This is a genomic window from Candidatus Brocadia sinica JPN1 (assembly GCF_000949635.1).
Lineage (GTDB): Bacteria > Planctomycetota > Brocadiia > Brocadiales > Brocadiaceae > Brocadia > Brocadia sinica.
Genome location: NZ_BAFN01000001.1, coordinates 2,998,261 through 3,055,931 on the forward strand (window position 1 = coordinate 2,998,261; position 57,671 = coordinate 3,055,931).

Annotated in this window: 50 protein-coding genes, 1 other RNA gene and 1 pseudogene (2 of these 52 only partly in view); 23 read left to right on the top strand and 29 right to left on the bottom strand. The window is 42.6% G+C overall.

The annotated features are described in order from the left end of the window. Both BROSI_RS13595 and BROSI_RS13600 read left to right on the top strand, forming a co-directional pair. A protein-coding gene (locus BROSI_RS13595) for a DUF6531 domain-containing protein (RefSeq protein ID WP_157842539.1) crosses the window boundary here: on the top strand, positions 1–2,578 show its 3' end. Its footprint begins 5,798 nt before the window's first position; only the last 2,578 of its 8,376 coding nucleotides appear in the window; its start codon lies off the left edge, out of view; its stop codon occupies positions 2,576–2,578. Positions 2,579–2,588: 10 nt separating this feature from the next. Further along, entirely contained in the window at positions 2,589–2,987 is a 399-nt protein-coding gene (locus BROSI_RS13600; RefSeq protein WP_052564346.1) for a hypothetical protein, read from the top strand. Between the two features lie 48 nt (positions 2,988–3,035). Here the strand turns inward: BROSI_RS13600 and topA are convergent, their stop codons facing one another. Further along, complete coding sequence (gene topA, locus BROSI_RS13605; protein WP_052564347.1) at positions 3,036–5,339, bottom strand: type I DNA topoisomerase; 2,304 nt, start codon at positions 5,337–5,339, stop codon at positions 3,036–3,038. A gap of 231 nt (positions 5,340–5,570) precedes the next feature. Between topA and BROSI_RS13610 the strand changes: the two genes are divergently transcribed. The 4 genes and pseudogenes from BROSI_RS13610 to BROSI_RS13625 all read left to right on the top strand — a co-directional run bounded on the left by BROSI_RS13610 (position 5,571) and on the right by BROSI_RS13625 (position 10,227). Then, complete coding sequence (locus tag BROSI_RS13610) at positions 5,571–7,325, top strand: peptidylprolyl isomerase (RefSeq protein WP_157842540.1); 1,755 nt, start codon at positions 5,571–5,573, stop codon at positions 7,323–7,325. A 93-nt stretch (positions 7,326–7,418) separates the two neighbouring features. Continuing rightward, entirely contained in the window at positions 7,419–8,378 is a 960-nt protein-coding gene (locus tag BROSI_RS13615; RefSeq protein WP_052564349.1) for a bifunctional riboflavin kinase/FAD synthetase, read from the top strand. 131 nt (positions 8,379–8,509) lie between these two features. After that, positions 8,510–9,268 (top strand): annotated as a pseudogene (locus tag BROSI_RS19210) (IS4 family transposase); the annotation flags it as partial. Positions 9,269–9,645: 377 nt separating this feature from the next. Next, positions 9,646–10,227: a hypothetical protein gene (locus BROSI_RS13625; protein ID WP_157842541.1), complete on the top strand. Its 582-nt coding sequence runs from the start codon at positions 9,646–9,648 to the stop codon at positions 10,225–10,227. 157 nt (positions 10,228–10,384) lie between these two features. Here BROSI_RS13625 and BROSI_RS13630 read toward each other — a convergent pair whose 3' ends face one another. The 5 genes from BROSI_RS13630 to BROSI_RS13650 form a co-directional block, all read right to left on the bottom strand. Beyond that, on the bottom strand, positions 10,385–11,641 hold the full coding sequence (locus tag BROSI_RS13630) for a tellurite resistance/C4-dicarboxylate transporter family protein (protein ID WP_052564352.1): 1,257 nt from the start codon (positions 11,639–11,641) through the stop codon (positions 10,385–10,387). Positions 11,642–11,800: 159 nt separating this feature from the next. After that, on the bottom strand, positions 11,801–13,015 hold the full coding sequence (locus BROSI_RS13635; RefSeq protein ID WP_052564353.1) for an MFS transporter: 1,215 nt from the start codon (positions 13,013–13,015) through the stop codon (positions 11,801–11,803). A 34-nt stretch (positions 13,016–13,049) separates the two neighbouring features. Further along, the gene (locus BROSI_RS13640) at positions 13,050–13,442 is read right to left on the bottom strand and encodes a PAS domain-containing protein (protein ID WP_052564354.1); all 393 of its coding nucleotides are present in this window, start codon (positions 13,440–13,442) and stop codon (positions 13,050–13,052) included. A 29-nt stretch (positions 13,443–13,471) separates the two neighbouring features. Next, entirely contained in the window at positions 13,472–14,893 is a 1,422-nt protein-coding gene (locus BROSI_RS13645; RefSeq protein WP_052564355.1) for a cache domain-containing protein, read from the bottom strand. Positions 14,894–14,917: 24 nt separating this feature from the next. Continuing rightward, a complete protein-coding gene (locus BROSI_RS13650) occupies positions 14,918–15,307 on the bottom strand; it encodes a response regulator (RefSeq protein WP_052564356.1) in 390 nt (129 codons plus the stop codon). Between the two features lie 903 nt (positions 15,308–16,210). Between BROSI_RS13650 and BROSI_RS13660 the strand changes: the two genes are divergently transcribed. From BROSI_RS13660 to BROSI_RS13675, 4 genes are all read left to right on the top strand, one after another. Further along, complete coding sequence (locus tag BROSI_RS13660; RefSeq protein ID WP_052564358.1) at positions 16,211–16,636, top strand: hypothetical protein; 426 nt, start codon at positions 16,211–16,213, stop codon at positions 16,634–16,636. Positions 16,637–16,643: 7 nt separating this feature from the next. Further along, positions 16,644–16,928 carry a hypothetical protein gene (locus BROSI_RS13665; protein ID WP_052564359.1) on the top strand — a complete coding sequence of 95 codons (285 nt, stop codon included), beginning with the start codon at positions 16,644–16,646 and terminating at the stop codon, positions 16,926–16,928. Positions 16,929–17,089: 161 nt separating this feature from the next. Further along, positions 17,090–17,305: a hypothetical protein gene (locus BROSI_RS13670; RefSeq protein WP_052564360.1), complete on the top strand. Its 216-nt coding sequence runs from the start codon at positions 17,090–17,092 to the stop codon at positions 17,303–17,305. A gap of 299 nt (positions 17,306–17,604) precedes the next feature. After that, on the top strand, positions 17,605–18,171 hold the full coding sequence (locus tag BROSI_RS13675) for an REP-associated tyrosine transposase (RefSeq protein ID WP_200891751.1): 567 nt from the start codon (positions 17,605–17,607) through the stop codon (positions 18,169–18,171). Between the two features lie 21 nt (positions 18,172–18,192). Here the strand turns inward: BROSI_RS13675 and BROSI_RS13680 are convergent, their stop codons facing one another. Both BROSI_RS13680 and BROSI_RS13685 read right to left on the bottom strand, forming a co-directional pair. After that, positions 18,193–19,590, bottom strand: coding sequence for a sigma-54-dependent transcriptional regulator (locus BROSI_RS13680; protein ID WP_052564361.1), 1,398 nt, complete (start codon positions 19,588–19,590; stop codon positions 18,193–18,195). Between the two features lie 158 nt (positions 19,591–19,748). Beyond that, the gene (locus BROSI_RS13685) at positions 19,749–22,235 is read right to left on the bottom strand and encodes a PAS domain-containing sensor histidine kinase (protein WP_052564362.1); all 2,487 of its coding nucleotides are present in this window, start codon (positions 22,233–22,235) and stop codon (positions 19,749–19,751) included. Positions 22,236–22,635: 400 nt separating this feature from the next. On the opposite strand from BROSI_RS13685, the gene BROSI_RS13690 reads away from it, so the two are divergent. The 8 genes from BROSI_RS13690 to BROSI_RS13725 all read left to right on the top strand — a co-directional run bounded on the left by BROSI_RS13690 (position 22,636) and on the right by BROSI_RS13725 (position 30,636). After that, positions 22,636–24,216 (top strand): SLC13 family permease, encoded by a 1,581-nt coding sequence (locus BROSI_RS13690; protein WP_052564363.1) that lies wholly within the window; start codon positions 22,636–22,638, stop codon positions 24,214–24,216. 154 nt (positions 24,217–24,370) lie between these two features. Beyond that, the gene (locus BROSI_RS13695; RefSeq protein WP_052564364.1) at positions 24,371–24,802 is read left to right on the top strand and encodes a cobalamin B12-binding domain-containing protein; all 432 of its coding nucleotides are present in this window, start codon (positions 24,371–24,373) and stop codon (positions 24,800–24,802) included. A gap of 94 nt (positions 24,803–24,896) precedes the next feature. Continuing rightward, a complete protein-coding gene (locus BROSI_RS13700; RefSeq protein WP_082059387.1) occupies positions 24,897–26,552 on the top strand; it encodes an acyl-CoA mutase large subunit family protein in 1,656 nt (551 codons plus the stop codon). A gap of 133 nt (positions 26,553–26,685) precedes the next feature. Then, positions 26,686–27,099, top strand: a complete 414-nt coding sequence (mce, locus tag BROSI_RS13705) for a methylmalonyl-CoA epimerase (protein WP_052564366.1) — start codon at positions 26,686–26,688, stop codon at positions 27,097–27,099. 31 nt (positions 27,100–27,130) lie between these two features. Beyond that, complete coding sequence (locus tag BROSI_RS13710) at positions 27,131–28,681, top strand: acyl-CoA carboxylase subunit beta (protein ID WP_052564367.1); 1,551 nt, start codon at positions 27,131–27,133, stop codon at positions 28,679–28,681. Beyond that, positions 28,681–29,085, top strand: coding sequence for an OadG family transporter subunit (locus tag BROSI_RS13715; protein WP_052564368.1), 405 nt, complete (start codon positions 28,681–28,683; stop codon positions 29,083–29,085). Before BROSI_RS13710 ends, BROSI_RS13715 begins: the two co-directional genes overlap by 1 nt. Positions 29,086–29,114: 29 nt before the next feature. After that, a complete protein-coding gene (locus BROSI_RS13720; RefSeq protein WP_052564369.1) occupies positions 29,115–29,489 on the top strand; it encodes a biotin/lipoyl-containing protein in 375 nt (124 codons plus the stop codon). A gap of 10 nt (positions 29,490–29,499) precedes the next feature. Beyond that, the gene (locus tag BROSI_RS13725) at positions 29,500–30,636 is read left to right on the top strand and encodes a sodium ion-translocating decarboxylase subunit beta (RefSeq protein ID WP_052564370.1); all 1,137 of its coding nucleotides are present in this window, start codon (positions 29,500–29,502) and stop codon (positions 30,634–30,636) included. 192 nt (positions 30,637–30,828) lie between these two features. Here the strand turns inward: BROSI_RS13725 and BROSI_RS13730 are convergent, their stop codons facing one another. From BROSI_RS13730 to BROSI_RS13740, 3 genes are read right to left on the bottom strand one after another with little or no spacing between them, the layout of a single operon-like run. Further along, the gene (locus tag BROSI_RS13730) at positions 30,829–32,580 is read right to left on the bottom strand and encodes a tetratricopeptide repeat protein (RefSeq protein ID WP_052564371.1); all 1,752 of its coding nucleotides are present in this window, start codon (positions 32,578–32,580) and stop codon (positions 30,829–30,831) included. Beyond that, on the bottom strand, positions 32,570–33,973 hold the full coding sequence (locus BROSI_RS13735) for an undecaprenyl-phosphate glucose phosphotransferase (RefSeq protein WP_052564372.1): 1,404 nt from the start codon (positions 33,971–33,973) through the stop codon (positions 32,570–32,572). Before BROSI_RS13735 ends, BROSI_RS13730 begins: the two co-directional genes overlap by 11 nt. Further along, positions 33,967–35,115 (bottom strand): glycosyltransferase, encoded by a 1,149-nt coding sequence (locus BROSI_RS13740; RefSeq protein ID WP_052564373.1) that lies wholly within the window; start codon positions 35,113–35,115, stop codon positions 33,967–33,969. The genes BROSI_RS13735 and BROSI_RS13740 overlap by 7 nt, the downstream gene beginning before the upstream one ends. 362 nt (positions 35,116–35,477) lie before the next feature. On the opposite strand from BROSI_RS13740, the gene BROSI_RS13745 reads away from it, so the two are divergent. Then, positions 35,478–36,086 (top strand): sugar transferase, encoded by a 609-nt coding sequence (locus BROSI_RS13745; RefSeq protein ID WP_052564374.1) that lies wholly within the window; start codon positions 35,478–35,480, stop codon positions 36,084–36,086. A gap of 59 nt (positions 36,087–36,145) precedes the next feature. Here BROSI_RS13745 and BROSI_RS13750 read toward each other — a convergent pair whose 3' ends face one another. The 9 genes from BROSI_RS13750 to BROSI_RS21035 form a co-directional block, all read right to left on the bottom strand. Further along, positions 36,146–36,856: an MBL fold metallo-hydrolase gene (locus tag BROSI_RS13750; protein ID WP_052564375.1), complete on the bottom strand. Its 711-nt coding sequence runs from the start codon at positions 36,854–36,856 to the stop codon at positions 36,146–36,148. Positions 36,857–36,884: 28 nt separating this feature from the next. After that, a complete protein-coding gene (locus BROSI_RS13755) occupies positions 36,885–37,955 on the bottom strand; it encodes an adenosine deaminase (RefSeq protein WP_420886084.1) in 1,071 nt (356 codons plus the stop codon). A gap of 318 nt (positions 37,956–38,273) precedes the next feature. Beyond that, positions 38,274–38,702, bottom strand: a complete 429-nt coding sequence (locus tag BROSI_RS13760; protein WP_052564376.1) for a GNAT family N-acetyltransferase — start codon at positions 38,700–38,702, stop codon at positions 38,274–38,276. 144 nt (positions 38,703–38,846) lie between these two features. Then, on the bottom strand, positions 38,847–39,563 hold the full coding sequence (locus BROSI_RS13765; RefSeq protein ID WP_052564377.1) for a pirin family protein: 717 nt from the start codon (positions 39,561–39,563) through the stop codon (positions 38,847–38,849). A gap of 489 nt (positions 39,564–40,052) precedes the next feature. Further along, the gene (locus BROSI_RS13770) at positions 40,053–40,688 is read right to left on the bottom strand and encodes a class I SAM-dependent methyltransferase (RefSeq protein WP_052564378.1); all 636 of its coding nucleotides are present in this window, start codon (positions 40,686–40,688) and stop codon (positions 40,053–40,055) included. 451 nt (positions 40,689–41,139) lie between these two features. Further along, entirely contained in the window at positions 41,140–41,466 is a 327-nt protein-coding gene (locus BROSI_RS13775; RefSeq protein WP_052564379.1) for a hypothetical protein, read from the bottom strand. A gap of 164 nt (positions 41,467–41,630) precedes the next feature. Then, complete coding sequence (locus tag BROSI_RS13780) at positions 41,631–42,872, bottom strand: hypothetical protein (protein WP_052564380.1); 1,242 nt, start codon at positions 42,870–42,872, stop codon at positions 41,631–41,633. Between the two features lie 343 nt (positions 42,873–43,215). Then, positions 43,216–43,932, bottom strand: a complete 717-nt coding sequence (locus BROSI_RS13785; protein ID WP_052564381.1) for an Ig-like domain-containing protein — start codon at positions 43,930–43,932, stop codon at positions 43,216–43,218. Between the two features lie 126 nt (positions 43,933–44,058). Beyond that, a complete protein-coding gene (locus tag BROSI_RS21035; RefSeq protein WP_261338854.1) occupies positions 44,059–44,181 on the bottom strand; it encodes a hypothetical protein in 123 nt (40 codons plus the stop codon). Between the two features lie 337 nt (positions 44,182–44,518). On the opposite strand from BROSI_RS21035, the gene BROSI_RS13790 reads away from it, so the two are divergent. Continuing rightward, complete coding sequence (locus BROSI_RS13790) at positions 44,519–45,562, top strand: M28 family peptidase (protein ID WP_200891752.1); 1,044 nt, start codon at positions 44,519–44,521, stop codon at positions 45,560–45,562. A 25-nt stretch (positions 45,563–45,587) separates the two neighbouring features. Further along, positions 45,588–46,412 carry an RluA family pseudouridine synthase gene (locus tag BROSI_RS13795; RefSeq protein ID WP_052564383.1) on the top strand — a complete coding sequence of 275 codons (825 nt, stop codon included), beginning with the start codon at positions 45,588–45,590 and terminating at the stop codon, positions 46,410–46,412. 155 nt (positions 46,413–46,567) lie between these two features. Here the strand turns inward: BROSI_RS13795 and hflC are convergent, their stop codons facing one another. The 4 genes from hflC to bshB1 form a co-directional block, all read right to left on the bottom strand. After that, on the bottom strand, positions 46,568–47,530 hold the full coding sequence (gene hflC, locus BROSI_RS13800; protein WP_052564384.1) for a protease modulator HflC: 963 nt from the start codon (positions 47,528–47,530) through the stop codon (positions 46,568–46,570). After that, entirely contained in the window at positions 47,527–48,531 is a 1,005-nt protein-coding gene (gene hflK, locus BROSI_RS13805) for an FtsH protease activity modulator HflK (protein WP_052564385.1), read from the bottom strand. The genes hflC and hflK overlap by 4 nt, the downstream gene beginning before the upstream one ends. A gap of 12 nt (positions 48,532–48,543) precedes the next feature. Then, positions 48,544–49,551: an AIR synthase family protein gene (locus tag BROSI_RS13810; protein ID WP_052564386.1), complete on the bottom strand. Its 1,008-nt coding sequence runs from the start codon at positions 49,549–49,551 to the stop codon at positions 48,544–48,546. 95 nt (positions 49,552–49,646) lie between these two features. Further along, positions 49,647–50,333 carry a bacillithiol biosynthesis deacetylase BshB1 gene (gene bshB1 / locus BROSI_RS13815; protein ID WP_052564387.1) on the bottom strand — a complete coding sequence of 229 codons (687 nt, stop codon included), beginning with the start codon at positions 50,331–50,333 and terminating at the stop codon, positions 49,647–49,649. A 389-nt stretch (positions 50,334–50,722) separates the two neighbouring features. On the opposite strand from bshB1, the gene recG reads away from it, so the two are divergent. Then, a complete protein-coding gene (recG, locus tag BROSI_RS13820) occupies positions 50,723–52,819 on the top strand; it encodes an ATP-dependent DNA helicase RecG (protein WP_052564388.1) in 2,097 nt (698 codons plus the stop codon). 240 nt (positions 52,820–53,059) lie between these two features. Continuing rightward, a complete protein-coding gene (locus BROSI_RS13825; RefSeq protein WP_052564389.1) occupies positions 53,060–53,473 on the top strand; it encodes a hypothetical protein in 414 nt (137 codons plus the stop codon). A 68-nt stretch (positions 53,474–53,541) separates the two neighbouring features. On the opposite strand, the gene BROSI_RS13830 is transcribed toward BROSI_RS13825, so the two are convergent. From BROSI_RS13830 to BROSI_RS13845, 5 genes are all read right to left on the bottom strand, one after another. Beyond that, a complete protein-coding gene (locus tag BROSI_RS13830) occupies positions 53,542–53,886 on the bottom strand; it encodes a hypothetical protein (RefSeq protein WP_052564390.1) in 345 nt (114 codons plus the stop codon). 10 nt (positions 53,887–53,896) lie between these two features. Continuing rightward, complete coding sequence (locus BROSI_RS13835) at positions 53,897–55,096, bottom strand: MBL fold metallo-hydrolase (RefSeq protein WP_230400690.1); 1,200 nt, start codon at positions 55,094–55,096, stop codon at positions 53,897–53,899. A gap of 85 nt (positions 55,097–55,181) precedes the next feature. Further along, entirely contained in the window at positions 55,182–56,039 is an 858-nt protein-coding gene (locus BROSI_RS13840) for a hypothetical protein (RefSeq protein ID WP_052564392.1), read from the bottom strand. Positions 56,040–56,559: 520 nt separating this feature from the next. Further along, positions 56,560–56,971: RNase P RNA component class A (gene rnpB / locus BROSI_RS18580), an RNA gene on the bottom strand. A 75-nt stretch (positions 56,972–57,046) separates the two neighbouring features. Next, a protein-coding gene (locus tag BROSI_RS13845) for a zinc ribbon domain-containing protein (RefSeq protein WP_052564393.1) crosses the window boundary here: on the bottom strand, positions 57,047–57,671 show its 3' portion. It continues 110 nt past the right edge of the window; the window shows 625 of its 735 coding nt (coding positions 111–735); its start codon lies off the right edge, out of view — the gene reads right to left on this strand; the stop codon is at positions 57,047–57,049.

The following is a 57,671-nucleotide window of genomic DNA, read 5'->3' on the forward strand; positions in this document are numbered from 1 at the left end:
CGTGGGTTTCAGCTACGACTCATTGGGGCGCATATTGAGCGAACAGCAGGCATCGCGGGCGAGAGTCGACGATGAAGATAATGGACGGCTCAAACCGGCGGTCGCCTTTCGCGCCGGAAGGCCGCTCACACCCCGTGAACCGAAAGTTGTCACAACGACATACAAAGATACCGACCACCTGACTGTTACATACACCTACCCCACCCTTCAGTTTCAGGTTGAAGAACAGTATGATCCGCTGGAACGTGTCAGTTCCACCGTCCTTCGCTCCAAAAATGAGGAGAAAGGCCGGGTAGCGTATCGTTACATTGGGAAGAACCGTGTAAGCATCCGGACCTATAGCAACGACACGAAGACCCATTATTTTTATGATGATGATCGCCTGTTGCAGGGTATCGCCCATTTCGGCCCCCAGGGGAGAAAACTTCCCCGGCAATTAGAGCCGCCCTTGAGTCCCGAAGAAATGAAAGCCGTCTGGGACGATGTTCGCGTTCTCCTTCGTAGCGAAGACCCCCTCTTTGCAACAAGTGAACCGCTTCTTGCAGCCTATTTCACGTTACGCGACAAAGAAGGAAATATCTATCTTCACGATCACATCCATCCGCTCCCCCAGACTCAGCCCAATACGGATCATTGGCGCCAGGAAAGAAGAATCTTTGCTTATGATAGTTTCAACCAGATTCAGTCACAAAAACATTTCATCTCCCTGTACCGGAGAGAACGTGCCGGAGGCTCTCCCCTTTCAGAAACCTCGGCTCAATATCACCAATACCGTGAGACCGGGGCACGAATGATCACGGACATCGTCGAGAATTACGATCCACCGACAGGTCTCGAAGGAAATGTCAAGCGGCGGGAACTCACCATCGGGCGTACGGCTATCGGCAACGTTGTCCGCTACAATCCCATAAAGGTGGATCGGCTTGACAAACTGACGGATCTGATTCCACCGACGGAAAATCTGATTTCTGAATCTTTCGGGTACGAATTCGACAAAACTGGCAACATGATCAGGGATAAGATGAACAACATCGAATATCATTATGATTACCGAGGGCGGCTGGTTTCGGCGCGTTCCGTGGATGACGGCACGAGTGTACGGTACCAGTATGACCCCTTTGACCGGCTGATATTACGGGACGTCGAGCTTGGCCCTGAAAGCGATCCCCAAACAATCGTGACATGGTTTATTTACAATGGTGAGGCGTGCATCGAGGAGTTCCCCTTTGGTCCTGAAGTGACACCGCTTAACAGGGGCCGCACCAGCTATGTATGGGGCGGCAGCCCCGGCGAGCTTGTATGGATGAGCCGTGTACTGGATGTTTCAGCAGATACCGAGTCGGCGGTGAGAAATTATTTTGTACACGAAGATTTCAACGGCTCTGCGCAATTTTTCTCGACTCTCCGTTTGGTAGAGAAAGCCGGCATGCTTGAAATTCATGATTGGCGTTGGAAACGGCGTGCCCCTAGTATCGGAAAGGAAACGTTTCTGCCGCTACCGGCGCTTGGTACGCGTTACGAAGCCTATTTCGAAGGGAATCTCCTCGGAGGCCGCCCCCTGTTTGATTTTGAGAAACCCATCAACTTCTCGTCCCGACACATGGAAGAGTTCAGGGCCGAGCTCACCCGGCGGCGATGGGAAATGGATTCATGGGTACTGTCCCGCATACTCACACCTTTCGGTGGCCCTGTTGCAGCCGGTATAGAAGGGCTGGGCTGGGTCGCCAGGCTGGGGCTCATAGCAACCGGTAACACCTCTCCCCAGTGGGACAGGAGGTTGGAAAATGCGCTCTTCATTGCTGATGTACTTGCTTCCTTCGGTTCTCTGGCACTTGCAGGCCCGGATAAATGGACCCGCATGGCTGGAGAGGTGGGAGGCAGCCCGGAGATGTGGCTCAGGGCGAGGCGGTTGGCCCGATGGGCACAGATCAAACCTCATCTCCCCTTAATTGGTGCCAGGATTTCAGCTGGTCGGACTGCCATCACTCCTGGGGGTGCCCTGCAGATTGACGCCAACGCAGCACGGCTCCGCGTTATTCAAGCTGCAAGTGAAGGTTCGAATCTGGCAGACGACCCATTCCTGGACAACAATATATTGGTCTGGATTTACGAAAAACAAGCCGGTGCGCTGAAGTTCGCCCAGAAATATCATGGCTTGATGAGCATCGACTTGACCGTTGCGAGCGAATTCGTCGCGGGCGGGCGCTCTCTGCGAGCACTTGGAGAATTGATGAGGGAACATGACATTCGATTGCTTGAGGCAGCCACAGACGCCGAGGCGACAATTGTGATGAAGGGGATAGGGAGAACCAGTCTCTCAAACGATATCCGAATCATTGCAACCGCCAGAAAGCATGGAGTACACCTGGCTTCGGGAGACAGGAATCTCATTGCCGGAGCGGTTCGTGCAAGCCTGGAAAGCGTTGCATTCGGGAGCAATATCGAAGTACGGGCGTTCCGTTTTGTCGATCCTGCCATTCCCTTTTACAAGCGTGTCATATCAACATTACGCGCACAAGGAATCAGCACACCCCGTGATTACATCGGACCACTGACAGATTTTCCGCGGGCTCCCTGAAGAGGGCGAAATGAAACCAGAGCGACACATACAAACATTTCTTGAACGATTCGGACCTCATACCCAGGAGTATTCATATTACAAAACCCTTTTAGACATACTGGTTGCTCTGAATCCTCCGCGAACCAAAGTGTTTGGCTTTGGCTGTATGATGATGCTCGAATTTACGACTATCCGCTTGCATGATGGACGGGAAATCGGGGGCGACGAGGATGTGATGGGCTCTGTTGGTGATATAGCGGAAGCCGTTGCCATTTTGTTCGCATCTATCGAGCGGGATCCACTATGGTGGAAATCGAGATATCCCAGTGAGCTTTCAGATCCCCAGGTTCAAAAAGCCGCGACCGAGCTCACATCGAAGCTCGATCAGCTGGATATGGTGAAACAGGTGGTGAGCGATTTGGGTTGAGCAGTGAGTAACCTGGAGTTGGCGGGTAGGATGGGAATTGGTGAAAAGTTATTTCACTTCTTTTGTTGTATCAGTGATATCCGGCAGCTCGTTTGTGATATAGTCGCATTCGGGATACTTGCTGCATCCAAAAAATATGCCGCCCTTTTTCGAGCGACGTTGAATCAGGTCTCCACCGCATCCTTCATTAGGACACTTTACCCCTGTAGGAAGGGACTTGATATTCCTGCATTTGGGATAGGAGGAACACCCCATAAACCGGCCCTTTTTGCCGGACCGAATGACCATGGGACTGCCGCATTTTTCGCATTTTTCTTCGGTAGGTTCAACTTTGGTTGTTTCCCCGGTAAGGGATTTTGTGTTTTTGCAGTTTGGATAGGCAGAACATGCAAGAAATTTCCCATGACGGCTTGTCTTAATTACCATGGTGCTGCCACATTTTTCACACTTCTGGTCAGTGGTTTCTGGAGGGGCAGGTGCACCCTTTTCGTCTAAGGGCAGCGTATTTTTACAGGTGGGAAATGCTGAACATCCTAAAAACTTTCCATGTCTTCCCCATCGTATAACCATGGGTTGGCCGCAGATGGTACATATCTGGTTACTTTCTTCAGGAATTCCCTTTACGCTTTTCATCTCTCCCACCGCCTTTTCCAAATCGATTTTAAACGGCTCATAAAATTCCTTAAGCACGTCAAGCCATCCAATTTTTTCATCTTCAATCTTGTCTAATTCGTCCTCCATGTGCGAGGTAAATTTCACATCCATTATTTTCGAGAAATGTTCAATGAGTTTTTCAGTGACCAGTGTTCCTAACTCCGTTGCATAAAAGGCACGTTTCTCTTGTTTAACGTATCCCCGGTCTTGTATTGTGGAGATAATCGAAGCGTAAGTGCTGGGCCTTCCTATGCCCATTTTTTCCAACGTTTTCACGAGAGATGCCTCGGTAAAACGCGGAGGCGGCTGGGTAAAATGCTGGGTAGGTACTAACTCTAGTAATTCAAGTTTCTGGCCTTTTTCCAAAGGCGGGAGGATTTGTTCGTCCTTTTCCATCTCGTGTCCTGAAACAATGGTGTGGCCGTCAAAGAGTAATTCTCTTCCTTTGGCCTTAAAAGTATAACGTCCCGAAGCGATTTCAACATCTGTTACCGCATAGAGTGCTGGGCTCATCTGACTGGCAACAAACCGATTCCATATCAGTTCGTAAAGTCTGTGTTGGTCTTTTGTCAAAAAGTTTTTTATGGATTCGGGTGTATATTCGACTCCTGTGGGCCGGATGGCCTCGTGAGCACCCTGGGTTCCCTTTTTGTCGGATGCATGCACATTGGGTTTTTCCGGGAGGTAATTTTTACCGTATTTCTCTGCAACCAGCTTCCGGCAGGATGTCAGCGCCTGTTCGGAAATATGAAAAGAATCCGTTCTCATATAGGTGATAAGCCCTACCGCGCCTTCCGTGCCGATATCAATCCCTTCGTAAAGCTGCTGGGCAATGAGCATCGTTTTCTTTGCACTGAACTGCAATCGTGTGGACGCCTGCTGTTGTAAAAGGCTGGTAGTAAACGGGGGAGGGGCATTGTTGCGTTTGGTTTGTTTTTTTACGTTTGCAACAACATACTCTGCCTTTTGCAGTTCATGAACAATGTCTTTCGCTTGGGATTCATTTTTTATTTCGACATTCTCGTCATTGAACTTTTGCAGAATGGATTTAAAAGTCTTAATATCCCTGAGTTTATCTTTATCTTCAGAAGTGGTCTTTAATTCGGCAGTAATCTTCCAGTATTCTTGTGGTTTAAATTCCTTGATCTCCTTTTCACGTTCCACAATGAGCCGGACTGCTACCGATTGAACACGGCCTGCACTGAGCCCTTTTGAGATTTTCTTCCACAACAAGGGACTTATCTGATACCCCACAAGGCGGTCGAGTATCCTGCGTGCCTGCTGGGCGTTAACCTTGGCCATGTTGATAGGTCCTGGATGTTTAAAGGCTTCCAGAATGGCGTCTTTTGTGATTTCATTGAAAATAACCCGTTGTGCCTTTTCATCAGGTATTTCAAGTGCTTTCGATAGATGCCAGGCAATTGCCTCTCCCTCACGATCAAGATCGGACGCCAGGTAAACGATATCCGCCTTCTTTGAATCAGCCAGTAATTCGGAGACCAGTTTTTTTCGAGCGGGGATTATTTTGTATTCGGGAGTGAAATTGTTTTCTATGTCAACGGATAATTTTTTTTCGGGCAGGTCTCGCACATGTCCCATCGATGAGCAAACGAAAAAAGATGAACCGAGATATTTCCCAATGGTCTTCGCCTTGGCAGGGGACTCAACAATTACCATATTTTTCTTTGCTTTAGCCATATTTACAACCTCAGAGTAACGTTAAAACGAAGATTTAAGCAGAGGCTTTAAACGGTGTCAAGACTTTTTTCTCCTACTGATTTTTCCGGAGTTGCATAATTTAGCGCTTTTCACAGAAATATAAATGTTAAAAAACCATTTGATAATTGTAAAAATTATAGATAAAATAATTTTTTGTTTTATTTTATCTTTTCGTTATTACTATTGAGAGTATTCGATTAAGAGGGAGATATGGTCTCGAGTTCTTGGTTCAGGAGGCATCAAAAGACGGTTTATATCGTCATGATCTTTGCAATGTTTGTGTGGGGGATCAGCTATTCTGCTATGGAGATGATCCCTAAAAAACCTATAGGAAAGATGTTTGGCAGGAAGGTTACGCAGAATGAATTTGCAGATATGTTGGGACGATGGCAAAGATTGTTCTTCCCGCAGGCGAAAGAATCCGTTGTTTCCCTGGTATGGAAACAGCTTCTGTTTGTGGAAAAAGCAAAGAGGATGGGGATGGTGGTAACAACGCAAGAGATTGAAGACGGTCTTCAAAGACTTGCTTTACAGATATTTGGCGCGAAGGAGAATATCAACCGGTCAAGCCTCATACAATTTCTCTGTAATAATTTCAGGCTGAACCAGGAGCAAATAATGCGTACCCTGGGGGAAGCGCTCCTTGTCGAGAAACTGGAATCTACAATGCGGATGTCCGTAAAGATGACAACGGATGAAGCCTGGCAAAGATACTCCCTGGAAAATGAACAGGTAAAGCTCAAGGTGCTTACCATGAAGGCAAAGGATTTTTCAGGGTCAGTTCATGCAACTGAGGAAGAAATACGTGCCTTTTATGAGAAGCACATGAATGATGAATACCGTGAAGGCTCTGAAAGACCGGGATACAAGCTTCCAGAAAGGGTTAAACTGGAATGCCTGATTGCAAAATATGATGATGTGGAAAAGCAAGTGTCGGTTACAGAGGCGGAAATGAAAAAATATTATGAAGAAAATAAGGATATACAGTTTAGGGCTGCGGCTGCAGAGCAGAAACCTGCAGGAAATGAGAATAAGACTGCAACCAAAGATGAATCTCCGGCCGACAAGCAGCCTATGAAAAAAGACGAGAAAAAGTCGACCAACTATAAATCATTTACCGAAGTGAAAGGGGAGATTCAAAAGACCCTTGCAAGACAAAAGGCAATGGAAAAGGCTGCTGAACTAATGAATAAGCTAGACGAAGAAATATATGAGACTATGGATAAGGCAGAACGCCCGAGTTTCAAGGATCTGGCAAATAAATATAAAGTAACGTATGAGATTCCCAAAGGTAAGAAGTCCAATAATGAATTTCTTACGGAAAGTGACCTTATGGAGATATTCCCCGGTTCTAACCAGATAGTACAGGTTGCATTTGACAGGGATAAATACGAGGCCTCCGTTCCTCTTGAGTTTGTTGAAGGCAAGGTCGTTTTCCAGATAATTGATAAAAAATCAGCAGCAGCAGCGCCATTGGAAGAGATTCGAAACACGGTGATTTATGACCTTAAACTGGAAAAGGGACTCCTTAAAGCAAAAGAAATCGCCGAAAAACACGTACAAACCGCTAAGAATGGCTCTTTTGATGATATTGTAAAGGCAATCAGCGCGGAAAGTGGAAAAAAAGATATTCCGGTCTGTGAAACTGATTACATTGCCCGTCCCATGAAGCTTTTCAATAAGGACTCGAGATATATTGAGGCGCTTAAAGAGGACCGTCCCAACGTGGCAAAAAAGGCATTCGAGTTGAAACCAGGCCAGCTGGGAATAGCGGTAGAAACCTCCGATGAAAAGGCTTGCTACATTATTAGCTTAGTTGATAGAAAATCTGCTGACAAAGCGGCCTTTGAAAAGGACAGGGAAAATGTAACCAAGCGATATTTATATGAGAAACAAGAGGCCTTCATGACTGACTGGCAGAATGATATTAACCGGCATGTGGAAATCTATACAAAATTCCAATAGTAAAACAATGTAAATCATCTATTTTTCCATTAAGACGCCTTCCCGAGTATTCAAGAACTCCGCAGTAATCCATTACCCCAGAAGGAACGAACGTTGAAAAAGATTTATGGCATAAAGGAATTGCCGGGAAAGATTAAGTATCCAGTGGTCACTATTGGAATGTTTGATGGTGTACACCGGGGACATCAAAAGATCATCGAGTGTATAAGACATTACGCATTGACGGGAAAAGGGGAGTCGGTTGTGATTACCTTCGACCGTCACCCGAAAAGTATCATTGAAAACAGGCCTCCTTCCTTTATTACCTCAATGGAGCATAGATTGTCATTGTTGGAACGTCTTGGAGTGGATCACACGGTAGTACTCCAATTCGACCGGAAGCTTGCGGAAATGACCGCAGAAGATTTTGTTCGTGAAATATTGGTCTGCTGGTTGGGTGTAAAGTGTATAGTATTGGGGTTCAATTGCCACTTCGGAAAAGACCGTGAGGGGAATATAACCCTGGTTCGCAAATTGGCTGAAAAATATGATTTCGAGGTATACGGGTGTCCACCGGTGATATATCGGGGTCAGATAATTAGCAGCACGGCCATTCGTCGGGCTATTCTCAATGGTGAGTTAGGCAAGGCGGAAGCTATGCTTGGCAGACCCGTTTCCATCCTGGGTACAGTGGTAAAGAAGTCTGGCAGGGGCAGAATATTGGGGTATCCTACTGCCAATCTGGACCTGCATCATGAAGTCAGACCGCCCCGGGGTGTCTATGGAACAAGGGTTCGATGGGCTGAGCAAGACTATCTGGCTTTGACCAATATTGGTTTAAGGCCCACGTTTGCAAAAGAACCGTTTACGAGTGAAGGTGAAACACTGGAGATCGAAGTACATATCCTTGATTTTCAAGGGACGCTGTATGGGCAAAACCTCGAGGTTCAATTCCTCTTTAAGATAAGGGATGAAATACCATTTCAGACGGCAGAGGAACTCAAGACGCAAATCGAAAAGGACAAAGAGATATTACTGAAAAGGACATTAACTGTCCAGCATATGGAAGAATAAACATTGACAATAATTTAGTGCCTTCCCAAAATTATTTTAGCAGTTTTAGATCATCATGCCGCTTTAGCGGCACCCAGAAACGATGAAAATGTGCCTGGAACTTGAATAATCATTTTTACCATATTATACTCCTTTTTCCTTGGGCAAAATTTAGAAAGTATAAAGGAGCTATAAAACTGCATACTCTCATGGATTTGCGCGGCAGCATCCTTCGTTTATCAAAATTACAGACGGTAAGGTTCATGATATAAACGTTCTTGACGATCTTATTCCAGCACCGGGTTCTTTCTACGTAATGGATCGTGGGTATCTCGACTTTGCACGGTTGTATAACCTTACTGTGTGCTTAGCATTCTTTGTTATTCGTTCCAAAACAAATCTCAAATTTTGGAGAATATAGTCACATCCGATTGATAAATCTCTTGGTCTGATATGCGATCAAACCATAGTTCTTTCAAATGCTGACTCAGCAAAAGATTATCCGAAAAACTTACGGCGAGTGGGCTATTACGATGCTGAAAATCAAAAAAATCTTATTTTCCTGACGAACAACTTTTTCCTTCCCGCCATTACCATTGCTCTTATTTACAAATCTCGATGGCAGATTGAATTATTTTTCAAGTGGATGAAACAACACTTGAGAATAAAAGCATGTTACGGTACTTCTGAAAACTCGGTAAAAACTCAAATATGGATTGCAATCTCCGTTTACGTGCTTGTTGCAATTATTAAAAAGCGTCTAAATTTAGACATGAGTCCTCTACACAATTTTACAAATTTTGAGTATTACACTATTTGAGAAAGTCCCTATTTTACAAGTACTTACAAGTTCTGATTATAAAAGCGAACCATACTTTCCTTATAAACAATTGTCTTTGCTCAACTTATAACCGGACACTAGTGTCTTTAGATAAGGCATCTGAAAAAAGCAGTGTATAGGATTGTTTGCCTTGGTATTAGCATATGTGACATAGACAGGAACTATTTTCCTTTTAAGGGAAACTGTACACAATACCGCTATTGAGGGTGAGTTGTGAAAAGTTGACTCTCCCCAGTAATGAGAATACCGTTTTGAACAAAACAATCATAAATTTAGATTCTGTTGTTTTTTCGCTTGACATAACATAAACAAAAATGATAAATAACGGTTGTATAAAGGAAGAAACGATATGCAAATGGCAATACAAAGGATCGGACTTTTCTGTAAGGGGCATCTAAATTTATATTATTCTATAGAGTCCAATTGGATATATATTTGGAGGGAAAAATGAAACCAGTTGTCTTAAGGAATGGATTGTTCTGTTCAATTTTGACGGTTATTTCGATTCTTATTTTTGGTTATGTTTCTCACGCTGAGGACAGCAAAGGCGGACTTAAAAAATCATCAGGAACAATTGTTCAAATTGGTGGACGAGGAAAATTGCCAGAAATTGATGCGAATTTTGTTGCATCATCACCTGCGATTGTAGCATATGCTGCTTTTTCAGGTTCTGAAGTGGCTTTAAATGATGGAAGCACCGCACTTATTCACGACCCCTTGACTTCTTCAGATGCAACTTCTTTGATTGTAACCTTTCGATCAAATCAGGAAATGCCTTTAAATGAGACAGAATGGAAATTATTTAAATATAATGAAGCTTTAGTATTGAAGCAATATGATTCGAGAAAAATAAATTTCAACGATTTTGAGCTGGATCCAAATTTTTATTACTATTCTTCGTGGAGCCCCAATCCGGAAGATGGTGATAAGCCATTAGTGAAGGGATTGTATCTCTGCAAGGTGACAGTAAAAGCAAAAAAATCTACACTAAAAAGCACTATTAAATTTAAATTTGAGGTTACTGAATAATTCATGACTTCGGAAACGAGCGGTGTGTTATTTGGTGTCAGTCATCAATTATTACCGGCAGTTCTTCAGAACAAAATAATGATTGGATGTAATAGTTTCCGATAGCCCATATTGCAAAACCATTTAATGCCCGAAGAGAAACTGGTTGCTTGCTTAATCAGTCTTTAACGTGGTCGAAGTACCATTTTTTTGTCAGTATGTCGTAGGAGATAAGGCAGGTAAGATTGGTATTGGTTATGATGCAATATCGTTTCTTTAACACACCCTCAATGGTTTGATCCAGCCATTCGCTTACCACTTCTTTCACCTGAAAAAGTCTGCCGTGCAGTTTGAAGCTGTATGGGGTTACATAGTCAATTGTCAGATTGTTAATAGGTACCCATATGGAAGACCTCGCTAAATGGGCAATGGTAAATATTGATGAAAAACACCAAAGGGCCATGCAAGCAATGGAAAAGCACATCGAGATGATAACAAGGTATTGACCATCAAATAAACCAACCATTTGCTGCGTGCCATCAGCATACAAACCCAAAGCAAAGGCAATTTCCCAATATCCTACGGTAAATGTAAGACCCTCGTCACTGCAAATCAACTTTCTCATGGCAAGAATGATTAAAAATGGCATCCACCATAGTCCAAACGACCAAAAAAGCAGGGAAATTCCTTTTAAAAAGGGGAGAAAATCTACAAAAGGCCCACCTGTTAGTTGTATGTGCCGATGTAACATGACGCCGGTAATTGCCGTTATGGCAGCTGCCCCGGCATTCATCCAATACGGTGAGAGGACGGTATTGCTGTCAAACCTGTAAAACATCAGCCTTAAGATAATGAGCGCCATAAATACCAGGTATAGGCTTGCCCCCACCGACCATAGGCCAAATGAGAATACTTGGATGAACACTACATGTCTTGTTGCGTGTTCTGCAACGATAACTCCCAGCAGGGCCGTAGACTGAGTGCCCACAGTAGCGAAAAACCATCCGCCATGCAAGACATCTTCAATCTTTCTATCGGCAGATTTTTGATGTAAAAACAGGATGCTAAATGAGAAGAGTGATATGCTCAGCCAGAGGCCTATGGCCACATACCAGAATATATTGGCCGTTATGTAGAGATGAAATATCCTGGAAAAGCAAATACCAGCAAAGCTTACAGCCCCTGCCATGGTAAAGAAATAGAGGGTTTTCTCCGGATTGAGCATTTCCTCTAAGGCGTCTTTATAAAATAATACCGCCTGCACAGCTTTAAAAACAACCACTGAGAAAAGTATGGCTAAACTCGCTAAAAAAAAGGAAGGGGCAATTACCTCATAACCATACAATTGAGATAAGGATGCAATCATAGTCGTCGCCATGACGGCAGTAAACCAGCGGGCGTTCAGTGAATAGGTTGCAATTTTTAAAACACTCATAAGCTATCGTGCAGTATAGCTATATTCTGCTTACGGTAGGTAAGACCCCAACCCATGCCTCCTTTAAACGGTAAGGGTCAGGGTTGTACCCCCTTATTTATGGGGGTACAACTTCCTAAAATTATGAAATTCAAATTTCGGATTTATCCTGATTTACCACTAGGTAACATTGACGGCTTTTTGGTGCATCTTTGTTATCGTTTTTTCTTCCATAAATGAGAGGCATATCAGACAAATAAGGGATACAAAGATAAATCCTAGCGAATAATTGTTCGTATAATCCCTGATGGTTCCTAATATAATGGGAAGGAAAAAACCACCAAGGCCACCGGCAGCGCCCACCATTCCGCCAACGGTGCCTGTGTCTTTTGAAAAATACTCCGCGACAAGTTTAAACACAACACCATTACCAATGCCCAGACAAATACCCATCAAATAAAAGACCGTGAGGGAAGTCATTAACGATACATTCAGGTTCAGGAATATCAATATGCCGAGTATCACCACCGAAAGAATAATTAAAATGCGCCTTCCGGGTATCCGGTCACCAAGATATCCACCGAGAATACGGGAAAAAGTAGTAGCGAATACAAATATTGACGTAAAACTGCCTGCCTTTACCGGTGTTAATTTATAAAAGTCCCGGAAGTACGATGGCAACCATAACGAGAAGGTCACAAAGAATCCAAAAGTCATAAAGTAAAACAGACAAAAGACCCAGATTAAGTTTGAAGACTTATATACCTTTAGCTTATCACTGAAGGTTGGGGGTTTCCAATTGGCCGGTTTCGGCGCATCTTCAGAGAAATACCAGTAAACAAAGGCCATCATGAGCAGCGGTACTGAATAGATCATGAATACCTTGTGCCAGCCGATAGACTCTGCAAGGAATGGTGCTCCAAACGTGGCAAAGGCTGATCCTATGTTTCCAACACCGTAAATCCCCAATGCCAAACCCTGCTTCTCCTTCGGATACCATTGTGAAACTTGTGGAATTCCGATGGCGAAAGAAGTGCCTATGATACCAAAAAAGAATCCACATACCAGTAAAAATCCATAACTTTTTGCAAAACCTGCAATAAACAGGGGAAAAAATCCAAATAGGAGCAGAATACTAAAAACTCGCCTGCCCCCAAATTTATCCGTTAGGACACCGATGGGAACCCTGGCTATCGATCCAAGCAGTACGGGCGTTGCAAGTAACAATCCCACGGCTGTGGAAGATAGCTTAAACTCGACCTTCATGTATGCCGCTAAAGGTGAAAAGAGTGCCCAACCGGCAAAGCATACGGCAAACGCCAGGGTTGCAAGTATCAGCACCCTGGTGTTTCCCTGGGACGCTTGTACTGAGGATGTTTGTACTGATGAATTCATAAAAATAGATCTCCTAAAAATCTTAAATTCGATGTTATGAAGGAAGCAGTGATTGAATAGGCTCAAATTCACTCTTTATTTTGATAGGGCATTTGTAGAGACCCTCTGTGATTAGTGAACTCGTTTGCTTTATAAAAAACAATCTGCCATTCCTCGTTTTCATCAGGGTAAAAAAGCCATTCACTTGTCCATCTCTAAAAAGCATAGACAATGTCTTTTCGTGGTCAAAAGGGTGCGCATACAGTTCATTGATTTTTTTCCCAATTACATCGTCAGATGACGCAAAACCAAAAAGCTTTGCACCGGCGGTATTGATATGTGTAATGACGCCGTCGTAGGAAGGCTCATACTCAAACCAGCCCTTTGCGTCTTGTATATTAAGAAACAGCTTAGACTCATCCTGTGTTGATAAAATGGTATTGTTCATACATATCTCCTTATTCGCAATTCTTTGTTTTAAGGTTTTAATTCCCACGTTGCTACGGTTTTTTCTGGTGATTGTTTTCTATTACTGTTTACGATCTCCCAATCCAAACCTCCTTTATTAATCGTATTTTCAGATTTCAAAATGGGAAACTGCTCCTTGAATTTAGAAATATTACTCTTGATAAAATCCTCATCCCTCTGTGTCACAATCGAACCAAATACATCTAAGGGATTATGTACTTTGTATTTCTGTTCCCGGAGATATCCACGCTCTTTTCTCAATTCGTAACCATCCAGGATGGCTATTACAAATCCAACCACAATGATACTTGTTACTCCCAGCAAGGCCTTCTTTGGTAAAGATAATTCTCTTAGCATATATCCCGTGCTTAACTTCCTATACATGAGTACAGCCATAACAAACGCCGGAATAATTATCACTACCATGAGAGACTTTACCATTGAATTAATATTGTTTACGGTGCCAAGTGCCTCATCCGCATCGATCTCAACAATTAGTCCCATATTCAAATCTTTAAGCCAGCTCCATGCGCCAACGACTTTTAGCCCGTCATAGTCCATATACCCTTCCAGGTCATAACCACTTCGTTTTTCTGTAATGCATCTTTTCACTCCCTTTGTCAGCATATTGGTATCTGGGTCTACGACCTTATGACAGGTCCTGCAAGTTTCACCATTGTTCTTAATGTGATCTGAAAATCTTGACTGGGTGACCATAATGCCGTCTTTATTTACCAGATAAGCCTCCCCTGTTTTTCCTAATAATACATTTTTCATGCTCTTGTTGAGCAAGGAGGTATCCATCCACAGTAAAACAGCGCCGATCACATCATGGTTTTCACCCTTAATAGGATAAGACATAAACAGGGAAGGCGAGTCGTCCCCTCCCCCATCATTTGCGTCATTGAGAGAATAATGGATCACATCGGAGGTATACGTTTTACCATCGTATAAGGTCTCATGAACATTTCTGAATGGTTTTTCTTTCATAATATTCATGCCTACCATGGACTTTTCAGTATCCGTTGTTACCTGGATTGTTCCTGTCGCATCACAAATTACTATTCCTTTATAACCATAATCTGCCTTCATGCATTCCAACTGCATCTTTAATCTGAGATATTCATGTTCATTTTTTCCGTTCACCAGACTCATAAAATCCTCATCACCGTGGATAAGTAACTCACTTTGAATCGTGTCTGAAACAGCCCTTGCGTGTGATTTCCTTTCCTCCCACAATAGTGTAAGGAGATCTTTTTGTTTGTTTACGATACCCCAAAGGTTCCTTTGCACCCCTTGTTTCAACTCAGTACTTGCCTTCGGAAAGGCAATTAATCGAAACAAAACAAGGGGAAACAACGCCAAAAGTACAAAGGTAATAATGACAATTACTATACGTTCCTTAAATATTTTTCTTACCATCTTTCCCATCTTTCACCCCTTATAAGCTAAATGTCATGAGTTATGTAAATTGATTTCCTCAAATTTGGAAAATTCATTAAGACATATTTCAATATCATCGATACTAAAAGGTTTTGTAATTACCTTTTTCGCGCCTTTCCTGATCGCCTCGTGCACAACGTCTTCACCTGTATAGGCAGTGATAATTACGATATGAGAATTGAATCGTATTCCTTGCAATTGATCCAATAATTCGATACCATCCATACCCGGCATCTGTACATCCAGCAAGATAATCGAATACCTTCTTCTTTTAATCTCTTCCAGGGCCTCGAACCCATTGTTCACTGCCTTTGTCTCATACCCGAGGTCGGCTAAGGAATTCGACAATACCTTTCGATATCCTTCCTCATCATCAACAATCAGTACCCTTTTTGTTATCATCTATTTTTAATCCTTACTCTCTTGAGAAATCATGAATTCTGATAATACGTTTTGCAACCACTGTGCCCGTAAAAACAAAAAACGCCTGGATTGCTCCAAGCGTCTGTATTTCAATAACTTATAAAAGGTAAAAATTATTTTGAAATTATTTTACAAATCTAACTGTAAACAATTCGTTTCATGTATTATTCCAGACAATAGGCATAAGTATATACATTAAAATTACATACAAATGAATAGCAAAAATTTAATAAGTGGAAACAATTTGGTTGCAGTTTAAAATAAAATCCGTGAATTTCACAAAGACTATGAAGATAAGATTGATAGAAATGGGAAAATCGCAGGTTTATTTTTACGAGGCTATTTGCGGCTGTTGGATTTCTTGTACGGTAACACCTTTCTCGCTTTTCCACCATTGTGAAAAATCAATTTCGGTGAACACGATTTTTGTAACTCCTGTTTTTAAACATATTGTCGGAACGGGGGATGAAGTAGAGAGAAGAAATTTGATGGTAAGGTTAACGAGGTATTGAATGAACTTGAGAAGGTTGTAGTAGTTTAAATGTGTTTGACAATAAAAGGTGTTCCCGAGCAGAATGTTAATCTAAAATTTATATGTCATTAATTCAGGGGACACCATACTTAATTTCCAAATTATTCTACTGATGAATGGAAATAATTTAAAACGAAAAACAATGCAAAGGTTTGTTATTACAATTGATTTGTGCGGTGAGCAAAAGCAAATTCAATTTGTAGAAAAACATCTCGTTGATCTTTTTCCAATTTTCGAAAAAGTTATTTAGTACAATCAAATTAAAATGAACAATTCCAGGTACTCTAATTTTGTTAATCTGGTGGCGCGATCATTAAACTCAAGTTGGGTAGCAGGCGAGGTGCATTGAAATGGAGGTTCTATTCTTCCTCCAGATACGGACCAAGTTTATTCGGGCATTCTACGCGGAGGCTTCTTTCCCCTTCACAGAGCGCAAGCGCAAGATCGAAGCGGGAGAAGATCCCTTTAAACCTCTGTACAACGAGGGCGGCGAGCCCCAATTCCTCAAGGAATGGGAGGAAGCGGACGATGCCCTTGATGTTCTTGGCCAGATGTGCATCTCCATGCTCAGTTCCTCGCTGCAGCTCTACCTCAAGGAGTCGGTTAATGATCTCCATGGAAGGTACAACAGCGAACGCTGGCAAAGGCTGGCATTGGCCGGTCTGAGGACAACAAGGCCGCCTTCAAGGAAGGGTGGATCAATGGTTCCGGGTATACTTCCGAGATCAGCTCGCTATCGACCGGACGAATGCCCTGTCCAATCTCCCCCTGCTTGAGGAGATCGTGCTGGCCAGGAACCTGGCTCAGCATCCTGAATGCATCACAACCCTCCAGATTCAACAGTCTGACCGTGATGCAGGCAAGTACCCGCGCAGCTTCTTCGCAGGCGAGATCGAGATGAAACTGTTCGGTGGCGACCAGGCTCAAGACGAGTTGGTTCGCCCTTGGCGCCTCAACGTTACGAAGGAGAGGTTGCTTACGGCTGTAAATGAAGTGGACCGCTTCTGTTCATGGATCGAGGATGCTCTCCGCAGGTGGCCCGGCCAACTTGAGCAGAGTGCAACGTAAGCCGCTGCCCAACAATGCGATGTTGCAGATGAGGTCGGCGCAAGGGTTGCAGCCTCATTACTGATTGCTGCTGTTATGCGGTGAGGATGTAGAACTAAAATTTACCGAGAGACATATAATGGATTTGCAGGAAATTTTAAAATCAGTTGGGAAGGTATAAAATGACAATAAAAAGTGTACTTGTATCAATCTTATGCATTATGATTGCTGGTTGTGCGTCCTTACCACCCGTTGAGGATAATCAGACAGAACGCCAGGTAATCAATATATACGATATTAAGGGAAACGTAAAAGATCGTATGATTATCAAAGATGATTATATTACGATTTATGATAAGGATTGGAAGAGAAAGGGGTATGGAAAGGTGCAAAAATAGCTTGATTTTGGCCACATCTTGCTTGTTCCCAAACTCCGTTTGGGAACACAAGGTTATGTGAAACTCTGTTTCGTGTGTTGATCTCTTGCTTGTAATGAGAAAAAGATTTTTCTCTAAACGGAGTTTCTTGGTCATTGTGTTCCCAAACAGAATTTGAGAACGATCCGAAACTAGCCGAAAATACAAAAGCGTAACGAAACGGTATTTCGTTTAATATAACCGTACATCAAATGAGAACTTGATACAAAATCCTAGAAAAAAACGGTGTCTATTTTGCGACCTCTACAATAGTAGAATGGATGCCTATATTCACGTCTCAAAAATATTGTGATGTTATCATTCAATCCCTCAAATTTTGCAAAGAAACGAAAGGATTGAAGGTATATGCATTTGTGATCATGGGCAATCACTTCCATCTTATAGCATCGGCACCAGAACTATCAAACACATTGGCTTCGTTAAAGAAATTTACTGCAAAAGAAATTTTTACCTTATTGAAACAGGACAACAAAGAGTGGCTATTAAGCCAGATTGCCTTTTATAAAAAGAAGCATAAAAATGAAAGTGACTATCAGGTATGGCAGGAAGGTATTCACCCCCAGTGGATATTGAACAACGATATCCTTATTCAAAAGATCGAGTATATCCATTGTAACCCCGTAAGACGCGGTTTAGTTGACGATCCTGGACATTGGCGTTATAGTTCATTCGGGATTACAGTACAAATGATCATTCGCTTATTCGTATTGATGAATTGCCGGTATGACAAATTTCTTGAAACAGAGTTTCTCGATCAGTGCATTTCCAAACAGAGTTTGGAAACGAGCCACCTTGAAAATAAAACATGTTTTAAAAAACATGCGTGATTAATTTTTGATAATTATTATTTAAAAAATATCCTTCGATTTAATATTATATCTCTTCAGCATGCGCTGGAGATATTGACGCTCTATTTCGCTCTCCTTCGCAGCATTTGTCACGTTTCCACTCGTTTTATTCAGCACGTTCGTTATATATTTTACATTGAATGCATCGAGCGCCTTTCTGCGTGCCTCTTTGTAAGGCTGAGAAAGTAAATCATCGCCGACAAACTCCGTTCGCCCTTCTTTTTTTACCAGCGGCAATATTACGTTTATCGATATTACATCTTCGTTTGTAAGGGTAATCGCTCTTTCTATAACGTTTTCCAGTTCACGGACGTTGCCAGGCCAATGGTAAGTATAAAATTCCGTTTCTACTTCGGGAGAAATCCCTTTGATCTGCTTATTTTCCTTTTTGTTATACTTTTCGATAAAATGTTTTACCAATAAGGGGATATCCTCTTTTCTCTCACGTAATGGAGGCATCCTGATATTGATTACATTTAAGCGATAATACAAATCTTCCCGAAATTCCTTTTCCTGTACTCGCTGTAATAAATCCTGGTTTGTTGCCGCAATAATACGCACATCCACTTTCTTGGTAGCGGTGTCCCCAAGTGAAATAAACTCTCCTTCCTGTAAAACCCTTAGAATTTTTGCCTGCACCGATTTTGGGATATCACCAATCTCGTCCATAAACAGGGTACCGCTGTCAGCCTCTTCAAAAAGGCCTTTTTTGTCTTTGATGGCGCCGGTAAAGGCTCCTTTCACATGGCCAAATAATTCACTTTCCAGGAGATTTTCAGATAATGTGGCGCAATTAATTACTACGAATTTCTCGTCTTTCCGATTCCCGGTAAAATGGATCGCCCTCGCTACAAGTTCCTTTCCCGTGCCGCTCTCGCCGGTAATCAGTACAGTAGCAGAGCTAAAAGCAACCCTTGAAATCATGTCCAGCACCTTCTGTATTTCTTTGGAACTTCCCACAATCTTTTTCAGTCCATAGACCTTTTCCAGTTCGGAATGGAGATATTTATTCTCTTCAATAATCTTCTGCTGTGCAATCATGCGGTCGATATTGAGGATGATCTCATCGAGATTGAAGGGCTTTGTAATGTAATTAAAGGCGCCCCGCCTCATTGCCTCAACCGCCGTCTCTATTCCTCCATAGGCAGTCATTATCAGCACGGAAGAGTTATACGTCCCTTTGATTCTTTGAAGTAATTCCAATCCATCAATTCCCCCCGGGAGTTTCATGTCTATGATGACAAGGGGAAATTCCTGTTTTTTCAGTTCTGCCAGTGCCTCTTCTCCTGATGCTGCTGTTTTGACATGGAAGCCACGCTCTGTCAATACGTTGTTCAGCACCTTCCGGTAGCCAATCTCATCGTCTACGACCAATATTTTTGTCCCGTTCGTTTTCATAAAGATTTAAAATTAAAGATAAAAAATCAAAAATACATATCAAAATGCAAAAGTAATTTTTGTATTTTTGAATTTCGATTTGTCATTTTGCGTTTTGATTTTTTATTTTTCAGTCATTGTACCCTTATGACTATGGTACACACCCACGAATAAAAGATTTATAGTTTAATCACACACATTTCCTGCTCTTTTTTTGCTTTCAAGGGCAAAAATATCCTGAATGTTGTGCCTTTTCCAATATCGCTGTCAACCTCAATACTACCGTCATGCATCTTTACTATTCCATAACTAATGCTCAAACCCAGACCCGTTCCCTTACCGTCTTTCCTTGTAGTAAAAAATGGATCAAAAATTTTTTTCAAAACATTTTTACTGATACCCACTCCGGTATCCTTAATAAATATTTCAACACATTCCTTATCCGGATGGAAACGGGATCCCACAGTCAACTCTCCCTTCCTAAGCACTCCGACGTGCTCCGTATTGCCCATAAATTCTTTCATGGCAAAGACGGCATTATTGGTGATATTAATGATAACCTGCTCCATTTGACGGGCATCCATCATAACGTCAGGGATATTTGGGTCGAGCGTACGAACTACTTCTATCTTTTCTTTCCTGTATTGTTTCTCTACCATACTGAGCACATTGTCTATCAGATTGTTCACATTTGACAGGCGCATTTCCGGCTCTTTTTGTCTTGAGAAATCCAGCAGGCCGCTAATTAAGTCCTTACATCGCACGGACTCTTTCACAGAACCTTCTAAGTATTCATACAAATACGTTCTGTTCTTGTTAATGACAGTATATATCTGCGCCAATTCCTGGCAGTACTTGTTTAAGTCATCAGCGATGTGTGAAAGCTGCCCTTTCCAGGTATCCTTTTCCAGGGAGAGGTTTTCTGCATGATCCAAATGAGTAATAAGTTCATTCAGTCGTTGCGTGTTTTCAGAAATAGGAATCGAGCTTATAAGCTTTAAGGCATTAGTAACTCTCTCAAAAAGCTTTAGACTTTCTGTGCTGTAGAGATAAATTACCCCGATGGGGTTATTGATTTCATGTGCGATTCCGGCCACCAGCTGTCCGATTGAGGCCAGTCTGTCAGATTGCACGAGCCTTTGTTCAAGTCTTCTTAACTCCGTTACATCATTGGCTACCCCTAAAATACTCATCGTTTGCCCTTCCTTGTTTTTTACCAGAGAGGTACTGAGCAGCACATTTCGGATGTTATTTTGTTTGTCCAATACTTCGACCTCAAATATCTTGCTGAAACCATTGTGAACAATCTGATCTGCATTTTCCTGCCGCTTATCGAACAAGATGGAAATCAAAGGCTGTCCGATCAACTCCTCTTCCTGATAACCCCATTCTTTGATCTTGGGATTGACAAAGGTAAAGTTTCCTCGAACATCCAACGTAAATATCAGTTCATTTGCATACTTTAAGATACTTTCCAGATATTCTTTTCTTTCTTCAAGGTCGGCCTTCAGCTTCAAGAGTTTTTCACGGGCGTCTTTAATGTCGTCGGTCATGTGGTTAAACGAATTCGTTAGTTCACCCAGTTCGTCTTTCAAGTTGCTTTCGACCCGGAAGTTCAGGTCACCTTCCGCAACCCTTTTCATGCCTTTGACAAGCCGTATAATGGGAATAATAATCCCCCGGGAGACAAAAAAGGATATGAATATTACACCAACAATACATACACCCACTACAGTAATAGCCCGATACTTGAACCGGGAAATGGGGGAATATGCTTCTGATTCGTCTGTTTCCACCAAAAGTACCCATTTCATCTTTTTTACATACCGTGTGGCACCGATAACGTTCCTTCCCATGTAATTTTTATATACGCCCACAATCTCTTTTCCGGAGTGAAGCGCAGCAGCAACAGGTTCAGTATTGACCAGGTGTCTCAAGATGGCATCTTCTTTAAACCTTGACCCTGTAATCAGATGATAGTTTTTATTCACAATATATGCCTCGCTGGTTTTTCCTCTTCGAAGGAACGTACCCACGTCTTCTTTTATATTGGTTCTTTTCCCTGTTGTGATCTCATTTAACTTATTTGCATTGAATCTGATCACCAGTACACCCAGAAACTTACCCCCCCGTTTCTTTAGGATTGGTGCGGCAAAGGCCATCGAATACTCTCCTGTGTTTTCATCCATATAGACATCCTTGACATAAGGCCCTTGTTTGCCGTAAGTAAAATAGTCCACACCAAATTCGATCTTACCGATATTGTTTTCATTACTTGATGCTACAATAATTCCCGCCGGGTTTAAAACAAAGGTCTCGTAAAAATCCTTATTCAGGTTTGTTTTGTATATCATGTAATCATTAAATTTTTTAACGACGTGCGTATTCGTTGGATTGTGGTTCAATATTTCTAAATGTCTTCGGATAAACTCATCAGACGCAAAAAACTGTGACGAATATTCACCCGCATTGAGGATAGTCAGGATATGATTTTTAATTCCATCAGCAAGGAATGCCTCTTCATTGAGGAGTTCGTTCTTGATGGTCTCCTGCGCATACCGATAGGTAAGAATGGCAACGGTAATGATGGGTAAAATGGACAATAACAAAAACCAGCAAAGTAGTTTTCTGCCAATGCCACTAAAAAGATTAACTCCTTTTACCATATACAGCTTTCAGGTTATGAATACATCATTACCGGACTAAATTTGTTATAATTTTACAATACCCCGTAAGTAACATCAAGCCGCAAATACATATACAGTATGATAATTGAATTTCGGATTTGTCAAAAAAACAAACGACAGTATTTTTTATTCAGTATCAAGTAACTCTTTTTGATTGCAGTTACATCGCGCCCGGATACATGACCACAACAGCGCCAATCTCATGTTCCATACAAAACCCTTGAAATGCCAAATGCTTTCTACGATAATCTACCAACGATGCCTGTCGGAACCATTTGCTTTTCCTTAAAGAAATTAAGAGTAAAGAGATCGAGGTTATCGGTGATTTAACAATGGCGGAATTCCTGGATGAGTAAAGATACAGTCCAATAAATAATTTATGGATGAAATAGACCTGCCCCGTGGGAAAGAACAAACCGGGCTGGAAGTACTATCAAAGACAGAGGAACGGTTCGACCATCTGCGCCGGAGGGCAGGGCTTTATGCAGCCCCTCTGGCATTTGGCATTGTTCTCTGGCTGACCCGGGACAGGCTAACACCTGGCGGTAATTATCTGAGCGCGGTATTGGCTTGTGTGCTGGTGTTGTGGATGACAGAGACACTTCCTCTTCCAGTGACCGCGATGCTGGGAGCATGCCTGTGTATCGTCTTTGGTGTTGCGGATGCCAGGAAAGTGTTTGCTCCGTTTGCAGACCCTATTATATTCCTGTTCATAGGTGGATTTATAGTTGCCCGTGCAATGACGCTGCATCATCTCGATCGGCGTTTTGCACTTGCCATTCTTTCTCTTCGCTGGGTTGGAGGGAATCGGGCCAGGATATTGGGTGCTTTTGGAATAGTAACAGTGATAATTTCAATGTGGGTCTCCAACTCAGCAGCCACAGCTATGATGATGCCAATTGCTATGGGGATCCTTCATGCCCTCCGGGGTATACGTCAGTCTGATCGCGACCCGTCCGGAATATCTTTGAAACTGCAGGATGACCCTTTCTCAACAGGCATCATGCTCATGACGGCATTCTCGGCGTCGGTGGGTGGTATCTGTACCCCGATTGGTACGCCTCCCAACCTCATCGGCATTGGACTCATCAATACGTTGGTCGGTGTGGAAATTAACTTTTTCCAGTGGATGGCCATTGGGATTCCCCTGTGTATAATCATGTATGGAGTGCTTTTTGTGCTGCTTTGTTTGCTGCAGAACAAAAAGACGCAGAAAAACACTGATATGTTGCAATTCACACAATACCTTCAGGCAGAGGGTGAGTCACTTGGCAGGTGGACTCGTGGGCAGATAAATACGCTGATTGCCTTTGGAGTTGCCGTAGCATTGTGGATCACCCCTGGATTGCTCGCAATTACTCTTGGGAGTGATCACAAGTGTGCAAAATTCGCCAATGAAAATTTTCCTGAAGGGATGGTTGCACTCATTGCGGCAAGCATCCTTTTTCTGTTGCCAACAGATAATAAACAGGGAAAGTTTACCATCACCTGGCGCGAGGCAGTGCAGATTGACTGGGGTACCATCCTTTTGATGGGTGGCGGAATGAGTCTGGGAGGATTGATGTTTTCCACTGGGGTAGCGGAAGCTCTTGGAAAAAGTGTTACGAACCTGATGGGTGCCCAATCGCTGTGGGGATTGACCGCAATATCGATTGCACTAGCGATTGTAATGAGTGAGATGACCTCCAATGCAGCGTCTGCAAACATGATCATTCCGATTGTTATTACACTTGCTAAGTCCGCAGGCATCAACCCGATTCCGCCGGCACTTGGAGCATGTCTCGGTGCCAGTTATGGGTTTATGTTGCCTGTGTCCACTCCTCCCAATGCAATCGTTTATGGCACCGGGCTGGTTCCGATTCCCAAAATGGTCAGGGCAGGTTTTTTCTTCGACCTATGTGGCTTTGTCATCATTTGGTTGGGCATGCGGTTGCTTTGCCCATTGATGGGATGGGAATAAAAGTCTTAGAAATTGCACAAATTTTTTGATAATCGCTTGAGAAGTTTGTCCATAAAAGGATAAAATTACTCTTGCACTACCTCCCCTCTGTATGGTTGAATAATTCTCGTAATTTTAGTTTTCATGCTACCAACCAAACGAAAGGCCTATTGGTATGGAAATACGGCAGTACCGGGGAAGGGTGTTGATTGGGAAACTGGGATTGGATGGACATGACCGTGGAGCGCGGTTTATTGCGCGTAGCCTGCGTGACGATGGCTTTGAGGTTATTTACACAGGTATACGCCGGACACCTGAAGAAATTGCATCAGCGGCGATTCATGAGGATGTGGATGCAATCGGTCTGTCACTTCTTTCCGGCGCACATAATGAGCTTATTCCAGAGGTGCTAAAAGCCCTTCGTCAGGCGAATGTCGGAGACATACCGGTAATTGTGGGCGGTATTATTCCTCAGGAGGACATTCCGCATTTAAGACACGAAGGTGTTTGCGATGTATTTACCCCTGGCACGCCGATTCAAACAATTCTGAATGCATTTAGAAAAGTCTCCGGTGAATACCATCAAAAGAAGCATAACGTAACATAACCGCAGAGGGAATTAGGGAACTGGCAACTGTCATTTAAGAAGCAGGTATTTCGCAAACTGAATTGCTCAAAAAATGAACCATCGGGGTATTCCTATGGGTGAACACCCAGCGTTTGTTGATTGGAAGAAAAAGGTCCTTCAAAAAGTTTTGGACCGTACACCAGAACGATTAAAGGAGTTCAAGACTGCCTCAGGTCTTCCTGTGGAGCGTCTTGTATTACCTGAGACCCTTGATGAAAAATATCTCACGAAAGTTGGTTTCCCCGGCCAGTATCCCTATACCCGGGGGATTCAACCCACCATGTACCGCGGACGTCTCTGGACAATGCGGCAATATGCAGGATTTTCCACAGCAGAGGAATCTAACAAAAGGTACCGTTACTTGCTGGAGCAGGGGACAACCGGGCTTTCCGTGGCCTTTGATTTGCCAACGCAAATTGGATACGATTCCGATCATTTCATGAGCCGGGGCGAGGTCGGTAAGGTAGGCGTTGCCATTGATACCCTGGCGGACATGGAAGCCCTGTTTACCGGTATCCCCCTGGATAAAGTTTCCACCTCAATGACAATCAATGCCCCGGCCGCGGTGCTGCTGGCCATGTATGTTGCAGTGGGAGAAAAACAGGGGGTTAATCCCTGTCAATTAACGGGGACAATCCAGAACGACATTCTCAAAGAGTATATTGCCAGGGGAACGTATATTTTTCCACCCCGGCCGAGTTTGAGGTTAACGACAGATATTTTTGAGTGGTGTAGTAAAGTGGTTCCGCAATTCAATACAATTTCAATTTCGGGTTATCACATACGGGAGGCAGGCTCGACCGCAGTCCAGGAGGTTGCCTTTACTCTGGCCGATGGGTGTGCGTATGTGCAGGCAGCGATTCATGCGGGTCTGGATGTCGATATCTTTGCTCCGCGCCTGGCCTTTTTCTTCAGCACATCCTCAGATCTTTTTGAGGAAGTGGCAAAGTTTCGGGCTGCCCGGCGACTTTGGGCAAGATTGATGAAGGAACGTTTCCATACCCAGAAACCCACCAGTCAGATGTTGCGATTTCATGCCCAAACGGCCGGATATACCCTGACGGCACAGCAAGTTGATAACAATATAGTCCGCGTAACATTACAGGCACTTGCAGCGGTGCTTGGAGGAACGCAGTCTTTGCACACAAACTCCCGTGATGAGGCATTGGCGCTCCCTACGGAAGATGCAGTTCGTGTTGCTTTACGTACGCAGCAGATTATTGCTCATGAATCCAGTGTCTGCAACACGGTTGATCCCCTTGCCGGTTCCTATTATGTTGAGGATTTGACTGATCGGGTTGAGCGTGAAGTCTCGACACTGATCGAAGAAATTGATCAGGCAGGAGGAATGATTGCAGCCATCGAGGCAGGAATAGTTCAGCGCCAGATCGAAGAAGCTGCCTTTCAATACCAACAACAAATTGACAGGGGTGAGCGGACGATTGTGGGGGTCAACTGCTTTCAGGAACAGGAAAAAGTTTCCCCTCATGTCTTTCAAGTCAACAGAGCTGTGGAGGAAAACCAGATAAGGAAACTTACGGAAATACGCACAAAACGTGATAACCAGAAAGTGAAAAAGATACTGGCAAGTTTGGATGAAGCAGCACGGGGAAAGACGAATGTAATGCCCTTCATCATGGAGGCTGTCCGTTGCTACGCATCGATGGGTGAGATCTGCGACGTCCTGCGCGGGGTGTTTGGTGTGTATGACGGGAGAAGAAGCCTCTAGTATTGCCCTGTAAAAGCATCTTTTTTAGCAAGTATTTTTGAACTATTTCTTATGCTTTTGATTGCAGTTTCGCGGCGCCAGAAAATTATAATGAAAAATCTTTTAAAAACGCTTGAGGCAGGGAGCCAATATTATGATTCAGAAAATTGATCATCTGGGAATTGCTGTTCACTCACTTGATAAAGCAATTGGCTATTATGAGCAGGCACTGGGCCTTGTGTGTAAAGGACGGGAGGAAGTTCCTTCTCAAAAGGTGCGGATAGCGTTCTTTGCGGTGGGTGAAGTTCGGTTTGAGCTTCTGGAACCTACCTCAGCCGATAGTCCTGTAGCCGGGTTTCTTGAAAAAAGAGGCGAGGGATTGCACCATGTTGCCTTTGAGACGGATGACATCAGGGCACAATTACAACAGGCCAGCAGGGCAGGTTGTCATCTCCTGAATGAGACGCCTGTTGAAGGGGCCGGAGGGAAGCAGGTGGCTTTTCTTCATCCGAAATCAACCCACGGTGTTCTTACAGAATTTTGTTCACAGGGTACCAGAAAATCGTAAAAAACTATATCGTATAAAGTAACGAATTTTTATGACCATTTCACAAAGACTTATCGAAGAACTTGAAAGGCGTCGTGGGGCAATCCTGGATAGCGGGCGTGATAAAATCAGGGAGCGGCATGAGAGGGGCTTGATGACTGCGCGTGAACGTCTCACGAGCCTTTTTGAAGAAAATACTTTCCAGGAATCGGGAATGCACGCCCAGCATGCCTGCCGCGACTTTGGTATGGAGAAAAAGGTCTTACCCGGTGACGGGGTAGTAACAGGAACGGGTTACGTCAATGGGAGACCTGTGGCAGCGTTTAGTCAGGATTTCATGGTAGGAGGCGGAGCGTTGGGAAGGATTCATGCCCGGAAGGTATGTGATCTTATGGAGTATGCGCTGAAGACAGGAATGCCGCTGGTTGGCTTCAATGATTCAGGAGGTGCGAGAATACAGGAAGGGGTAGATTCGTTGTCAGGGTATGGACAGGTTTTCTACCGGAACGTGATGCTCTCAGGCGTTGTTCCGCAGATTGCCGTCATTGCCGGCCCTTGTGCGGGAGGAGCGGCATATTCTCCGGCGTTAATGGATTTTATCATCATGACAAAGAATAACGCCAATATGTTTATCTGCGGACCGGATGTTATCAGAGCTACTACCGGACAATCTACAACCTTAGATGAAATTGGAAATGCGGTAGTTCACGCCTCAATCAGCGGGAATATTCATTTTATCGCAGAAGATGACCAACATGCCATTGATCTCGTGAAACAGTTACTTTCATATTTACCATCGAATAATATTTTGGACCCGCCACACCGGCCCACTTCTACGATTTCGTTGGCTGAAGACCGGGGTATGAATGAGATTGTTCCCGCAGACAACAGGGAGCCATTGCATGTGCTGGAAATTATCAAACGGTTGGTTGATGAAGGACATTTTCTGGAAATACAGAAGGACTGGGCAAAAAATATTGTTATTGGTTTTGCAAGAATCGAAGGGATTGTGGTGGGACTTGTCGCCAACCAATCTTTTGTCAAAGCGGGAACAATCGATATCGATGCTTCAGATAAAGCAAGTCGTTTTATCCGCATTTGTAATGTCTTTAATATCCCTCTGGTAACGTTGGTAGATGTTCCCGGGTTTTTGCCCGGGATTGCCCAGGAACGGGGAGGGATTATCCGTCACGGGGCAAAAATGTTATTTGCCTATGCTGCGGCTACAGTTCCCAAAATTACCGTAATTCTCAGAAAGGCATACGGAGGTGCCTATTTGGCTATGTGCAGTCGGGATATGGGGGCAGACCTGGTTTATGCATGGCCAACAGCAGAGATTGCCGTGATGGGGGCGGAAGGCGCAGTCAAAATTATCTACCGCCGTGAGATCGAGGCATCAGAAGACCCGAAGGCTAGGGAGAAGGAGTTTGTTTCAGAGTACAGGGAGCAGTTTGCTTCGCCTTATCAGGCCGCCGCTCATGCAATGATTACTGACGTAATAGAACCCTCACATACACGCTCTGTGATTGCACTTGCTTTGCGCAAAACGCTTTCAAAACGTGAAACTCGTCCACCGAAAAAACATGGGAATATTCCTCTCTGATGATATTTAATAAAATGTTGATCTTTGCCAATTTGCCAGCACATCCGTCTTTTTGGGAAAATCTTCGTTTTCAAACAATTGGTTTTGTTCTTGTACTGTTGGTTTTGGGGTTGATCGCCTTGATACTATATACATTTGGATGTCTCTTCAAAAAAACAGGTGACAGAAAGGCCGTGATTGGTGCTGGTACAACTCCTGAAAAATCATTGATATTACCACAGGAAGAAGATACCCATGAACTGCTGGCTGTTATTGCTTCCGCGGTGTATTTAGCGATAGAAAATTCCCATCGGATTGTTTCCATTCGTCCCGTTGCCGACGGCAAGGTCATTGAAAGTCTCTACCTGCAGGCATGGTCTATTGAAGGAAGACGTCAACATTTTGCATCTCACAAAATCCGTTAATTTATAGAGAGAGAGTAATTACTCAAAATATGAAAAAGCTTAGAGTGACTGTTGGAGAAAAGGTGTATGAAGTGACCGTTGAAATCCTTGAAGAGAATGGGCTTGGTACTCCACAACCAGCAAAACAGGTCGCTCCCCCTTCTCCTCAAGAACCATCGGTGCCGGTTACGATTCCTCCTGTGCACATTGTACCGAAAGGAATTACCAGTCCAATGGCAGGAAGAGTTGTCACCATATCTGTACAAGTGGGGCAAACTGTCAGGGAAGGTGATCCGTTGATGGTTATTGAGGCGATGAAGATGAATAATTACATTTATGCCCCTCAGGGCGGTCAAATTTCAACCATTCTTGTAAAAGTTGGAGACGCAGTAGAAGAAGGTCAACAACTGCTAATCTTTTCATAAACCCACTTTTATGATTCAGGATTTCATCAATTTTCTGCACCTGACGGCATTTCACCTTGTGACGTGGCAAATGATGGTAATGTGGGGTATAGCGCTTGTACTGCTTTACCTTGCAGTATACAAAGGTTTTGAACCATTGCTGCTTGTGCCGATTGCTTTCGGGGCGCTCATTGCAAATCTGCCAACCCAGGGTATCGTCAATCTTCCAGTCCACAATCAGCCTGGAGGTCTTTACTATTACATCTCTAAAGGAATTACCTGGGAGATATTTCCTCCATTAATTTTTCTGGGAGTCGGGGCACTGACTGATTTTGGACCATTGGTTGCCAATCCACGTACGTTTCTCTTGGGAGCTGCTGCGCAACTGGGAATATTCGTTACTTTCCTTGGGGCATCCTGTCTTGGTTTTACTGCAAAGCAGGCGGCATCTATCGGGATTATCGGCGGGGCGGATGGCCCTACGGCGATTTTTATGTGCAATAGGCTTGCACCGGAACTGCTAGCGCCGATTGCAGTGGCTGCCTATAGTTATATGTCTCTCGTCCCTTTGATTCAACCTCCTATCATGAAATTATTAACTACACGGCATGAAAGAAGAATCAGAATGAAATCGCTGCGAAAAGTGTCAAAGCTGGAGAAACTCCTTTTTCCTCTGATCATCACCGTTCTTTGTGTGCTGCTCGTCCCTGCATCTTCGGCGTTGATCTTCATGCTGATGCTGGGAAATTTCCTTCGCGAATGCAGTGTAACGGAACGTCTGGTGAATGCCGCCCAAAACGAGATCATCAATATCGTTACGATTTTCCTTGGTACCAGTGTTGGTGTAACGATGACGGGCGAACGATTTCTTAATATCGAAACGCTTAAAATTCTGTTTCTGGGTGCCTTTGCTTTTGCAGTTTCAACGGCAGGCGGGGTTCTCATGGGTAAGGTAATGAATTACCTGAGTCCCCATAATCCCGTTAATCCACTTATTGGTGCAGCGGGAGTTTCTGCAATGCCTATATCAGCACGTGTTGCCCATCTGGAGGGTCAAAGGGAGGATCCGAATAATTATCTTATTATGCATGCGATGGGGCCAAATGTCGCCGGAGGGATAGGCGCCGTTGTTGTAGCCGGTTATTATATTGCGAGCTTGAGTAGATGAACACACGTGAAAAGTTGTTACGGAATAAGGAGCAGGTATCGGATAGAAAAAAGTGCCTGGTTTCCGATTGTGGAGGTTTATGGCATTCCATAGTTGTACGGATTGTGACAAAAAGATGCTTTTGGGGGGTACAGGAATCGATGTTTTGGACAGACCTGGTCAGATAAACCCCGCATTCGGGGTAACTAAGAATTATAGGTTATTTTTGATATCTTCTATAGCCCTTTTTACTTCTTCTGCATCGGGGGCATTGGGGTTGAGTTTTAGATAGGCCAAGTAATCCCTTAGGGCGTCTTTATTATTGCCGAGCATCTTGTAAGTATTTCCACGGTGAAGATAGGCAAAAGGGTTGTATGGAAAGAGTTCTATGGATGCGTTGAAGTCTGCAAGTGCATCTTCGTGTCTTTCTAACTGGTTTTGCATTTGACCTCGTTCGAAGTATACTCCAGCCATCCGGGGGCTCAATTCTAACACCCTGTTATAATCCTCCATAGCCCTTTCAATATCTCCCTTCCCGCGGTATGCCTTGGCGCGAATATAATAGGCAAAGGAATTGCCTGGTGTGAATTTTATGAAGATCGTTATGTCCTCAATAGCTTTATCAAAGCGCTGTGCATCAGCGTGAAGAATTCCCCTTTTCATGTAAATTTCGGTATTATTGGGATCAAGTTCCAGCGCCTTGTTAAAGTCTTCCAGGGCTTTTTCCGGTTCGCCTGATTCGGCGTAAGCCAGACCACGCTGGGCATATGCAGCCGCAAATTGAGGGTTTGAAGAAATGGCGCTGCTCATGTCCTCGATGGCCAGGTCTGCCCTCCCGATCATTTTAAATGCGATGCCCCGGTTATAATAGGACAAGGTTGAACTGGGGTCTAAAGACAGCGCCTTGCTATAATCCATGATGGCTCTGTCAACAACTTCCATTGAGGCATAAACAGAACCACGGTTGTAATATGCCGGTGCATAGTCATGATTCAGGGCAATGGCCTTGTTATAATCCTCCAGGGCACGTTCGCGATCATTCATTTTTTCGTAAAGTACACCCCGGTTACAATAGGCTACGGCATCGTTCCCGTGTAATTGGATAGCTTGGTTTATGTCTTTCAATGCGGCATTTATATTGCCTTTCTCTTTTTGTATTATGGAACGGTTCAGATAAATATCGGCAATTACTTCATTCGTGGTGAGATTTTTGAGATAATATCCATTCTTGATGCTTGTTTGTGAAATACGCTTCCCAGGCATATGTACGTAGTAACTGTCGGGAGTAGCCATACCTTCATAACCTGTTTCAATGTTCCTGCGAAAATCCCCGTCGTCGTAACGCACAAAGATATGTTCCGGTACGCTTACACCATAGATAGGCAAGTGTAATTCTTCTGCTATACTGAGATAGAGAATCGATAGCCCGACGCAGTTGCCTGTCTTTGTGTCTAATACCTTGTTTAAGGATAGATACTCAAGTTCACCTGTTTGTACATATTTAAACTGGAGTTCGTTGAAGAGCACAATGTTGATGGTTTTGATAATCTGTTCCGGTTCTGTCTCGTCCCTGAGACTTGTCTTAATATTTTTGATAATGATATCGAGCTTTTTGAGATACTGTTCTACGTCTATTTCAGAATACGATTCTTGTGCAATTTGAAGTGCAGTTCTTGCCAGCCCTGTTTCCTGCGCATTGATTTCCCAAACCGGATTTGGCCTTACATCTTCTGCCAGCAGAACTAACGAGGTAACCCTCAAACCTGCAAAAGAATATTTGAAACCGTAGATTGCACAGATTACACAAATAAAAAGAAATATTTTTCTAACCTGGAGAGGAGAGAACCAGGATAGTTTAAATGTACGATATGCAATCTGGAATTTAAAATCGCAAGTCTCAAATCGAGAATCGTAATTTTTTGTCAAAAAAGATACATGAATAGGTGCTGCTGATCTAGTATGCATGTTTGTTGATAAATCCATTCCACAACGTAAGCCAGATTATCTTCAGATCAAAGTTTAATGACCAGTTTTCGATGTAATACAGATCGTATTCAATTCGTTTTTCCAGGGAGGTGTTCCCACGCCAGCCGCAAACCTGTGCCCAGCCGGTAATTCCCGCCTTCATCTTGTGTCTTAACATGTATTTTGGAATGGTGTTCCTGAAATTTTTTATAAAGATTGGTCTTTCAGGACGCGGTCCGACAATACTCATGTTTCCGCGTAATACATTAAAAAACTGCGGAAGCTCATCCAGGCTCGTCCTTCTCAGCAATTTGCCTATTTTGGTGCATCTTGGATCGTCCTTCTTCGTCCAGACAGGGCCTGTTGACTGTTCCGCATGGATGAACATCGTTCGGAATTTGAGCATGTTAAATATCTTACCATCCATCCCCATCCTTTCTTGTCTAAAGAGTACAGGCCCTTCAGAAGTTAGTTTAATCAATATTGCAATAATGATCATAAGAGGGGCAGCAAAGACAAGCACAAGGGAGGCGAAAACAACGTCTAAAACTCTTTTCCCAATAATATTCCAGCCATACAAAGGTGTGTCACGAAGGCTGATAAGCGGCATGCCCTCAAACTCACTCACACTGCCTCGCAGGGTAATGAACTCAAAAAGGTCTGGCAAGACCATGATACTAACCATCTCGTCACCAATCCAATTTAAAACTTCCTTCAGTTGATTATGGGCATCAAAGGGTAAGGCAACAAAAACAATATCGATACCAAACTTTGTAATAAATTCACGGACATCCGGATATTTTCCCATGACCTTTATTCCCTGTATGGTATTTCCAACGTTATTCGGGTCGTTGGTCAGGAAACCAGAAATCTGAATTCCGAGTTCGGGATGTTTCTGCAGTTTCTTTACGAGGTCTTGTCCCAGCTTTTCCGTGCCAAGAATAAGAGCATATCTCTGGTTGTATCCCTTCTGTCGTAAGAAACGTAAAAATTCCCGAAACAGGATACGGGTCAGGCTGAGAGCGGCAATGTTGATGAGCCAAAAATACAAGAACGTTAACCGGGAGAATTCATATTGACGGAAGAGGAACGTCAGTGCGATAAGGATCAGGGTCGCAAATGTGGATGCCTTGCCAATATCTATGATTTCAGAAAGCCTGGTCGAAACCCTGCGGGGGCGATACAGCCCAAATACCTTGAAAACCATGCCCCATAAAGGAATCATGAAAATGAGGAGGGTCAGGTAGATTCTAAACGGCGGGATTCCTTTATAAACGGGTATAATGCCAGAATAAAACCTCATGTAGTAGGAGGATATCCACGTAATGGACAGGGTAAACCAGTCGGTGAGGAGCAGCAACGATTCGAAAAACTTGCTGTGTTTCTTTAGCATAAAAGTTTTTCAATATATTGTTTAAACTTTTCTTTAAATGTTAAGCGATCAAAACTTTCCGCGTGTTTTCTGATCGATAGTGGATTGAATAGGTTTTTATGATCCTCAAAAAATCTTACAGCCTCCACCAAAGATTCTGCAGTTTGTTTTGTAAAAAATACTCCTGTGGGTGTTTCTGGATGTTTCTGTGTTGTTTCTGCAGATGAATCCAGGTGAGGATATATACCATGAACGGTTTCCAATACTCCTCCTTTAGCAAAGGCAATCACTGGTTTTCCACATGCCTGCGCCTCCAAAGGGACGATCCCAAAGTCTTCTTCACCCGGAAAGATGAGCGCCTTGCATCCACGGTAATATTCCTTCAACGATTCGCCGGATTGCCATCCAATACACTGTACGTGTTTTTTTGCCATCTTCCTGACCTGATCTTCTTCTTGCCCACTTCCGATAATGATGAGTGGCAAACCCATTCTTTCAAATGCGTCTACAGCAATATCAATCCTTTTATAGGGAGCAAAGGCCGATACAATCAGATAGTAGTCTCCTTCTCTGTGACTCTCCGGAGGTGTATAAAGTGAACAATCTACGGGCGGATAAATGACCGCTGCCGACCTTTTATAATATTTTTTTATCCGGTTTGCGACATGATAGGAGTTTGCCACAAAGTAATCCACACGATTACTGGAGGCAACATCCCATATCCTCAAATAATGTGCTATAACAGGCATCAAAAACCTGGGAATGACCCCCTTTTTACCGTTGCCAAAATAGGTGTAGTAATGATCCCACACATAACGCATTGGGGTATGGCAGTAGCATATATGAACTGCGGATGGAGATGTCAGCACCCCTTTGGCCACGCAGTGACTGCTGGACAGAACCATATCATACTCTCTCATATCGAAACCTTCTATCGCTAAAGGAAAAAATAACAGAAAAGAGCGATAGTGCCTTTTCGCAAGAGGCACTCTTTGGAGGAAGGAGGTTTGTATATTTCTGTCCTCTATTGCCTTCGAAACTGAGCCGTGACAATGGATTAATGTAAAAATATCTGCCTCCGGAAAGAGTTCGCAGAAAACTTCCAAAACCTTCTCCCCACCTCGCATTCCGGTCAGCCAGTCATGGACTATTGCCACCCGCATGTGTGTTCTCTCATCAGATTCATTGAAAATTATTATATCATATATTACCCAAAATCTGCGTAAATGACAATTTAAAATCAATTGGAAATTGCCTGGGGAAAAGTACCTATGAACATAACCATGAATTCAGGTATATACAACTGTGTAGTTGAGCAAAGAGGATTATTAATAAAAATATATTTTTTTTGAAAAAAACCTGCCGATAATTATAATGGAGAAGTTTAAAAATAAGTGAATAATGATACGTCCTCTCAAAGGGTAGCGTCAGGTATGGTTAAGGCTGTGCTCTGTATTTACATTTAAGTCAGAAAAATAAACTTTCATAAGACAATATCTGGCCTTGCAAAAGCTATTTACATAGTATGAATCTAAGGACTGCAATAGAAGACTGTTTAACGAGAATCGTGGATATTGTATGCAGCTTTTTTTTACTTACCGTTCTTCTTCCTCTGTTTTTCATTATTGCCATTTTGGTAAAAATAGATAGCAGAGGACCTGTTTTCTTTTTGCAGAAGCGGTGTGGCAGGTATGGAAGGGTATTTCATATGTACAAATTCAGGACAATGGTTAAAGAAGCAGAGTTCCTGAAAAAAAGACTCAAGAACGAGATGGACGGCCCCATGTTTAAAATGAGGAATGACCCGAGAATTACAAAATCAGGAAGGATTCTCAGAAAGTATAGCCTTGACGAATTACCTCAGTTGATTAATGTTTTCAAAGGACAGATGAGCCTTGTTGGTCCAAGGCCTCTGGCAGACGAAGAGATGACGGGAGACGACAATTGGAGAAAAATCAGGCTTTCGGTTAAGCCGGGTATGACCGGACTTTGGCAAATAATGGGGAGGGAGAGCGGCAAATTCAGCGATTGGGTAAATTACGACGTCGCCTACGTGCAGAAAAGATCACCCCTTTTGGATTTAAAAATCCTTTTTTTTACCGTATTTACTGTTTTTAGCAAAGTAGGGACATAACGGTAATTATTCAATAACGACATCAAATACTGCCACGAATCCGGATCATTCCGTATGATTTAGCCCCTTCTGAACAGGTGGTCGAATCTCTCTTTCCAGTCTTTATAATCAGACACATAATTCCACCCACAAACCTTGTTTAATTCTCTGCCTTGTAGTATCCTATCGATTTTGGTCGCGCATTCCCTGGTTTCTTTCTGCGGGCCAAAGGGATTGAATTGCATTCCATTCCCCCTGAGGAACACATAGTCACAGATGAGCAGGACATCCTCAAAGAGATAAAGGGTGAAACCCGGGGTGTGGCCGCCGATATGGAATGCCTCGATGCCCAGTTCAGTGAAATTTTCCGTAAAGGTCACATCGAAGGTGAAGGCAAGGCAGATGTTGTGGGCAGAGTCCAGCTTATGGATCCGTACCGGGGCGTGGAATAAGTCGCGGTACTGATTGCTTGCACCGAGAAAGTGATGATGGGTAAACATGATGGCGTCTGCCGGTTTAAGGCTCGTATCGAAGCATGAAGGACAGTCTATCCAAAATGCCTTCCCGCCTGTCTCGATACGGTAGGCAGCATGCTCAAAACCAAGAGGCGGTACGGAGTTTAAGCGCGTAATCTTTTCATTAACGGGAGTGACCTTGACTTTGTATTTTGCGGAGCATTCCATCGAAGTAATGAATTTTTCCTTTGGAGCCCCACAGAATGGGCAAAAGTCCGGATAATAGCCTACCATATTAAAGCCGCATATGGTACAGACATATTGTTCCTTTTGCATGACATCCTCCTTTCCGCTTTATCCATAATCAGATTTTAAGCAAAGGATATCCCCTACGATCGAAAGTGTCTTTATCCTTTACCAAACCCTTTTGTTTATACTGAGACATAAATTTTTCCAACCGATCCAGTAAGTCTTGCTTCTCTTTTTTATTAAGAAATGTAGCCTGGAACGAGTTTTTTACCAGATGATAAATATCATTATGGTCCAGGTTCAGGGCTTCTTGTACTGCCATGAAATTCTCTGTTATATAGCCGCCAAAATATGCAGGGTCGTCAGAGTTCACGGTGACACACAGTCCTGAATCAAGCATCTGTTTCAGATTGTGTTCTGATAAGGCATTGAAAATGCGAAGCTTGACATTGGAAAGGGGACAAACGGTTAATGGGATTTGTTCTGCAATGAGCTTTTTTACCAATCTCGCATCTTCGACACAGTGAACTCCGTGATCGATGCGTGATACCTTGAGTTTTTCCAATGCCTGCCAGATGTATTCTGCCGGTCCTTCTTCACCTGCATGTGCAACTGTCAAAAATCCCTCTTCCAGCGCTTTAGCAAATACTGGGATGAATTTTTCCGGTGGATGACCTAGTTCTGATGAATCGAGCCCTACTCCAATGATCCATTCTCTGAATGGCAATGCCTGATGCAACGTTTCCATAGCCGACTCAACGCTAAGATACCGCTGAAAACACATGATAAGTTTTGATGAGATACCCCGCTGTTGCTGTGCATCCAGCAAGGCATGATGTATCCCCGTAACTATCGTTTCAAAAGGTATACCCCTGACGGTATGGGCCTGCGGGTCAAAAAATATTTCCGTATGGCATACATTTTGGGCGTGTATTCTTTCTAAATATGCCCGGGTTATATCGTAAAAATCTTGTTCCTGACGCAGTACACGCATGCCTTCATAATAAATGTCCAGAAATGACTGAAGATTTGTAAATTTATAGGCCTTGCGTACCTCTTCTACAGAATGAAATGGGAGTGACAAGCCATTACGCCTTGAGATCTTAAACATGAGTTCGGGTTCGAGTGAACCTTCAATGTGAATATGCAGTTCTGCCTTTGGAATGTCACGGATGAGTGTTTTCACTGTATGCATTGTTTTCATGTGTATAATAGTGCAAGATTGTAAATTGTAAATTTTGAATAAGAGAAATTCATATTCGTTCAATATTACTGGGTGGCATGGACAAACTTGTTTGTCCGTGCTTCACTTCCATATTCTTAAAAACCCTGGCACAGCACAGCCGCAACCAAATTGACCACCCCTTGCTCTCCTCCTTCGCAAGGAAGGGACTTCGTCATGAGTCTTCGGCATGAACTCAGACGACCGCTCAGTCGAACGGTAAAGGGGAGGTAAAAAACTTCTCAAAAAAGAAGTTTTTACACAGTAATACTATATAGCGAGTTATTTATCCGAATCGTTACGGATCATTACATAGTGGTCAATACCAGCCTCTTTGAATATATCGCTAATGATCTCGAACCCATGTTTCCGATAAAAGTCGGTAAGACTTGCCTGGGCATGCACCTTGAATTTCTTAAATCCTCGTTCTTTTGCAGTTGAAATCATAAACTCAGTCAGTTTGTTGCCCAGATTCTTTCCCCGGTACGATTCCCGTATTGCAATGCGTTCCAGTTTTGCATACTCACCATGTGTCCGTATACGGCCTGCTGCAAAGGGCTCTCCGTTTTCTTCTCCCAAAATATGCGTTGCAGAGTAGTCATACTCGTCGCGTTCTATTTTATACGAAACCCCCTGTTCTTCAATAAACACAATACCGCGTACGATAAACACCTTAATCAAATCGTCGAGATTTGTTACTACTCTAAACATTTAGAAATCAGAAATTAGAAGTTAGAAGTCAGAATCCAGAATTAAACGGTTTTTACTTCGGACTTCTGAATAGTTAGCAGAGTGATTAGCAACAACCCTTTACTCGGAACGACAATAACAGTGAAACTATTTCCAGACAATACACTAAATCAGATGCACATCCACAAGAAGGAGTTCTGCATCAGTTTCTGCCTTTACATGAAGTCTTGTTTCTTCAACAACCTTTGCAGCACCCAGGGCAGGAACAAGGTGATTATTTACCTGAACAGGCCCTCCCTCGAGCACATAGAGATAGACTCCCCTCCAGTCTCTGATCTGGTAATCTAATGTCCGCCCAGCCTGGAGGAAAGAGGAATGAACCTGTGCATTGGAGTGTATGGGAAGGGCGTCCATGTGTTCATTGGAAACAAGGGGAAGGAGTCGATTCGTCCGTTCTGCACGTTCCACCCTCTTTTGTCCCACTGAAGGTTCCAGACCGCTTTCAGAGGGGAAGAACCACATCTGAATAAACCTCATTGGCTTATCTGGAAGATTGTTAATTTCAGAGTGGTACATACCTTTACCGATCGTTGTGTGTTGTACCCAACCCTTTTTTAGAACTCCGCCCTCTCCGTCTTCGTCAGCATGGCGGAACTCCCCGCCAGCACAATACGTCACCACCTCGATCTCCCGATGATAATGCAATGGCCACACGGCACCCGGAGAAAGGGTATCGTCATTAAATACCCGTAAAGTCCCGAATTGCATATATTCAGGGTCATGGTATTCGTCAAAAGAAAAATGCCAGCGGCCATGAAATGTGCCGTTCTGGATATCGCCCTCTGCCTGATAGATATCTTCTGGTCTTCGAACTGTGATCATGTGTATCTCAACATGTCATTAAAAGGAAGCGTTTTTATACCTAACCCCAAAGAATCAGAAGAAATAAAATCCGAAGCACGAAATATAATTATTTTTTTGCCAAAAAAATGTTAAAATATTGTTAAAATTAAAATACCAAGAAATGTTCATATTTACAAGGTGAAAGAGCTATTGAACCGAAGAGTACCGTTTCATATAAAAAAAGAAAATTTGTAGTGCTAAAAGTTCATCGACTTTTCTTCTGCTACAAAGACTTTAAGATTTGACGTTTTTCTTCATGCCTCAGTGACTTTGTGATTATTTGAGATTTATGCATATCAAGTTAGGCCTTCGGCGACTTTTTACAAAATAAGATAAAACTCACCCCTGAATCCCCTCCCAGGAGGGGACTTTTCTAATCCCCTCTCGAGAGGGGGTTGGGGGTGTGTAAGGCAGTAGCAGAAAGTTTGAAATTCCTTGATATTAAATTACCTATTCACTATGTCCCGATTACTCTTTGCCCAGAGAAAATACCAGGAAATGTTGCCTTGGTAGAAAGTTGAATTCGTGTTGGAGGTGATAGCCAGCCGACTCCATCTCCTTCTTTATTACTTCGCTTGCCGTGAAGTGTGGCAAAATCTTTTGGAACCACCCTTTCCCATTGAAGTCCATGATTGCAATGCGACCGCTCGGTTTTAGGCATCTTCTGGTTTGAGAAAAATACGCCACCCTGTCTTTGATATGATGATACGTATTACAGGTAAAGATCAAGTCTACCCCATCTCCCGGAATAAGCGGGTCATGATGCTGAGCAAGAATGACCTCGATGTTCGGGTAGCCTCTTTTTCTTGCTTGTTTCTCCATATATTTATTCATCCCCTGGTCAACATCCACGGCATATACCTTGCCGTTTGGGCCAACTGCATCCGCCAAACGGAAGGTAAAGTAGCCACTGCCGGAACCAAGGTCGGCGATGTGCTGGCCAGTCTGTATCTCAAGGACGCGGATTGCCTGCCCAGGATGTTGCCACCTATCCCGCCAGAACCCCTCGTATGCAAAACGCTTGAGGTTCGTACAGCAAACACTACAGGTCGCAAGGAGAAAGAAAACTACGGATAAAAATATGCGGCTTTTCCCATCTGTCATATATAACCAAAATTCTGTAATGGGACACGGATTAACACAGACAAGAACAGATAAAATAATTACATAATTTCTTTCATTAACTCATCCAATGGGTGATTGACCGCACTCATGCATGTTATTGAAAAAACGTTATAAATTTGCGTTCATCTGTGTCCAAATGTGTTTTTAGGTAGGGCCAAGTTATGAGTAGGGTAGGTTAAGGCGTTGGTTTTTACGCCGAATCCACCAATACCATTTCGCGGGAAGGTGGATTTGCTCTTGCTTAATCCACCCTAGCTTGGACCATTTTTGTATCCTGTTTTGAGTAAACCTCATGAGCAAAAGGCTCACAAAAGAGGATGAAAATACATCACCCTCCCTTAATCCCTCCCGTCAAGGGAGGGAAAGTTCCCTCGCCCCTTGTGGGAGAGGGCCTGGGTGAGGGGTATTTTCGTGTCAATTACCACAAAAATTAAGGATATGCTTCGAGTCCAGCCTTCAATGCACCTTTTATTGTCCCATCCACATGTTCGGAACCTGGAAAGAACCAGTCTTCAGCATCATAGCTTTCGTTACTGTACTTGAAAATCTCAAACTCCCACTCATCCATATTTCCTGTATACTTCAAACGACACAGGTGACTTATGCTATCATGGTCAAGACGGTCGATATAAAGATAACTCCCCTTGTAGCGAGTAACATAATAGCGGTTCGGGTTTTTGATAACGGTTTCATTAAAGGCCTTGACGATTTCGTCTGCTTGTTTCTTGATTTGTTCTGTAATAATTTGCTTACTCATATATTTGCCCTTTGTTCTTTTAATAGTTTTGTAGACATTCTATGTCTACAAAACTAGGGTGTTAAAGATTGAAGGGTGGAAAGGAATATGGAAAAACACGGATTATTCAATATTTGCAGCATAGGCTATCGATCCGCTTTAAATGGCTATCTTGGATTTTGGGTTTATAATTGATTACCTACACCGTAACTATAGTTCTCAAGCCGGTGATACAAATTCCATCGGGAAGGCATAGCATTCCACCAGGTGTAAACATTGGTCAAAAGACTATTGTAATTCCCACTGCCGTTACCCCAATACATAGCTGTATCTTTGTATCCCAATTCCTTTATGTATTTTCTTTGATAATATGTTGTTCTGGTGGTTCCATCTGAATTAAATTCAGACCAATTACCTACATACCCGGTATAACTATTATCTTGTGCCCAATACGTTGCATAGTTAACACCGGTTATAGGTCTCCTATCAGTGTAAGCTAAATGATCTTTTTTGCACATATATTTATTCCCATCGGTGCCATATACCCAGGATACATCATCAAACTCTAAAATTGTACTCCAACTCCAATTATTCTCTCCTATTAGGGGTTTGTTTCTGTAATAGTCATGAGAATAAATCAACACCCAACCTGTAGGAATTGACGGATTCCATAAATAAACAGAATTACGCCTCAACTGTGGCTCACCATCAGCTACTAATTTCGATTCATTCACATAGAATAAAGTCTGTCGTGAGTGACCACCATCATCCAACCCGTTTATTATGTATGGTGCTAAAATAGGATCATTTAACGATTTTACCATCTGCCATTTGTTGTACGGATCAGCCTGGTTTGGTCCAGGAGAATCACCCTGATAATTTCGATATGCTGCCCAAGTGCCGTAACTACCCGAATAAGCTATTGAATTCCAATACGTCGAATTTGGGGGTTGATTGCTACTTGAGGCAGTATGAGACCATTTACATTGATAACTGTTGCCTCCCCAATTAACCGTATCTCCGCTGGTAACAGACCAGTCAAATACGATTACTTGTTTAAGATTACTATAATATGCACCATAAAACTCTATTGAAACGTCAGACCTGGTTAACGCTGTCGTAAATAACCAACTCGTCGGAATCCCTTCTCCTATATCAACATAACACCCAGAAGGATATACTGTCATCTTCGTATACAACCTGGCATAATCATATCCAGGGAAAGCTGGTGCAAGATATACATTTCCAGACACCCAGGCAGCATGATTACTTTTATACGGAATATGCTGCCAATATGTTGTGTTAGGCGGCTGATTACTGGTACTTGATATATGATTTAATATACATTTATAACTCTCATTGTTAAACTTAACATTGTTACCATCGTTATAAATTGTACCTTGCCCAGCCCCCATAGGCAACGGCATACCTTCAGTTGAAATCTCTTTATCCTTCTCCTTTTTTTTGTTTTTGTTTCGTCCAACCTCTTTAATTCGGCTTTCTCTTCGACTGTCATACTGTCCATTATTTCCGTTGATATGTCAATTACCGGTTCGTCATTGCCTGTATCAGGATTGTATAAAGTCTACGGCAACTGTGACTTACACCAACCCACAGAACTTATACCCATGACCATGAAAATTGATAAAACCATTAAAAACACCATTCGCTTCAGCATTTCCTATCCTCCTATAAGAATTCCACCTGAAATAAAAAGTCCGAATTGCACTATGAATTAAATCTCTCTGTTTTTTGGTATATCCCGCATCGCTACCTTCCTACCTTCACGGTCACAGTAGTCCTCAAGCCACTGGCTGTCTTGAATTTCACCTTTGCATTACCTGTCTTCTTCGTAGCCGTAATCGTAAATATAGCCTCACCGCCAGCATCGGCATTTTGGCTTAACGGTGTAACCGATATGCGCCTCTTACCAGACTTAATCTTCGCCGTTACCGTTTCACCCACAACCGGGCAACCTTCGCTGCCCGTCACCGTTACCGTTACGTCACCACTCTCCTCCCTCTGGAGCTTCAGCGTTTTCGGAGACGCCTCTATAGACTCAGCTTCACATACGGGTGTAGGTGTTACCATAGGCGTTGGTGTGGCTTCTAATGTAGTAAAGAATTTTTCATTTCCATAAACCATAGGCAAGGGTGTGCCTGGTAGGGTGTCATGTCCAGCTATCCTATAGTAATAAGTTGTCGCAGCCAATAGCCCGCTTATCCTGGCGCTTACCTCTTTTTTGCCTGGAAACCAATCCTGTACTGACTCTGCAGTAGTATAATACCCACTGCCGGTACCGTATTGAAACCCCAGCTCCGGAGCACGCCCACTAATAACAGTGCCGTGTAACGTTGCGGAGTTTGATGTTATATCCGTTGCTTCGCCCGTTTCTAACTCCATTGCAGATGATATATTTGAACCCAAAATGAACACAACACAACCAAGTAGCAAACAATATTCAATCCTGAACAATATGTTTCTCATATTTTGTACCTCCTCCTTTTGGTTCGTAACAGTACTTTGTTAAAAGTTAAGTGGCCAATTTTTCTACTGAATTATACTTTATATCTCTCTGAAAAAGTATCTGATACTACGGGATTAGTAACTATTTTATCTGTGCCATTTCTTCCCCTTATATCTGACAGGCTTTATTCCCATCTTTAGCATCTTTATGGTTCCATTGACGGCCATCAGTTTTGTTTGTCCTGGTCTTCCAATATACGATAATCGCATCCCCTCCGTGCACTCATAAACTATGAATTATGCAGAAATAATTGTATAATTTTCAGAAACCATTCTTTTACAGAAAACGGCAATGTAAATACATTAATATTTCTGAGGCAGCAATATACCACAAAACACGTATAAATACAAACCAGCGAATGATTCAACTTGAGAGGATCTTCTTTGCATGAATAGAATTGACACTATTTATTTCGTTGTTTAAACGGACAAAACCGATTATAAAATATCAATAGCACATCCTTTGAAATCGATAAAGATATCAAAATGTATATCTTGATTTGCATGGTAAGATTTACACTATCGCTTACAAAGAGAAATGATTCGAATGCGGGCTGTACAAACAGTTATTCCCGTTACTATTATCCTCGTTCTTATCCTTGGTGGAGTATGGTTTATTATGCTTCGAATGCCGGGTAAAAGATATCAGGGGCCGATGCCTTCCCTGACGGAAGAACAAAGATTATTACGGGAAATGTTACGGAAAGATGTGTATAAACTTGCCGATGAGATCGGCGACCGCAATGTCAGAACGAATTACGAAAATCTTTGTGCTGCGGCTGATTTTATTGAGGCATCGTTGCAACAGACAGGATATAAAGTCGATCGACAGGGCTATGAAGTGAGTTTAAGTGGTCTGCAAGGTCGAACGTGTTATAATCTCGAAGTGGAAATCACCGGTTCAGAAAGATCTGGCGAAATTGTGGTAATTGGTGGGCACTACGACTCGCTCGAAGACACACCAGGGGCCAATGACAACGCATCGGGAACGGCTGCAGTTCTGGCATTAGCACGCGCTTTTGCTGGTAAACAAACTGTGCGGACACTTCGTTTTGTTACCTTCGTCAATGAAGAGCCGCCCTATTTTCAAAGTAAAGATATGGGCAGTTGGGTGTACGTGAAACGGTGCCGTCAACGGAACGAAAACATCATCGGCATGCTCAGCCTGGAAACTATCGGATACTATTCCGACGAAAAATGGAGTCAGAATTACCCCGTCGCTCCTCTGGGTCTCGTTTATCCAACTGCGGGAAATTTTGTGGCATTCGTTGGAAATATCAAATCACGTAAACTGGTGCGGGATGTAGTGGGATTGTTTCGCCGCTATGCAGAATTTCCATCTGAAGCAGCAGCATTACCAGAAATGCTTGTAGGCGTGGGCTGGTCTGACCAATGGGCATTCTGGCAGGGAGGATATCCAGGGGTTATGGTGACGGATACCGCACCTTTCAGGTATCCCTATTATCATACTCAGGAAGACACCCCTGACAAAATCGATTACGACCAGCTTGCATACGTGGTGAGCGCCCTGGAAAAGGTCGTGGCAGGCCTTGCGGGTTGTAAGCATGAAACCAGTAGGGTAAACAGATAATTTTCCACAGATTTCTCACAAGGCAATGCAAAAACTTATATTTACTCGTGAAGATGACATACACACGCTGCTACATTTTATTGCCCGGAAACTAACCTTATCCAAAAAAAAGGCGAAGCAACTTCTGGATGAGCGATTGGTTTTTGTAAACAAAAGACGTGTGTGGATTGCTTCCTACCAGCTACACAAAGGGGACGTGGTTGAAATCCTTACAAAAGAAGTGAAATCCCAAAAGTTTCAGAAAAGTACTATACTCTATAAAGATGACCATTATCTGGTCGTTTCAAAACCTCCTGCTATGGTAACAAATGGGCCTGAAAGTCTTGAAAGCAACCTGAGGGTATACTTTCAGGACAACCATATCCAGGCTGTTCACCGGCTCGACAAAGATACCTCTGGCGCCGTTATCTTTGCGACGAACAAGGATGCCTTCGAGCGTATGAAGGAATTATTTAAAAAAAATCTATTGAAGAAGGTCTACAGGGTGATTGTGCGGGGTAGTATAGGGAAACAGACCTTTACCATAGATAGCCCAATTCATGGGCAAAAGGCCATGACACATGTAAGACTCTTAAAGAAAGGTAAAGATGCCTCCTATCTGGAGGTAAATATCGAGACTGGCAGGACGCATCAGATCAGGATACATCTCACCTCTGTTGGACATCCTGTTATAGGTGAAACAGAATATGATCGCAAGCCGATCGAACGCCCGCTATTAAGACGAATCCGAAGACAAATGCTCCATGCTTATCAAATATCCTTTATCCATCCCTATACACAGAAGATAGTATCCATCACAGCGGAAACCCCTGGCGATTTCAATCAGTGCCTTAAACTTTTAGGGTTATAGATAACTATGAAATCGTTTTGGAAAAAAGTATACGGTGCAAAATGTCATTGCAAGATACGCAGTAACGAGCAATCTCCTGCTATGATACTATTTAAGATGCTTTTCTACCGCTCGCAGCGACAGTGTACCTGTAAATGCCTTAATTTCTTCGTCTATTAGTCTTGCGCCGGTTTGCCTTCGTGCCGGAAACTCTTCAGATATCTGAAGTACTCTCCATCTGTGCTAAGGATGAAGTGGGTTTGTTTATTAAAGGTCGATTCGTAGGTTTCCAGGGTTTTTGTAAAAGAATAGAATTCAGGCGCTTTTTCATATGCCTCGGCATAGATCTTCACGGCCTCGGCGTCAGCCTGTCCCTTGATTTCCTCCGCGGTGCGATATCCTTCTGATTCTATTCGTTCCAGTTCTCTTTTCATCGAACCCAGGATTTCTGCCTCTTCTTTCCGTCCCTCTGATTCGTACTTGTTGGCGATACGGATACGTTCGGAGCGCATTCGATCGTATATCTTGGGAATGACGGCCTCCACATAATTAATATACTTTATCCGAACATCTACCAATTCAATCCCATAACGACTTTCCAGTGCGCGTGCAGCCATTTTCCTGATTTCTTCAACGATATTGTCGCGGCCCATTTTAATCAATACCTTTTTAACATCTTCTGCCTCTTCCAATTCCTTTGTCGTATATTCCAACCTACGATTGGTATTTCTTAAGACTTCCTTTAAGGTATATGCACTGACTACGTTTTTGACTGCCGATTCAATTACTTCATCCAGCACCCCTTGGCCTCGCGCCTCTGTTCCTAATGAGGTATAGAATCTGAGCGGATCGATGATTTTCCATCTTGCCCATGTACCTACACCGATGTTTTCCTTGTCTCTCGTCAGGATATCGCTCGGTTCCCCCGTCCACTCCAGCAACCGCTTGTCAAAATATCTGACCTCCTGAATGAAAGGCACTTTTCCATAAAGTCCTGGTTCTGTAACTGTTCGAATAGGTTTTCCAAATTGTGTAATAACAGCCTGTAACCGTACATCCACAACATATAACGAGGCCTTTAGACATATTAATACGGCAACCACAGAGATGATTGTAATGACAATAACCGTCTTCTTCATTTTTTCACTCCTTCCCCGGCGAGATCAAGGATGGGGAGAAACCCTTTTACCTCTTTGTCGAAAATGTATAACTTTTCACATTTTGGGATAACCTTTGACATAGTTTCCAAAAATAGCCTGCGTCTGGTAACATCCTCTGCCTTCTTGTATTCTTCATAGACAGCCAGGAATGCCTTGACATCTCCCGTGGCCTCATTGACCCTTCTTATCCGGTATCCTTCAGCCTCTTTAATGACCTGTTCTTTTTTCCCCTCAGCCGCGGGCAGTATCTTATTCTTTTGCCCTTCGGCATCATTAATAATTCTGTCCCGTATTTGAATTGCCTGGTTTACCGCATTAAAGGCATCTTTTACGGGTTCTGGCGGGTCAACCCCTTTCAGAAGTACCGTTTGAATGTCAATACCACATTTGTAACTATCCAAAATCTTTTGAATATCTTCCCTTGACTTCTGCTCGATCTCCGTCCTTCCAATGGTCAAAACCTCATCAATAGAGCGGTCACCGATTAAGGTACGCATGACGGCCTGTGAAACGCCACGAATGGTTTCCCTGACATCCCTTACATTAAAAAAATACTCTTCCAGCGCCTTTATTTTGTATCGGATGACCCAATGCACTTCAGCGCAATTGAGGTCTCCGGTAAGCATTAATTTCTCTTCTTTTGCATCAGGGTATTCGTAATCAATCATACTGGAAAAGCTACGTTGTTCGGTCCTGAATCCGAACTCTTCATTATAAATACGTTTGACTTCGCCTTTGAGTACCTTGTCAATGCCGTAGGGAATTTTGGTATGAAGCCCGGAACCGACTGTTTCTATATATCGGCCAAATCTCAGAATAACAGCTTCTTCATTGGCTTTTACCGTATAAAAGGCAGTATATCCTGTAATAATGACAAAGATAATAATTAATATGGGCGGTATAAATTTTTTTATCGATCCCCATGGGATATCCTCGAATCGTATTTCTTGCGGTCTTTTGTATGGTCCGTAATCGGGCATATTATTCCCTCCTTATAAAACCTTTGTAATTTCGTCTGCCTTAAATGTCGGCATTTTTACAAGCTTGCCATTTTTACAAATCATTAATCCCTCAGTTTTTTGTGTAAGTTTTCCTATCCGGGTACATGGAATACTATTTTTTGCCAGGATGGCGATAACTGCTTTTGTGTCTTTTGGGTCGAGTGCTATCAATAATGCCCCCGATGCAATGAGACCGAGCGGTTGGATGTCAAATAGCCTGCAAATCTGTTTGGTTTCTTCATAACACAGAATCTTTTCTGCATCAATAACAACTCCTGTCCCTGATGCCTTTGCAAGTTCCAGAATACCCGTAGCAATCCCACCTTCCGTTGGGTCATGCATGGCATGGATTCTGGCTGTTTTATTGGCGACCAGGGCATCTGCAACGACACTCAATCCCGGCCTGTCAATGAATGCCTGCGCCCTTTTAAGGAGTCGGTCACCAAATTCCTTTTGTATTACTGTTTCCTTTTTTCGCGCAATAATGGCTGTTCCTTCTATAGCAATACCCTTGGTAAGTAAAAGATCATCGCCTGGTTTCGCATTCGAGTTTACCACAAGCTTATCCTTTTTGACTTCACCCAGCATATGACCAATAACAATAGGACGGTCGATGTTATAGGAAATTTCAGTATGGCCGCCGCACAGGGTAATATTGAGTTTTTGTGTTGATGTAATAATATCTTTAAAAATTTGTGTAGCCAGTTTTGCATTCGTCTTTCCTTCAGGGAGCAATACCGTTGCCAGGAACCACTTCGGAGTCGCCCCCATCGTAGCGATGTCGTTGGCATTCACATTGACGGCATACCATCCGATGCGATACGTAGTAAAGGTGATGGGATCTGTCTTGGCGACGAGATACTTTTTCCCAAAGTCGATGACGGCTGCATCCTCGCCAACCCTTGGGCCAACAACGACTCTTGGATCATTGATGGGGTTTAAATTCAGAAGTTTTTCCAGGAGTCGATAGTCAAGTTTTCCTACGGAATAATATTTCATATCTCCGGAGCAGTGTAATCATAACTAAAGTGGAAGCGATGAGTTGCATGTTCAAGATTTAACACAATAACTTACAACCTGTAATTTTTAAAAAACTATAAAATATCCCGTATATCCTTCAGGCCAATCTGTTCCCGGCTCATAAAGGGTTCTCCATAATCGGTCCGGATCAAATTTCCATAATATTGATTCTTTGCCGTAAGCGAACTACTGATGTAGTTCCATCGCTCATCATCATAGGCAAACTGGGATTGATAGACCCTTGCAATCTCAAGTTTCTTTTTAAATTCCTTGCTGATGTCCAGGATGAATGAGGGTGTGACGTGTACGCGGAAATGGGAACAGAGGTAGTAAAAGATGTGAGTAGGGTAGCATGGATCTCCGGGGATATCAGATTTTGTCAGTTTCGCATAGAACCGGGCCGCCTCGCCAATCTGTGTAGTCTGAATGTGGTCAGGGTGGGCATCGATCCAATACGGAAGGAAAAGCGCCTGCGGGCGCATCTTTCGAATCACGGCAGCAACCTTTTTGCGGGCTTCTATCCCGTCCATAAGGTAGCGATTTGGCAGGTCGAGCACAGTTCTGCTCTTCACACCGAGCAATGCGGTTGAGTGTTCCCATTCTTCTCTTCGAATTTCAGGACTACCATGTGGGGTGGGTTCGCCGTTAGTCAGATCGAGGATATGGACATCATATCCCAGGGCGACTAATTTCAGAATACTTCCCCCCATACCGCCTTCTATGTCATCAGGATGAGGCCCTATTGCAAGGATAGTTGTCATATAAAATACTTTAACGGTTAATTCTTCTTTTTGAAAAAAGCAAGCTATTAATACTGAGAAATTGCTATTGTACTTAACGACTATAAAAATGCAAGGGAAAGGTAAGATTTAGGCCCGATTTATTCAAATATGAAGGTATGTGAATCTTGGATATGCTCCGGGCAGGGTTGTATTCCTATCGTTTGCTTTGACACAATAGGCGGAAATCGCATAATTATAGCGTGCAAGATTCAAATTGACAAATAATAACCATCATCCTATATTTAGACCAATCAGCACATTTTCGTGTTTTTGGAATTTCAAAGCTGGTTACATTTTCGATTTTACCCAAGGTGATGACATTCCGGGCATGGTTGGGAAATATAATTTACAGTACCTAAAATTTTCAAATGGTAGTTACTAAATCCTTAGCAAAAACAGCTTCACAGTCCGCATTAAATCAATCCGTTCAATTCCTAAAAGGTGTTGGGCCAAAACGAAGCGAAATCTTTACAAAACTGGGAATAGATACGATTCGTGACGTGCTCTTTTATTTCCCACGGGATTACAAAGATCGTACCCGGATACAAAGGATTTCTGAGGCCAAAATAGGCGCAGAGATTACCATTCAAGGCAGGGTACTTGGCATTCAAACGAGAATGGCAAGAAGCAGAAAGAGCATCCTGGAGATCTTCGTTGGCGACGGAACGGGCGCGATTGCTGCAACGTGGTTCAATCAGCCGTTTCTTGCGAACAAATTCCATGTCGGAGACATGGTTTTTTTGCACGGCAAGGTGGGGGCATATAAATACCTCCAGTTATTGGGTCCAGAATACGAAGTTATCCGGGAAAACGAAATTGACGTAAAGGAAGGGAGCGTCGTTCCTGTTTATTCGCTTACGGAGCATATGAGCCAGACCCACTTTCGGAAGATCATGAAAATGGCAGTACATCAGTTTGCTGGTCATATCGAAGAGATACTTCCAAAGGAGATTACGAAAAAAAATCAGTTAGTATCCATAAACGATGCTGTAAGAAATATCCATTTTCCGGGGACATTCGAGAACCTGGAACATGCAAGATGCAGGCTTATCTATGAAGAATTGTTTATCCTTGAATTGGCTATGGCGCTGAGGAGGCGGGGCATTAAAGAAGAAACGGGAATTTCGTTCAAGATAGGAGCTAATGTCGACACACACATCCGAAACCTCATACCTTTTGCTTTGACCAATGCACAGGAGCGGGTAATCAATGAAATTACGGAGGATATGCGAAGCAGTAAGCCCATGAACCGATTGCTGCAGGGCGATGTTGGTTCCGGTAAGACGGTTGTGGCGATTTATGCAATCCTTGCAGCTATTGCCAACGGTTATCAAGTCGCTTTTATGACACCTACAGAAATACTGGCAAAACAACATTTCCAAACCATTCAGAAATATCTGGAACACTCCCACGTCAGAATACAGTTGTTGACAGGTGATACAAATTCCAGACAGAAAAAGGATAACCTTGATCAAATCAAAACGGGACAGATCGACCTGATTATTGGAACGCACGCCCTTATTGAAGAAACCGTTCAGTTTCGGCAGTTGGGGCTTGTGGTAATAGACGAACAGCACAAATTTGGCGTGGTGCAACGTCTGAAATTGAAAAAGAAAGGGCTGCGTCCTGATGTGCTTATCATGACGGCAACCCCAATCCCACGTACCCTTTCCCTTACCTTATTCGGTGATCTGGACATTTCGATGCTGGATGAAATGCCGCCCGGCCGTTCTCCCGTAAGAACCATTTGGGTAACGCAAGACAAAGAAAAAAACGCCTATGGCTTTATCAAAGGTGAAATTGCCAAGGGCAGGCAGGTATTTATTGTCTATCCCCTTGTTGAAGAATCAGAATCTTTTGATCTGAAATCAGCCGTCACAGAGGCAAGAAGGCTGCAAGCTGATGTATTTCCGACTCTCAGGGTGGGGCTGCTTCATGGTCAGATGAAGCAGGCTGAAAAGGATAAGGTTATGATGGATTTCAAGGAAAAGAGATATGACATACTGGTGTCTACCGTGATCATTGAGGTGGGGATTGATATCCCCAACGCCACCGTGATGGTTATCGTACATGCCGAACGATTCGGACTGTCCCAACTCCACCAACTGCGTGGACGCATCGGAAGGGGAAACGAACAGTCGTATTGCCTGCTCTTTGGGAATCCCAATAGCAATGTATCAGCCGAACGGCTCAAGATTATGACCAGGACCCACGATGGATTTAAGATTGCGGAGATGGACTTCAGATTGAGGGGTCCGGGTGAATTCTTTGGCACACGCCAGCATGGTTTGCCAGAACTCAAGATCAGCGATCTTATGAAAGATTTTTCCATACTCAAAAAAGCCCGCGATGATGCCTTTGAACTCGTCTCTGAAGATCCGCAACTTACCATGGTGACACATCTGAAGATTAGGCAAAAGGTTTTGGAGACTTTTAAGGATCGATTAGAACTTATTAATGTATAAAAAGCAAGCTTACCTAATTTTGATAAAAATATGCTGAACAGCATTTTGCTGATAGAAGACCGGTTAGAGATGTCATGGAAAAACCTTCATTGTCTGATGGATATTTCATTAGATGCTCAAGCGTGCTATGAAAAAGGATATATGGTACTTTTCCAATAAAAATGTCCGAACTATTGAAATAGCAATTTTTGGTGAAATGCCTCTTTAAATTCTTCTGGAGACTATCCGAAATTGAGTGGGATGAGTACAAAAGTAAGTAGTATGTTCATCATTTTAATGTTTCTGTTTATCCCGTTTGGGTGTACTTACCCCGTTAAGTCGGATTTAAGAGATCTTTCTATTATTGGTGGGGAGTTAAACTCTCGTTATTTAGAGATAAAGCAGAGGATTTCTGTTGATTCTAAACAGTATATTCAATTAAAGAAAAGTTATAATAAAGCCAGGAACAGCTACTACTATTGTAGAGTTCTTTTGCAGGATTTTAGGAAAGCTAAGGGGACATCCCCTAGATTGAGGATATTGATCAAATATGAATACGCATATAAAAACATGATGAGCAACATCCAAGATTTGGATATTTTAATGGGGTATGTGGGAAAGGATGTGGGAGAACCTATAAACGATCAATTAATAGAGAATCCACTGCTAGAATGATTAAGATCGATGAAGCATTAGGTTTTGATGGAAACGATGAGAATAATTCAGTACACACTATTCAGTTTTTAAATTTCTATAGTTACAGAGTCATTACAGAAAGGAGTTTCAATCCATTTTTTTACCTCCTTGAAAATAGCAATCCTTCCTTGAAAGGCCGCCTCGAATTCATTTGTAGATTGTTCGAAATTGAGAGGCGGTATGATAAACTTCTTAGATAATGGACCTTTTCGGACTTCGAATGCTAAAGGTTTTTCAGAGAAAAAACAAATACCTTCTTCCATATTCCATGTTCTGAGTCCTGTAATAGCTTGGGAAAGACGAGCACCCCAACGAATCCTTTTGCCATCAAGGGTAGCTTCAACATAAGCTTTGCCTCTTCTCGTAATCTTTCTATTAAGAATAATCTTCATCGTGTCCTTTCTATAGTTCTACAGTTTCCTTATCTCTCACAATCATGATGTTATTCCCAAGATATTCACAATATCTTTCGGGATAAAAAGTATGGAATGGAATAACATATCTGGGATTTATTACTTTGACAAATTTTTGTAATTCTTCAAGGTAAGCATGACCGCTTGCATGAATTTCTATAATAGGTACATTATGTTCAGTCCAGAAAGATTTAATTTTTGGCAAGTATCCTTTCCATAAAGAATAGATGAGTATCGTATCAGTCAGGTTTTTTGCAAACCTCATTCTCATCTTATGGGAATCCTTGATTACCAATTTGTCCCTCTTTTCCAATATTTCGGGGTAAGTTATTTTGGCAGATTTGTATTTGTATAAACTATGATCTTTTCCCATTTTGCCCGTATAACTGTTACTTAGAAAGAATATCTTAATATTCTTACCCCAATTATACTGCGGAATATTTGAAGAAATCTTTTTTAACTTATCCAGTACATAGGCAGTGTAAGGATCAATTACAAAAATACGGTCACTTCCAAGACATGCACGATATACAGAAACGATCCTGTCTATATTCTGGGATGAACAAGCTACGAAAAATAGTTCCTTTCCATTCTTGAATAATTTCGCTAATTCGTTTTCGATATCGTTTTCAGTCTCATATATTCCCTTGTTTCTGCCAATTAAAGTACCTTCAAGGATCAAATAATCAATGTTCTTCGGAGGATTTTTTATGATGTTTTTGAACAAAGTGCCCTTTCTTCCATGTCCTCTAAAATCACCTGAGTAAAAAATCTTTTTCCTTTCACTTTCAATCAAATATGCAAATGCATCAAATCCGGAATGATCAACCAGATAAGGGGTTATTTTAAAATTTACATGTTCAAATGATTGCCATGGATTTATTGTCTTAACATTTTTTAAATCACAATCGGTTTGATTAAAATAGTGAGAAATTCCAATGAGTTCTTTGCATCCCTCACTGAGATAAATGGGGATTATTGGATTGATAAAGGATAATAAACCGTAGTGATCGGGATGCGGATGGCTTAAAAGGACGGCGTCAAAAAGATGTGCTTCGTTTGCGTATAACCCTTTGATATCTGGCAAAACACCTTGTTTTATGAGCTCTTCGATGGACTGGCTTTCTATTCCCCTGGAATCGAATTGTTGTTTACTTTCGTTTACCAAAGGCAGTCCAAAATCTATCAATATCCGGGAATTCCTTGCTTGAAGTTCAATGCAAGTTCCGCCGATTTCTTTTGAACCTCTTTGAATTGTGAGTAACATAACTAAGCTAAATCGCTTTTTTTAAATTTACGGAATTGTTCAATTGAATAACTTTTAATTCAGGTGCTTTTTGTTTTAACTCTCTTATTTGTTTATCGGCTATTTTTGAATAAGCACCAACGACGATTAATCCAAAAACGCCATCGACTATATTGATTTTTAAGCTGTTGTTCATAAGACCAAGTTCCTGCTTTTGTTTAATATTAAGTTCGTAACATGTTTTGTAATCCCCAAAGTTATCCTTAATCCTTTTGACATATCCTCGAAGTTGTTCAATAACATCTTCCTTCAAATCATTATTGTTGCCTAACTTGACCTCAATAGGATAAAATTGGTAATCATTTCCATTTATTTGCACAAGGGATAATAGATCCAATCTGGTATTATCGGTCTTATCAATAATTTGCCTATCGATAATAACAAAATCTGATCTATTCGCGTTATCGGTCATTATCATTTGTTCAAAAATGGTTTCTTCCTGGAAACCAACTTTCTTTATGCATGAGCAAAATTCTTTAAGATATTTATTTTGAAATAATGGATGTAGGTGATTATTTGGAATTTTCAAACAAATATAGTCACCCCGTTTATATTGGTTTTCAGTAAATCGTCGATCCTTTGCTGCAGTGGTTCCCAAAAAGAATTTTTTATTTATTCTCACTTCGTACATCTCTTTGACTTTAGGAGTTACTTTAGCAAGGCTATTTCCTTTATAATAAAGATTGAAATAGTTGTTCCTTATTTGTAAATCATATTCAAAACCAGATTTGATAATCTTATCGATCAAAAATTTGAAGCCTGATTTAATCCTTTCTAATACATCTTCAGAAAAATATCTTCTAATTGACGAATGAGGAAATGTCATATAATTCCTTTAAAATAGCTAGCAAGTAAAAAGAGGGACATTGGTTATATGGAAGGCGTTAGTAAGGATTATCGGGATGTTTGTAAAATAATTTAGTCAAATATGTAGTTCTTTTAGAAGTATATAAAAAAGTCGAGTAGGATGGGGTTAAACGGAGTGAACCCATCAGAACAATGGTTTTGTTGGATGCGCTTTGTTTCATCCAACCTATACAACTCAACGCCATTGATCAGGCGTTCAATCTAAAGGTTTGCACGAAAATGAAAACATATGAAAAATCTTTGCAAAAAAGAGATAATGTATTATAATTTTATGAAATCGTATTTTATAACAATAACCACTTTTTTTGAAAAGGAGGAGGTATTGTATGTGTACGACATGTGCGAAACATAACCCTGGCGGAAAAAAGAAGATGGAAGAACCAGAAAAGAAAAAGACAGGTGAAAAGGAAAAAAAGAAATAGAAAAGATAAAAGAAAATCCCCTCCGATAATTACAGACTTATTTACCGGAGGGGATTTTTGTTTAAGTAGACTATAAGCCGAGTTCTGTCGTGGACGGTCATTTATCTAGCCTCGTTGTTGCCAGCGAGGTCAAACGGCTTACCCAGAGGTTCTAGCGAAGCGGACCACTTCATCCCTCCCTATTTAGCCTTTCTCCCAGTGGGGTTTGCCATGCCTCCGATGTCACCACCGGAGCGGTGGGCTCTTACATTAAGTCGATACTTGCCCCTGTATATTTTCAACAGGGAACGACCCCGCCATTTCACCCTTATCCCGCCAGAAGGCGGGACGGTATATTTTCTGTTGCACTTTCCTTCCCGTCACCGGGACTCCGCGTTACGGAGCACTGCGTCCTGTGGAGCTCGGACTTTCCTCCCGTTCCTTCTCTATCAGAGATGCGTTGGAACCGACGACCGTCTTGTCCACTTTAACGTTAAGAAATTCAATATGATACCCTGTACACACTTCGTTCATCGTGACGTCATTCCGGGTAGAGTTAAGGCATCTACTTCATGTCTTCCTCTACCTCTTCATTGCCACTGTCCAAATATAAAATCCGACCGCAACTGTGGCAGAAGGTGAGATCTTTGCCCGACATAAGCTGATTCAGTGTTTGTGCTGTTACGGACATAAAACATCCCTGGCATACCTGATTTACAACATTGACTACGGCTACTGCATCTTTGTGGCTTACCAATCGGTTATAATGTTGTAAGGTATCATTGTCCATCGTGGATGCATATTTATCGCGTTTTTTTCTCATTTCACTGATTTCTGTTTCCAATATTTTCAGGTCGGTTTCTACATGTTTCTGAAGTTCCTTTAATTGCGACCCTTCATGTTCAATTTCTTTTTCAAATAATTTGTATCTCTCTTGTATTCCCTCATACTTTGTCATCATGCCCAGGATCTCATCTTCCAGAACGGACTTGTCTGCTTCCTTTCCTCCGATTTCAGTTTTTATTGCGCTGTATTCTTTATTCGTCTTGACCTGATTCATCTGGAGTCGTAATTTGTTTATCTCTGCTTCCATGCTTTTTAGGTCAAGTTCTTTCATATTAACGTTTTTCTGAAAGGTCTTTATCTCTTCACTCAGTTTTGACAATTCTGCCTTCTTTTGCTGGATCAGG

What these genes read in the sequence shown, in the direction of transcription:
- BROSI_RS13600 (WP_052564346.1), top strand. Translation starts at nt 2,589, where the DNA reads ATGAAACCAGAGCGACACATACAAACATTTCTTGAACGATTCGGACCT.
- topA (WP_052564347.1), bottom strand. Translation starts at nt 5,339, where the DNA reads ATGGCTAAAGCAAAGAAAAATATGGTAATTGTTGAGTCCCCTGCCAAG.
- BROSI_RS13610 (WP_157842540.1), top strand. Translation starts at nt 5,571, where the DNA reads ATGGTCTCGAGTTCTTGGTTCAGGAGGCATCAAAAGACGGTTTATATC.
- BROSI_RS13625 (WP_157842541.1), top strand. Translation starts at nt 9,646, where the DNA reads ATGAAACCAGTTGTCTTAAGGAATGGATTGTTCTGTTCAATTTTGACG.
- BROSI_RS13630 (WP_052564352.1), bottom strand. Translation starts at nt 11,641, where the DNA reads ATGAGTGTTTTAAAAATTGCAACCTATTCACTGAACGCCCGCTGGTTT.
- BROSI_RS13635 (WP_052564353.1), bottom strand. Translation starts at nt 13,015, where the DNA reads ATGAATTCATCAGTACAAACATCCTCAGTACAAGCGTCCCAGGGAAAC.
- BROSI_RS13640 (WP_052564354.1), bottom strand. Translation starts at nt 13,442, where the DNA reads ATGAACAATACCATTTTATCAACACAGGATGAGTCTAAGCTGTTTCTT.
- BROSI_RS13645 (WP_052564355.1), bottom strand. Translation starts at nt 14,893, where the DNA reads ATGGGAAAGATGGTAAGAAAAATATTTAAGGAACGTATAGTAATTGTC.
- BROSI_RS13650 (WP_052564356.1), bottom strand. Translation starts at nt 15,307, where the DNA reads ATGATAACAAAAAGGGTACTGATTGTTGATGATGAGGAAGGATATCGA.
- BROSI_RS13660 (WP_052564358.1), top strand. Translation starts at nt 16,211, where the DNA reads ATGGAGGTTCTATTCTTCCTCCAGATACGGACCAAGTTTATTCGGGCA.
- BROSI_RS13670 (WP_052564360.1), top strand. Translation starts at nt 17,090, where the DNA reads ATGACAATAAAAAGTGTACTTGTATCAATCTTATGCATTATGATTGCT.
- BROSI_RS13675 (WP_200891751.1), top strand. Translation starts at nt 17,605, where the DNA reads ATGCCTATATTCACGTCTCAAAAATATTGTGATGTTATCATTCAATCC.
- BROSI_RS13680 (WP_052564361.1), bottom strand. Translation starts at nt 19,590, where the DNA reads ATGAAAACGAACGGGACAAAAATATTGGTCGTAGACGATGAGATTGGC.
- BROSI_RS13685 (WP_052564362.1), bottom strand. Translation starts at nt 22,235, where the DNA reads ATGGTAAAAGGAGTTAATCTTTTTAGTGGCATTGGCAGAAAACTACTT.
- BROSI_RS13690 (WP_052564363.1), top strand. Translation starts at nt 22,636, where the DNA reads ATGGATGAAATAGACCTGCCCCGTGGGAAAGAACAAACCGGGCTGGAA.
- BROSI_RS13695 (WP_052564364.1), top strand. Translation starts at nt 24,371, where the DNA reads ATGGAAATACGGCAGTACCGGGGAAGGGTGTTGATTGGGAAACTGGGA.
- BROSI_RS13700 (WP_082059387.1), top strand. Translation starts at nt 24,897, where the DNA reads ATGGGTGAACACCCAGCGTTTGTTGATTGGAAGAAAAAGGTCCTTCAA.
- mce (WP_052564366.1), top strand. Translation starts at nt 26,686, where the DNA reads ATGATTCAGAAAATTGATCATCTGGGAATTGCTGTTCACTCACTTGAT.
- BROSI_RS13710 (WP_052564367.1), top strand. Translation starts at nt 27,131, where the DNA reads ATGACCATTTCACAAAGACTTATCGAAGAACTTGAAAGGCGTCGTGGG.
- BROSI_RS13715 (WP_052564368.1), top strand. Translation starts at nt 28,681, where the DNA reads ATGATATTTAATAAAATGTTGATCTTTGCCAATTTGCCAGCACATCCG.
- BROSI_RS13720 (WP_052564369.1), top strand. Translation starts at nt 29,115, where the DNA reads ATGAAAAAGCTTAGAGTGACTGTTGGAGAAAAGGTGTATGAAGTGACC.
- BROSI_RS13725 (WP_052564370.1), top strand. Translation starts at nt 29,500, where the DNA reads ATGATTCAGGATTTCATCAATTTTCTGCACCTGACGGCATTTCACCTT.
- BROSI_RS13730 (WP_052564371.1), bottom strand. Translation starts at nt 32,580, where the DNA reads ATGCATACTAGATCAGCAGCACCTATTCATGTATCTTTTTTGACAAAA.
- BROSI_RS13735 (WP_052564372.1), bottom strand. Translation starts at nt 33,973, where the DNA reads ATGCTAAAGAAACACAGCAAGTTTTTCGAATCGTTGCTGCTCCTCACC.
- BROSI_RS13740 (WP_052564373.1), bottom strand. Translation starts at nt 35,115, where the DNA reads ATGCGGGTGGCAATAGTCCATGACTGGCTGACCGGAATGCGAGGTGGG.
- BROSI_RS13745 (WP_052564374.1), top strand. Translation starts at nt 35,478, where the DNA reads ATGAATCTAAGGACTGCAATAGAAGACTGTTTAACGAGAATCGTGGAT.
- BROSI_RS13750 (WP_052564375.1), bottom strand. Translation starts at nt 36,856, where the DNA reads ATGCAAAAGGAACAATATGTCTGTACCATATGCGGCTTTAATATGGTA.
- BROSI_RS13760 (WP_052564376.1), bottom strand. Translation starts at nt 38,702, where the DNA reads ATGTTTAGAGTAGTAACAAATCTCGACGATTTGATTAAGGTGTTTATC.
- BROSI_RS13765 (WP_052564377.1), bottom strand. Translation starts at nt 39,563, where the DNA reads ATGATCACAGTTCGAAGACCAGAAGATATCTATCAGGCAGAGGGCGAT.
- BROSI_RS13770 (WP_052564378.1), bottom strand. Translation starts at nt 40,688, where the DNA reads ATGACAGATGGGAAAAGCCGCATATTTTTATCCGTAGTTTTCTTTCTC.
- BROSI_RS13775 (WP_052564379.1), bottom strand. Translation starts at nt 41,466, where the DNA reads ATGAGTAAGCAAATTATTACAGAACAAATCAAGAAACAAGCAGACGAA.
- BROSI_RS13780 (WP_052564380.1), bottom strand. Translation starts at nt 42,872, where the DNA reads ATGCCGTTGCCTATGGGGGCTGGGCAAGGTACAATTTATAACGATGGT.
- BROSI_RS13785 (WP_052564381.1), bottom strand. Translation starts at nt 43,932, where the DNA reads ATGAGAAACATATTGTTCAGGATTGAATATTGTTTGCTACTTGGTTGT.
- BROSI_RS21035 (WP_261338854.1), bottom strand. Translation starts at nt 44,181, where the DNA reads ATGCGATTATCGTATATTGGAAGACCAGGACAAACAAAACTGATGGCC.
- BROSI_RS13790 (WP_200891752.1), top strand. Translation starts at nt 44,519, where the DNA reads ATGCGGGCTGTACAAACAGTTATTCCCGTTACTATTATCCTCGTTCTT.
- BROSI_RS13795 (WP_052564383.1), top strand. Translation starts at nt 45,588, where the DNA reads ATGCAAAAACTTATATTTACTCGTGAAGATGACATACACACGCTGCTA.
- hflC (WP_052564384.1), bottom strand. Translation starts at nt 47,530, where the DNA reads ATGAAGAAGACGGTTATTGTCATTACAATCATCTCTGTGGTTGCCGTA.
- hflK (WP_052564385.1), bottom strand. Translation starts at nt 48,531, where the DNA reads ATGCCCGATTACGGACCATACAAAAGACCGCAAGAAATACGATTCGAG.
- BROSI_RS13810 (WP_052564386.1), bottom strand. Translation starts at nt 49,551, where the DNA reads ATGAAATATTATTCCGTAGGAAAACTTGACTATCGACTCCTGGAAAAA.
- bshB1 (WP_052564387.1), bottom strand. Translation starts at nt 50,333, where the DNA reads ATGACAACTATCCTTGCAATAGGGCCTCATCCTGATGACATAGAAGGC.
- recG (WP_052564388.1), top strand. Translation starts at nt 50,723, where the DNA reads ATGGTAGTTACTAAATCCTTAGCAAAAACAGCTTCACAGTCCGCATTA.
- BROSI_RS13825 (WP_052564389.1), top strand. Translation starts at nt 53,060, where the DNA reads ATGAGTACAAAAGTAAGTAGTATGTTCATCATTTTAATGTTTCTGTTT.
- BROSI_RS13830 (WP_052564390.1), bottom strand. Translation starts at nt 53,886, where the DNA reads ATGAAGATTATTCTTAATAGAAAGATTACGAGAAGAGGCAAAGCTTAT.
- BROSI_RS13840 (WP_052564392.1), bottom strand. Translation starts at nt 56,039, where the DNA reads ATGACATTTCCTCATTCGTCAATTAGAAGATATTTTTCTGAAGATGTA.